Here is a 55118-nt window from a genome sequence, read left to right as displayed (position 1 = left end):
AAGGGACGGCCGGCCCGGCCCACCGCGCCGACCACGCCGTCGTCGTCACCAACGGCACCTTCACCCGAGACGCCATGGCCTGGGGCGACCGGCACAGCGTCCACTGGGTCGACCGGAACAGACTCCGGCGCTGGGCGGAGACCGGCACCGCGCTGCACGAGCTCCTCGGGCTGTCCGCACGCTCCCGCCGTGCCCGGTTCAGGCGCGCCGCCTGACACGCCCCTCATCGTCAACGTCTTGGAGGTGTTGTGTTCGATGAAGACGGGTCACTCGACCCGCTGCTGAAGTTTCTGTTGTACGCCGTCCTTGCGCTGGCCATCGGCAAGATGGTGTGGGAGTGGCTCACGGACGACGTCAGCCGGTGGATCACCGTGGACCTGTGGGGGCTGATAGCTGATCACCCCTGGTGGACCGGCTTCATCGCCGTCGGCACACTGGCCACACTCACCCTCGTTACGAGGCTGCTGTCGTTCCGGTTCGGCGCCGGCACGTACGCCTACGTCGGTGACGGCGAGGACTACGCGTCCACCGCCGCACCGGGCGAAGCCGTGGATCCGGATGTGTTGACCTTCAAGATGAAGCAACTCGCCGCGATGACCGCGACGGGCTTCGAGCAGGCGTGCGCCGATCTCCTAGCCCGTGACGGCTTCCGCAGGACACGGCGGGTGGGAGGCGCCGGAGACCTCGGCGTGGACGTCACCGCCCGCGACCACGACGATCGGCTCCTGATCTTGCAATGCAAGCAGTACCAGAACCCCGTCGGCTCGGGGCACGTGCAGAAGTTCAACGGCACGGCACGCCTCCACCACGGCGCCGATGTACCGATCATGATCGGCCTCAACGGCTTCACTCAGCCTGCGATCGACTTCGCCGCGCACCACGACCTCATCCTCATGGGCCGTCCCGAACTGAAGAAATGGGCCCACGGCCAGCACCTGTACGACGTCCTCGGTATCCCGAGCACGACGCAGTGACCCCAGCCGGGACACCTGATGCGGACATCGACTACCTCGACACCCTGAGCGCTGGCCGCGTGTGGTCCTACCGGGACGACCATCTCATCGAATGACCGTGCACGGGAGCCGGCCACGGGAGCAGAGAGAGGACCTATGACGCTCACCCGCGACCTTGACTCGACCACGGCCGCGCTCGACCCGTTTGGTGCCGACGCGGTAATGAGGGCCCTGCCCGAGGCCCAACGTCGCAGCCGACACCACCTGGCTGCGTACCGAGCCGAGCGCCTCTCCCGGCACGCCGCCCCCGCCCGGGTGGCGCTACGGAACCTGGCATGATTACCGCTTCCCTCGCCCGCCACACCGGCACCCGGTCCCGTCGGCCGCTGTCGAAGCGGCCATGCTGCGTCTCAGCGCTACGGCCGACGAGGTGCCCCGGGGGACGGTGTACTCCTACGCCACCCGTAACCCCCGGGTCCCCGGAGGCGTTCCTTCACCGACACCACAGGCGAGCACGTATTCATCGACGAGAACACAGCTGACGCCCTCGCCGCCGCGTCCACGAGCGGCTGCGAGACTTCGCCGCTCGCTTGCTGACGGTCAAACGCACGCTGACACCGCACTACTTCACCATGGTCTCCTGCGCCCAACTTCCCGGGGGCGGTCAGTGACCGCGCATGCGTTGGTCATAGTCCGCCGCTGGTTCCAGGCCCATCGCGGCGCGGCGTTCATCGAGCCGGTCAGGGTCGGCAACGGGCTGCAAGCGCAGGTTCGAGCCGTCTGGGTCGTCGGTGTATTGCGTTCCGTACACCTGGGGTTCGCCAGCTGCGACCAGGACCCGGTCGGTGAGGTAGGCGAGCTGGCGTGGAGAGGCGTCTCCGGCCGCGACCGCAGCCTTCAGGAGTTCGAGCGCCTGGCGCTGGAAGGTGGGAGCGAGGTCGGCGTGTTGGGCAAGAAGCCACGCCTCCTCGGCTCCCTGCGCGCCCACTAACGCGACACCTGGCCAGCCGTGTTCGGCGATTACCTGCTTGAGCCAGGCGGTGTTTTCGGCGTCGATCCGGCACATCTCGCGTCCGTCACGAGTATTGGCCGCGACGCACCGTGCAGCTTGGTCTTGTTCGGCGCGGCGGTGGATCTCAGCGGCGAGGTCGTGGTTCATCGTGTACAGATTGACCTCGTTCGGGACTTTGGACAAGGCAAGGGACCCAGGCACCCTCCGCCACTGGTCGCGAGGGGCGCGCGGGCATGGTGGAAGGCGCAGGTCATGCCGGGTGTGTGGCGTCGCCGAAGACGCGCACCGCGGTGGGAGGGACCTGGGCGGCGAGGGGCTGGGCTTCCTCAGGCCGGCCGGCGGCGGTGAGGACACGGGCGAGGTCATCGGACCCGATGGCCGGACCAACAGCGAGCCAGGCCACCGTTCCTCTCAGCCCAAGAGGTCGTCTTCCCCTGACTACGGTCACGGTGCTGTCCGACCGGTCCTGGGCTCGGCAGCACGCGGTGATCGCCAAGGACGCCGTCGCGGCGGCCCACGCAGTCCAGCTTCACCCACGGCGGGGAGAGCGTCCTGATGGGCAGCGGAACAAGGCGACGCTGTTGCCGCTGAGTCGAGCACTCGCCGGGCCCGTCGCCCTCTGGGGTGTCGCCTCCCCAGGCGAGAAGATTCGCCGTACCAGATCACGGAGTCGCGACCAATACTCCAGTGGTAGATCGTGATCTTGGTGTCTGACTGCCGTCGGCATAGGGCGACTCGCCTCAGGCCATGGGGCATCGGCCCTGTCAGATGATGGCGCTGAAGTACGCAGCTGCAGCGTCGACGAAGCGGTCGTGTGCCGCCCGTGCAGCGTCCTGCGCTGCGGTGAGTTCCTCGATGCTCGTGGCGGCATCGACCATGTTGTAGGTGGCGACAACCATCGCCTGTGCGGTGGCGTGGACAGCCGGGTCGGGCACGAGGAGCCGCAGCGCAACCAGGGGGCAGGTGATGGCGGAGCGGGTGATGTGAGACCTGGCTCGTAGTTCTTCCAGCTCAACGTCACTGACGCCGCGCAGCCGAGCCTCCCCACGCATCCACAAGGCCCGTCGGTGGTCGGAGTCGGCGGAGGCGAGTGTGGTCACCGCGTCGAGCCGGTCGCGGCGCAACTGCTCAGCGGCGGCCGCGCGCTCGGCGCGGCCAGCCGCCAGGTGTTGGAACGTGCCGGTGACAATCGATCCCAGGAGCGTCCCGATGACGGCAAGGACAGTGGCGATCATGAGCTGCTTTCTTGGCCGGGCACTTGGTCCGGGACCGGTGCAGAGACGGGTGCGGCCACCGTGATCATCGTGAGTTGTGTGGACTGACGATGAGACGGTGGCCGCAGGCCACAGCATAGATCCCGCCCGATGGCGGGAGGTGTTCGAGTGGCCATGGGACGGATTGCGGGCCGGTCCCCCGGGCCGAACCCCGCCTCCGGGCCGGGCAGATGGTGCTGGGCCTGGACCAGCGTGGAGTGGGCCGGGGAGGCCGGCCCGCAGGGCATGCAGCTATCTGCTGTGCCGGGCCGTCTGGGACGCCGAACGCCGTCCGCGATGACGTGCGTGAATACGTCTCGAGCATCTCCACGACGATGCCGCGGTGCTGGTCGTGGACGAGACCGGCGACCTGAAGAAGGGCAGCCATACCGTCACCGTCCAGCGCCAGTACACCAGCAGGCCACAGTGCGGCAGGGGTCTCCGGGAAGCGGTTGCTGGGTCACAGCGCCGAGAGTAGCGGGCGCCGATCGCCCGCCGTCAGGCCGACGGCAGGCTGATCAGCGTGCCAGCTGGAACACGGCCGCGGCCACGATGGTGCCGAGGATTGTGCCGGCGATGACCTGGTTGCGTGTGTGGTCCCGCAGCTCGACCCGGGACCATCCGACGATGACGACCAGGAGGAACCCGAGGGCCATCCACGCACCGTAGGTCTGTACGAGCATCGCGCAGGCACCTGCCGAGACGGCCTGGTGCACGGAGATCTTCCAGACGAACGTGATCACGGCGAGGATCGCCAGGGTGACCAGCATCGACACGATGAGGGCGGTCATCGTCCGCGGGGCGCCTGCGGCGGCCATGAGAAGGATTCCGGTGGCCACGGAGAGCAGGATGACGGCCATGACGACCAGCCGTGCAGGCTTGGCCCCGACGTGTCGATCGCCCCAGTGGCCCTTCCGAATGCCGTACTTGATGAAGGTGATGGGAATGATGGCGGCGAAGAGTGCGCCGACCGCTCCCCAGGCGACGCCAATCCATTGCGCCGTGTGCCAGCCGATCAGGAGAGTGACGGCGATAATCCAGTTCTTCGGCTCAAGCCAGTCGGTGATGCGGCGCGCCAGTTTGGACTCCGCGGGGTGCACGTCAGTTGTCATGGGAGGAGTCCTTTTCCGGTCCGCCTGTCGGCAAGGGCGCAAGCGCGACTTCCTGGCGGGTGAATTCTGTTACGACGGGTGAAGAAACGTAGGCGCGGGATACCGCGTGGAGCCACGCGAGTTCACTCGGCCGGTCCCTTCCAGTGACACCGAGGGGCGGGTACTCAACATCTTCAAGTTGGTTTCCTGTTCGAGCGGCGCTAGCGGCCACGCGCAGCCAGGCGGCTTCTGCCACAGCATCAACTTCCTGCTCGCTTACGCCTTTTTGGAAGGCGAGGGCGCGAGCCCGCTCGCGGACATCTGCTGACACGTATTCACGTAGTGCCAGGCATGCGTCCTCGATTTCGATGACGCATCGTTCAAGTCGGAAGCCGACACGCTGCTTTGGAACCGATGTGGAGAGCACCACGTGGGGAGCGGCGTCTGTCAGGTGCTTCCACAAAGGCTGGAGCCGTCTGAGCATGATCCAGGATCTGACGTACTCCACGGCCACGGAGAGCGGTGGCAGGCAGCTGCCGAGCGCGATCGACAGAATCGCCAACTGCTTGAGTGCAGTGGAGATCTGGTACTCCAGCGTGGGATACCGGACTCCGGTGGTGAGGTCCAGCGTGACGAAGCCGACGCGCTGCAGGGCATAGAGGCTGCCGAGCAGCGTGCCGAGTCCCATGAGGCCGAGGCCGGCCCTGCCCAGGAGGGTGCGGCTGTGCCGGACGCCGCTGAGGAAAAGCCAGGTGGCAACGAACATGGCGATGCCGATGTACAGCGTGAAGACCGCCGTGTAGAGAACCGGATAGATGGCGCGCTCGCCGTCGCCGACCCGTACTGGCCCACCTGGCATCCAGTTGGCCAGCGCATAGAAGAGGACCATGAGGGGAAGCGTGGCTGCGATCGCTGCCAGCCTGGTGCGGCGGGCCAGGCCCTGCGGACGGACGACGGCGACGATGAAGTCCAGGAGGAAGGCCGCGGAGGTAACGCCGAGCAGGTGCTTCAGCAGCGGAGTAAGGCTGGTGACGCCGGCGTTGTCGCTGATGGCGGCTTTGACGGCGGGCACCTCGAAGGTCATGGCCGCGGCCAGGGCCGCGAACGTGAGCGCGAGGCTCCGCTGCTTGTGGGAGTGACGGATGGCCGGCAGACGCCACAGAGTCACGAGCCACAGGGAGCCGGCGACGAGGGTCGGGGTGTTCATGAGCGGCGGTTCCTCCGGGGATGGACGAGGGCGTCGTCAAGACGCGTCATGGCGCCTGGCCGCCCTGGTTCTCGGCCGGAGTGGGCCAGTTCCTCGAACAGCTCGCCGAGGGACGAGGCAGCCATCTCGGCGTCGTACTCGGTCTCGCTGTCGTAGCTGGTCCGTCCGAGCGCTGTGAGCACGGCCGAGGGGTCGACGCCCTGCGGCATGATCGACAGGAGCGACTCCACGACGCTCGTGTTCTCGCTCGCGTGCCCGAGGAGTAGGTGCGCCAATTCGTGGCGGACTATTTGCGCGCGGTGCCGCTCACTTGTCGCCGTCACATGAAATATGTGATCTCCGCTGTCGAATGAGATCATGAGGCCGCACGGGGCGTTGACGCCCCCCAGGTCGGGCAGTTCGTGGAGGTGCAGCGGGCGCCCACGTCTGACCGCCAGCTGGCGGCATACTTCATCCACCGCGTAGGGGTCGGATATTTCGATTCCCCGCAGTTGCTCCTCGCACCGTCGCCTCAGCTGCGCTTCTTTTCGCGCATAGCGCCGATTGAACATGAACGAGATCCTTGCTGTGATCCCCGAGCAAGCGCAGTACGCAGTTCTTACTCGACTCTTACTCACCGGCACACGAGAATTCCCCGCGGCCAAGCGGAGCTTTACACAGCCCCGCCGAGCGACCAAGAGGATCTTGAAGGCATATCCGTCAAAACGGGATAGCGGGTGAGGGAGGTCACGTTACTGAGGGATTATCAGGCTTATCAAGGCCCTCTAGTCGACGCGCCTGTTCAATTACCGTCGTGATCATTTTGAGGCTGTCGGCCGAGAGTCCATTGGCTCGCATCGCGAGCCCTCGCACCTTGCTGTCCCCCACTGCCGCGATCAGCTCCATAGAGGCCCGGATCTTCTCGGACTCCTCGGCGTCGAAGTCAGGGAAGAAGTATTGGGGCGTGACATTGAAGTGGCGCGCCAGCGCTTCGACGGTATTCACGGTCGGGTTCGGCTTGGCTCCGGAGCGTAGCTGCGAAATGGCGCTCTCCGAGACAGTGAGGCCGTCCGCCTCGCCGGCCTCGCGGATCGCGCGAGACACCTCCGCGTTGGTGTACCTCTTGCCCGTCGCCGGGTTCTTCACCGTTTCGAAGAGGTGGTTCAGCTTGTCGGCGAGGCTCAGCTGCCGACCGCCGGACGGCCCCGAGGGCACCTCCGCCGATCCGCTGGACTCGACCATCACCCGGCTCCTCCCATCTACGCCCTGAAGACCTGACGATACTCCAGTGTTGATGTGAGACCAACCCGCGAGACGGAACACTACGGTGTTGACAGGCGGGGATCACTTTGGCGTATGTTCCAGCCACGGCAACACCAAAGTGTTGCAACGTCGGGGGAGGCGGCAGAGCGCATCGCTCCCTGCGGCTCGCCATACCCCTAGGCCCGAGGACCGCTCATGAGGACCCGCCCCGCGTCGCGCTCGGCCGCGCGACTTCTACAGAGTTTAAGAACCAAGTCTGGATCTTGACGCAGGGTCGTGCGTATGTTCGTCGTCCGCCGGGCAGCCGGCCCGCACGACGAACGAGGAGAAGCGCATGCGCTCACTCCGGGCCTCGTAGGCCCGCATGACAGCGACGGCGTCCGAGAGGTGCGAACTCCCGGACGCCGAACGCTCAACGGCACAAACCGCCCCGGCAAGGGCGGAGATTGCCCACCGTCACCACGCTGATCCCTTCCACGGGGCGCTTCAGCGTGGCAACACTGCAAAGGGGATTCTTGCATGCCTCCTGCCCTGCGCAAAAGGCCGAACTGCCTGGCCTGCGCGGCAGCCACCTTCGTCTCGGCGCCTTACCGCCCCGGCCCGGAGCACGCCATCACGGCCTCGGAAAGCCGCCGGTCCTGCCTCGTGAGCGGGAGCGGCCGATGAGCAGTGAAGCCCGCGAGTGGGTGTGGGAGCACAGCTCCAGCCGGGGGACCGCGCGTCTGGTCCTGCTGTCGATCGCCGACCGGGTCGCCGACGAGCAGTGCGTCTCCTGGGCCTCGCTGTCCAGCCTGGCCAAGCGCACGCGCGCTTCCGTCTCCACAGTGCGCGAGGCCATCGACCGCCTGGTCCACGCCGGTGAGCTGGAGCAGCTCGACGACCTCACCGGCCCGCAGCGCAGCACCGTCTATCGCCTCCCCCTCGCCGCCAAGGCCGTGGCAGAGACCGCGGAGGACGAGAATGCCGACCAGGCGGCCGAGGCCACGCTGACGCTCCGGATCTCGGCCCTGCGACGGTGCGGAATCCGCCCTCGTGAGGTGCCGGAATCCGCCGCGAGGGTCCGGAAACCGGCAGTACCGGAATCCGGCAGGTCCCGACGGAAACCGGCACCTCGACGTACCGGAAACCGGCACAGCGATGTACCGGAAACCGGCACACAGAACCGTAGTGAACCGGATTTGAACCGTAGGTACAGCAGTGGTGGTGCTGGCGTCATCTCGGCTGCCGAGTGGCAGGTCGACCCAGCCACCCACACCTGGACCCGCCAGCAGGGACACTTCGACCGCCTCGGCGAGCAGGGTCTGCAAGCTGCCGACGCGAAGTGGCGTGCCCACCGGGCCGCCTTCAAGCCGAGGCCGGCGGATGCCTGGGCTGCCGACTGGCGCTCCTGGGTTGCCCGAGAGCACGCCCCGGGTCGCCCGAACCTCTACGCCGTGCCCGGCAAGGGCCCCGCCGTGCCGGGCGGCATGACGCGGGCCGAGGCCCACACCGCCGCCCTTCTCGCCGCCCTCGACGAGCCGACCGGAACGGAGGGCTGACCGTGGACCGCCGCGAAATCGCCGCCCTGCTGGCCTACATCGGCCGACTCGACCCCCGCACCATCCGAACCGACCAGGGCGAGGCCCGCGACCAGCTCGCCCAGTGGCACGAGCTGCTCGGAGATGTGCCGATGGCCACTCCGCACGGGTGGGACGCCTGCGTCGCCGCCCGCCAGCACATCCGCACCTCGCCGTACCAGATCCTGCCTGCGGACGTGGCCCGTCCCTGGGAGAGCTACCGGCGCGACCGCCTGGCGCGGCACTCCGATCCCACGCCGTCCGTCGACCCGGACGACCAGGCCGCCTGGACCGCCGAGCTGGTCGGCACCCGCCGCGCCGTCGCCGCCGGCACCGCGCAGCCCGCGCAGGCCCGGGCTATCACCAGCGGTCGCGGCGGGATCGACCCGAAGCTGGAGGCGCGGCTGCGGGAGATCGGCTCCTGCATACCGCCTGCGGCCCGAGCCGCCCTCGCGCCCTACCGGCCCGCCCGAGCAGCCCGCGAAATGGCCGTCGCCCTGGGGCAGCCCGACGCCCTGAGCGTCCGGTGCGAGTGGTGCCTGGCCCCGCCCGGCGAGCCGTGCCGTCGCCGCCGGATCGGCCCCGACGACGGGGTACGTACCACTGCCCCGCGCGCCACCCCACATCCCGGCCGCCTCGACCTCGCCGCCGCCCAGCAGGCCCATCAGACGGAGCAGGTCCAGCAACCCGCGATGGCCTGACCGGCGCATCCGGGGCGTGCATCCCGTCCGGTGCACCGCTGCCCAACCCCATCGTCCCGCCCCGGGTGCGGCGCACGCCCGCGCACCGCAGCCGGCACCCGACGCCGCGCCCGCCGAGCACCGCCCCGGTCGGCCGACGCGGCAGCACATCGGAGATCACCTTGCGCCACATCACCACCCACGACGCGCCGGCCACCGGCCTGCGCGGCATCGGAGACACCAGCTGGCACACCCGCGGAGCGTGCCACGGCATGGACGTCGAGGACGCCGACGCCGTCTTCTTCCCCGGGCCCCGGGACCACGAAGACATCGCCGAGGCGAAGGAGCTGTGCGGCTGGTGCCCGGTACGCCGCGACTGCCTCGACTTCGCCCTGGAGAACGTCCTCAAGGAGGGCATCTGGGGCGGCCTCACCGAAGCCGAGCGGCGCCCCCTGCACGACGGACTGCACCGGCGCCTCGACTACCGGCGCGTGACGGCCTTCTTCCAGGGACGCGACGTGCACCTGACCGAGGCCGAGCGGCAGGTCGTCATCGACCACGCCTACGTACGCGGCTGGCGGCCCGACCGGCTCGCCACAGCCCTGCAGATCAGCCACAAGCACGCCCGAGACCTGCTGCGGCAGGCCGCCAACAAGGTCTTCGACCGCGACCGCACCTACGGCGTGCCGCGGCCCAAGAAGAAGCGGAAGAAGACCACCCCGGCAACAGGCAGCCCCGCGCCCGCCGCACCTGGCACACAGCAGCCGGTAGCCCGCCCGGCGGCGTCGACTCCGGCGCACGCCCCTCTCGGAAAGGCCGCATGACCCACCCCGTCCTCGCCCTCAGCGCCGCTCCGGACCTTCCTCTCCTCCTCACCGTCGGTGTGCCCGCCGCCCTCGTGCTGGTGCTGGCCGCCTGGACGATCCGGCGCCGGGGTACGCGCCCGCAGAAACGTCTCGGCGGTCCGGCGGTCAAGGTCGCTGCCCTTGCTGCCCTCGGCTGCACCGCCTACAGCGCCGACACCTCGTGGCGCTTCGCCGCCGACTACCTCGACATGGCCGGAACCGCCGAGCGAGCCGGCATGTTCGCCGCGGCCGAGCTGGCGCTCTTCGCGACCGCGCTGATGGCACGCCAGAACCTGGCCACTCAGGGTGCTCCTGGTCTGCCGGGCACCCTGGTTTGGGTGATCACCGGAGTGCAGGTGATCCCCGCCTACGCCGAGAGCGGCCCCATCGGCGGCACAGTCCGGGCCTTCGTCGGGCCCGTCATGGCGGCGATGTTGTGGCACCTCGCGATGGGGATCGAGCTGCGCCTTCGCACCCCGGGCGCCGCCTCCCACGGACTGATCGCCGTCCTGGGCCGGGAGGCACGCGAGCGGCTCCTATCCCGCCTCGGCATCGCCGCGCGAGACCGCGACGCCGCACAGATCACCCGGGACCGGGCCACCACCCGCGCGGTCGCCCTCGCCGCCCGCCTCGCCGAGCGCACACCCGAGCAGCAGCGGAGCTGGCGCGGCCGACGGCTCACGCGGCGCCTGTCGAAGGCGGTCGGCAGGGCCTCGGTCGGCACCGACCCCCTCCAGCGCGCGAACCTGCTCGACCAGCTCGCCGCCCGCCGGCACGCACTCGCGCTCGCTACGGTCCCGCTGCCCTCGCCCTGGTCCCCGGTACAGAGCACCGCAACGGCAGCCACGGTCCCCTCGCAGTCGGCCTCGAAGGCGCCGGTCCCCGTAGCCGGTCCCCACGGTCCCGACGAGTCGGACGGGGGCACGGGACCGAGCGCCCCCTGGGGACCGGTCCCCGAGCTTGCGGGCTCGAAGACGTCGGCAGGCGCGGGGACCGAAGGCGAGAACGCGGGGACCGGGGTGGGGACCGAGGCCCGAGAAGCAGGCGCGGTCCCGGGGACCGGTCCCGCCAATCCGGAAGCCTCGGAGGGGGACGCCCGAGGCGTGGGGACTGAGCGCCTGACGCGAGAAATAACTGCTCAGGGCCCTGATTCACATCGGGGACCGACCGACACCGACACGGGGACCGAGCCCACCGGGGACCGGGGACACAACGTCCCTCTCCGGCGGAAGACGACCGCGAAGACCAGGACGAAGAACAAGGGGAAGCTCGGCCGGTCCCGCACCCCGCAGATACAGCGCCCGCCACGCGAGCTGGAGCAGTCGGTGGACCAGCTCGTCCAGCAGGTCCGCCCCCACGTCCCCGCCCTGCTCGAACGGGACGGCAACGAGTTCGTCACCCGGGTCCAGCTGCGGGAGATCCTCCGCCGCGAGGGCCTGAAGGGCGGCCGGAACGACCGGCTGAGCCTCGTCCTCCAGGAACTGCGGAGCGACGACACCACGAAGACAAGGAGCACCGCCCAATGAAGACCTGCCACCAGTTCGACACCGTCCGTGCGGAGTACGAGCGGGAGATCGGCTTCATGCTCGCCCACTCCAAGCGGCACGAGGGCAGGCCGGCGGCGAAGTCCAGCGCAAAGCAGGCTGCCTCGACGAAGCAGCGGATGGCCCGGGCGCTCAACAGCCACGTCGGGCGCTGCCCCGAGTGCGGCTGAATCGTCAAAGCCCCAGCTCAACGCCCCTACCTGCAACGGGTGGCCCGGCTCCGTGCCGGGCCACCGCCCCGCTTAAGGAGGCAAGCCGTGATTCCGCGTCCCCCTCGTCCATCCGAGCCCAACGCCGCCGAGGCCAGCGCCTGGGCGGACGTCTTGGTCCGCCGGCGACTCCTGCACGCCGCCGTCCTCGCGCCGAACGGCCAGTGGCTCGTCCAGGACCGGCCCGACGGACCCGTCCGCGTCCTCTTGGGACCGGCCGACGTCGTCGCACTGGCCGCGACCATCCAGCACCACACCCGCACCATGAGGCCCGAAACCCGATGACGAACCCCACCCAGAACGGCACCACCCCGGAACCTGATCTCGACTCCAACTCGGTCTCGGGGCGGTCGGGTAGCCGGAGCCCATCTCTGGGCCCCGGCCCCCTCAGAACCGGACGTGCGACTTTCACCGCATCCGGCTCAAGCAAGCCGCCTGGGCTTCGTGGGACGCGAACTTACGGTCCGATCTCCGTCATTCGCATGATGCTGACGGTGACAATCGGCATGCACAAGGCGGAGGTTGGCTCGTGCGTCTGTACCGCCGTCTCTCCGGTAAACGAGGTGGTGCTTGTTGAGCAGCTTCCTCGACGCCGAGAACCAGGCAATCCACTCGCGCACATTGTCCGGCTCATATTCGGCTCCTTCGATCAGCGCCTCACGGCAGAGGGGACACGTGCCCCGTTGCCGCGCTGCCAGGAGCAGACTCGTCTTCCCCATCGGTGGCGGCGCTTTGATGCGGCGACGCGCCCGCCAATAGCCCTTCAGGGCCGGATCGTCCGGAGACGCCGCCCCCTTCACCGGGACATGACGGGTATAAGCAGTCCACGCGAATTTCTGTAGATAGGCGCCACTGGCATGATCACCGAACACCCAATTATCCCGCCTGGACCTGTTGAACCGACCGAACTAGTGGCCCTTTATCCACAGCCCCGAACGGTTCTGGTGACTGTGCTTCGCCCACTTGTAGAGCAGCGTGAACATGTAGAAGTCCATCGAGCAGAAAACTCGATGCGACGCCACACCCCGGTAATACGCACTCCAGCCCTTGGCGACCGGATTGAAGGTGCGGATCACAGCTCCGGACGGACCGCCCCGCAGGGCTCGCATGTCCGTCCGCAGCCGCTTTCGGAGTTTGTTGCACGCCGCCTTGCTCGGCCTGATGACCAGCTTCTCACCGTGTCGCTGCACGGTGAACCCCAGGAAGTCGAACCCTTCATCGAGGTGGACCACGTGGGTCTTGGCCTCGTTGAAACGCAAACCTCGGGGAGCAAGCCAGGCCCTCAAATCCTCCTTGACCCGATACGCCTCCTCCTCGCTGTGACACAGCACCACGAAGTCGTCGGCATAACGGACCAGCACGGGCGCTCCTGGGGCGGTATGGTCCTCCCGCCCTTTGTGGTTCTCGTAGCGGAAGCCCGCGGCCTCTTCCATCCCGTGCAAAGCGATGTTCAGCAGCAGAGGGCTGACGACGCCGCCCTGGGGAGTTCCCTCCTCGGTCGGCGCCCACCGTCCGCCTTCCATCACGCCGGCCCGCAGCCAGGCACGGACCAGGTCCCTGGCGGGGAACTGCCCGATCATGGCCATCAGGTGGTCGTGACTTATACGGTCGAAGGCCCCTTCCAGGTCCGCGTCCAGCGCCCAGCGGCGCTTGGCCCTCGGGCCTCGCGTGGAGGCCCGGATGGAGCAGATCGCGTCCTGGCAGCCTCGTCCGGGGCGGAATCCATAGGATCTCGCCTCGAACCGGGCCTCCCACTCGGGCTCCAGCGCGTTCTTCACACGAGCCTGGAGCACCCGGTCACGAATGACCGGAATGCCGAGCGGGCGCTGCTTTCCGTTCGCCTTGGGGATGTACACGCGCTTGACCGGCTGAACCTTCCACGGAGTGGCCAACCGGTGGCTGTGAGCTGCCAGTTTGGCCCGCGCCGCCGGAGTGAGGGCGCGTTTTCCGTCGATGCCAGCGGTCTTGCGACCACTGCTCTGCTGCGTCACCCGCCGCACGCTCACCAGCGTGTTGCTGCGGCTTCGCAGCATGAGCTTCTGCAAGTTCCGGACCTTCTTCAGGTCCCCTTCCCGCGAAGCCTTGAAGATCCGCCGCCTCAGCCGCCGTACGTTCCGCTCACACGTGGCCCAGTCAATGCTGTGCCACGCTCGCGTGAATGGCCCGTCCTCGGGTCCGTTCACCTCGGACGCGCGGGCAGTCGCATCTGCCACTGTGGTGCTCATGCGCGCCTCCGGCATCTAACTTGTACCTCGGTTCCGGCGTCTTTGCGTTGGTGCTTCAAAGGCTCACCTGGTCCACGTGGGCGCCCTTTCGGGCCGGGCCACCAGGACCCGTATCCGGCGGGTTATGGCGGACAGCGTGTGGAGAGCTGCTGTCCGGTTTCCCCTGACCTTTCGGCCAACCGGCATTCGCTTCTTGGACCATCCTGTTCCTGCCGGGGAGTTGGGCCTCCCTTACGGTCGGATTACCGGTCGAACCGGACCCCGACAGGGTTTCCGTGTTCCGCATTCCGAAGATGCGGCTGGGGTGGGCGCTCCCTATACCCCGTGGCCAGCGGTGTCCCACAACCGGTGTTGCTTGCACCGGAAGCCGCCTGTGCCTTGCAGCACCGAGCCGTCCCCTGCGAATGAAAGCCATCTCAGGGGTCCCATATTCCGAGGCATCAACCAGGAGTTCACGCGCGTTCGCCCGTCCAGCCTTCCCCTTGCCTGTGGCTCTCGATGGCCGAGATGCCCTTGGGCGTGAACGCTCAGCTTCACACCCCGCCGTTACCAGCGACGCATGTGAGCGCGGGGACTAATCGCGACACTGATCAGGAGGAAATCCTTTGTCTGAGCCTCTCCACGAGAATCACCTCACTTCCGAAAATGCGGCCTCACGTCGCACAGCAAGTTGGGGCGGAAGCGTAGCTTCCGCCAACCCCGCCCCAAAGTGGGACGGGGAGGACCTGCACCGGGGGGCGCAGGTCCAGGAGGCTTCGACCGAGGGCGGATCGAAGCCGGGACAGGAGAAGAAGCCGACCGAGCGCCGCAGCCACCGCGAGCGCGCTGTGCGCGCTCGTCAGCGTCCGCGTCAGCCTCGCGCCACGAAGCGCCTGCATCAGCCCAACACTCGTTTCAACGAAGAAGAGTTCGCGCTGATCAAGTCCGCCGCCGCCCGATGCAACCTGTCCGTCGCCGGATTCCTCGCCCGCGCCGCGCTCGCCGCAGCCCGCGACCTCGACCGAACCAGCGCCGAGATAGCCGACGAACGCGAAGTGATCACAGCCCTGTTCGACAGCCGGCGTCGGCTCGGCTGGGCCGGCAGCAACCTCAACCAGGCGGTCAAGGCACTCAACTCCGGCGCGGACGCTCCCCAGCTCGATGCGGCCGTCGCCGCCGTACAGCGGGCCGCCGACACCGCGCATGCAGCCGCCACACGCCTGATCGAACGCCACGGCGCATGATCCCCAGCGTCAACAACGCCGGATCAGAGACCTTCGGTCTCCTCAAATACCTCTACGAGACCGGCAAGTACGAGGACCACACCGACCCCCATCTCGTGGCCTCCTTCGACGGCATGGCCCCCGACCCCGGCCGTGACCCGAACGCCACCCTCAAGGACCTGCAGCAGCTCCTGGACCAGCCCGTGATGGCCCTGCCGAAGCACGCGCGTCCGGCCAAGCACGTGTGGCATACCTCCGTGCGCGCGACGGCGGACGACCGGATCCTGTCCGACGAGGAATGGGGTGAGATCGCCCGGCGGATCGTGGCCGCCACCGGCATCGACCCCGGCGACGGGCAGCCTGGCTGCCGCTGGGCAGCCGTACGACACGCCGACGACCACATCCACATCGTCGCCACCCTGGTGTGCGAGGACGGCAGCCGCCCCGACGACTTCCGCTCCGGCAAACGCGCGCAGGCCGAGTGCCGCCTCATCGAGAAGGAACTCGGCCTCCACCAGGTCGCCCCCGGCGACGGCACCGCCGCCCAGCGACCCACCAGCGCCGAACGCCACAAGGCCGAACGCCAGGGTCGCGAGCGCACCGCCCGCGAGGAGCTGCGCGAGACGGTACGGCGCGCGGTATCCGGTGCGAGGAGTGACAAGGAGTTCTTCGACCGGCTCGCCGCTGCCGGCGTCCTGATCCGTAAGCGCGCCGCGCCCTCCGGAGACCTCCTCGGATACAAGGTCGCTCTGCCCGACGACCTGAACAAGGACGGCGAGCCGGTGTTCTACCCCGGCGCGCGCCTGGCCCCCGACCTGTCGCTGCCCCGCATCCGGGAGCGCTGGTCCGGCGACACCGGGACCGAGCCAACGTCATGGAAGGAGGACACGGTCCGTACGGGGCCTGGCGCCCCGGCCTCCGCCCGCCGCGGGACGGCATCGGCTGCGTGGCAGGCCGTGCTCATCGTCGAGCACGGCGACGACGCGGTCGCCGCCGCCCACATCGCCGCCGCCGGCGAGGTCCTGGACGCGCTCGCGAAGACCTCCGCCGCACACACCCGCCGCGAACTGCGAGACTCCGCAACAGCGTTCGAGCGGGCCTCCCGCTCCCACGTGCGCGCCGTACGCGGACACGACCGCGCGCTGCGGCAGGCCGCCCGCGACCTCGTCCACGGCGGGCCCGCCCTCGGCCGCGGTGAGGACGGTGCCACCACCGCGATGGCGATCGACATGCTGTTCTTCCTCATCACCGCCGCCGCCCACTGGCACGCGAGAAAGGGCCATGCCCAGCAGGCCGAAGCCGCCGCCCAGGCGGCCGGGCACCTGCGCACCGCCTACCGGGCCGCCGCCGCTCAGCCGCTCGGCGTGCTCTACCAGCGAGGCCGACGTCTGAGCCGGCCGGTGCTCCAGCGGCAGACCGTGCTGCTGCGCGAAGCGCTGCCGGGGCTCGCCGAGCGGATCCTCGCCGAGCCCGGCTGGTACGCCCTGGCCGCGACCATCGCGGAAGCCGAAGCCGCCGGCCACGATCCGGCCGCTCTTCTGTCCGCCGCGGTCGGGCGTCGTGAACTCGACACCGCGGAGTCGGTGAGCGACGTGCTGGTGTGGCGGATGCGGCGGACGGCCGATCTGCCCGCCGACGCCTCGCCCCTGTCCGAGAGCGGCACCGCTGGGGTCCAGCCCCCAACGCACAGGACGGCACCCCAGACTTCCGCGCCAGGCCGCGGCCGCAGCGGGGAGGAGACATCGGGCAAAACCCGGTGAGCCCTGCCAGCCGGGGTGCAGCCTCAGCGCACGACCAGGAGCAGGCGCACCGCCACCTCCCCGCTCGCGTGCCACAGCATGGCCGTACGCCACAGCGGACCCCGGCGGCGTTCAGGCCCGCGTTGTGGGTCACGGGCGCTACGCACACTCAGGAGGAACGCAAGGGCGCAGGTGCGGCGACTCGAGCCAGTAGGCGACGCGAAGTTGGGCGGTCGAAGCCGACGTGACGTGTTCGGGCACGCCGAGGGGACATCACTCATCCGCTCGAGACACGCGCCGTGCCCACTCGTCATCCGCGCCCCCAGGAGGCGGAAACCGCCTGATGACCTGCCCGAAGGCGACTGTGGACTTTGTGAATTGAAACCGCCAGGGGCGTAAGGCACGATCATGAAGCGAGCAGGACGAGGCACAGGAGGACGCCAGGGTGTTTCAGCGAATACGCCGCCGGGCCAAGGAGCCCAGCGAGGAACAGCGCCGGTTCTTCGAGCTGTCGGCGCGGCTGCAGAACGAGGTCCCGCCCGGGATCGGGGTGCCGCCGGCCGAGCCGGAACACATCGAGCCGACCGCGGTGGTGGACGACTTCCTTCCGCCGGAGTTGCGGGTACCCAGCCACGACCAGGTCGGCGGCACCATGATGCCGTGGAAGCAGCCGCTCGTCCTCGACGGCGAGATGGTCGCCTGCGCCGAGTGCGGCGCGTACCGGGACTGGCTCATCCTCTCCACCCGCGACCAGATCTGGCTGCGGTGCCGGGTCGGCCACCAGCAGCAGGAAACCCGCCTCGACACCGCCTGGTTCAACCGGAACCGCGGACCGGCGGACGCGACGCATGCCACGTTCGAGGAATGCCTGCGCCACCTCGGGCACTGACCTCCACTCCTACGACCCCGCCGGGCCCGCGGGCCCGCACTGACCACCCGTCGTCCAGCACCAAGGGGTCAGTTCCGTCATGCGCGTTCGCGTCGCCACCACCGTCCTCGGCATCACCGCCGCCCTCCTCACCGTGTCCGCCTGCTCCACCGACACCACCGGCGCCAAGCACGCCACCGCCGCCACCGCTCGGACCGGGTCGCCGGCCGACACAACCCAGGCTGCTCCGCTCACGTCGGCCGCGCTGGAGACGCGCCTGCTCGACCAGAGCGACCTCGGCAGCGGCTACCTGCGCAAGCCGGAGCGCCTCACCCAGCACGACGACGTCACCGTCAACGGCTGTCCGGCCCTGAGCGAACTGGGCGGCGACGCGGCCACCGGCGCCACGCTCACCTTCCCCCGCAAAGCGAAGACGGCCTTCACCTACGGCGGCAGCTCCTCCGAGATCTCCGAGGAGTTGTACAGCGACGGCGCGAACAAGCTGTCCGACGGCATCGGCCGGATCTTCGACGCCATGACCGGATGCCATACCTACCAGGTCGTCGCGGGCGGCACCCCGATCGACATCGCCTCGCAGAAGCTGCCCGCGCCCCACGGCCTCGGTGACGAGCAGTGGAGCCAGCTCCTGACGTTCTCCGCCGGAGGACGGAGCACCGTGGTCAAGCAGACCGCGATCCGCGACGGCAGCCTGCTGCTGATCGTCTCCGGCTCCCCGGCCCTCGTCGACCGCCACCTCGACAAGGCCCTCACCAAGGCCACGGCAGCCAGCTGACCGACCTCGACACACTGCTGCCCCCGACCAGGACGGTCGGGGGCAGCAGTGCTGTGCTTGTTCCGCTTTGACGGACACCAGTGCGGTGGTCAGGCTGCGGTTCCGTACATCCACCGGCGAACCACGGTGTAACCGTCAGGAAGCTCGTTCCCCGTCAACTCCCTATACCTCGCCTTGGCCTCTTCGCTGGCGTGCTGACCGGGAGGGAGCCTTCGGAGGAAGGGGTCGCGGTCAGGGGCAGGCGAGGACTGGCGAGGCTGCTCCGTAGCTTCATCGTCGGAGGCCGGTTCGTAATCCGCGATGTCCTCGACCTCATGCCTTGTGGAGCCCTGCCTTGCGAGGTAAGCGACCACGGCCAGACTTACGCTCAGAGTCACGCCGCCCATGACGCGGATCTTCGGCTTGTGCTTCGCGTACCAGCTCTTCGACTTCTCGTCAGAGGGCGCGGGCTCGCCATCTGCGGGAGTGCGTTCACCAGGCGTGGAGTCGTCCATGTGCACACATCTATCGGACCCAGCCGCTACCTGTCAGGCAATCAACCGACATCACCCGATCCGCTTCAATACACCGAGCAGACCCCCGCTTCACCGCACTTCCCCGCCTTGGGGCCGGAGACGATCACCGGTGCCGGGCAGGCCCGACACCCTGTACTCGTCGCCCCGGTCGCCGTCCTCCGACTCGATGGCTCGCCCGAGCCCCGGAGGGAAATACCAGAAGCCCGGCCCTTGTTCGGGGACCGGGTTTCTTCCGTCTGGTTAGGTGCGCCGTCGATGGCTAGGCCGGCGCCCGCAGCAGTCGCTCCCGGGTGGCCTCGGGCAGCACCCGGCGCAGGACCGGTGCGGTCGAGCTGAGGGAAGTGGCGAAAGCTGCCACGAGGTCGTGCGGGGCGCTGGCTCCGAAGGAGGCCGCCCACAGGCAGGGGGCGCCGAGCGCGGGCTCGGCCCATGCCTGCCATCCGACTGGTCCTGGCTCGTCGGCCTCGGTCGTCAGGGCGCGCGGGTCGGCGTCCTGGATGAGGGGCGGTACCTCGCCGAGGCTGATGTGCGAGGTGAACGTCGGGTCTGTCGCTGCCGCGTCGGGCTGGTCGATGTCGCGGAGCCAGCCGTGTGCGACTACGGCGTCGAGGACCAGTTCGGGTCCGGCGAACGGCACGGCGGGCTGGTCTCGGGCGTCGAGCGCGACGAGGAAGTCGGCCACAGCCTCGCCTGGGACGTCGGTGGTGAAGTAGCACGACCACGACGCGAGCGGGCTGCTGGTGTCCGCGCGGGCGGAGATCTGCCAGGCGATCGGCAGGTCTCCCAGGTGGAACGGCTCGTCCGCCAGGCTCCACTGCGCCCATCGGAGGGTGTCGGAGCTGATGTGCAGAACGGTGCTGCGCAGGACCTGGCGGTCCTGGGGTTCCTCGTCCGGCTCATGACGTCCGCGGACAATCGTCAGGCTCGTCCAGCCCAGACCGGAGAGCGTGTCGGCAACGCCGTCGTAGAGGCACCCGTCGTCACCGGCCAGATGCCGGGGGCCGACCCAGAACGCGGGCTGGCCGCCGGGCGGAATGGACGGGTCGGGCGGGAAGTCGGGGTACAGGGGCGCCTCCAAGGGGTCGGTGCGGGTCTAGTTGCCGCCGGCACGGCGGCGGGGGCGGCGCGGGGGTGCCTGGACGGGGCCCTGCCAGGTCAGGGCGATGGCGACCTCGGGCGGCAGATGTCCGAGCTGTGCGTCCTCGTCCCGCCCCTCGGCGAGGTAGACGACGGTCCGGCCGGTCTCATCCACGGACTGCACGACCTGCGCCAGGCGGTGCGCCATCGGAAAGAAGGGGTTCATGGCCTGTCGGACCGGAGTATCCCGGTCGCAGGCGGACAGCAGGTCGATGAGATCACCGACGGTCATCTCCGGGGTCGTCACGAACAGCCTCCTGGGGTGAGCGGAAACAGTGAGCGGTGAAAAGGGCGGGGCCCGACATCTGACCGGCCGCCCGGGCGAAAACTACTCGTGGGCGCGCTGTCGTACACGACGTGAGGTCTCCAGCACACGCGCCACGGCGGCGGCGACGATGTCGGCCGGCGTCTCGATGTCGAACGACAGGTGGTAACCACGCACCTTGGCCGTGCCGGACACAGCGATCTTCCATCCCTCACCGTCCGTACCGGGACGGCCGAGCGGGAACCAACCGAGGTAGAACCGGCCGTCCTTCGAGCTGACGTGCACGTCCGCACGGTCGTCCACAATCAGGTGGAAGTCCTCTGCGGAGAACTGGTCCATCACCAGCGTGGGCTGGCCGGGTCCGAGCTGCCACTCACGCAGCCGCAGGGCTTCAACGGTGGTAGCGAAACCGGAGCCCACGGGCGCTACGGTCACGGGCAATCACCTCTCTGACCTGGGGTTTCTTGCAAGGTCGTCTAGGTTGACATGCCCTCACGCACGTTGGCCAGTCATTCCGTGATCTTTCCTGTCTGCCCCCGGCGAACTGCTGTCCTTGGACAGTGAATCCAGTCGTCCGCCCCGCGCTGACCTGCGGCGACTAACTTGATTGACAAGGGCGTTGGTGTGGCCGTCCACGCTCACCAACGCTATGACCTGCGACGACTACGTTGGATGGCAAGGAACTCCACGGACCTGGTTCGATGTCGGCGGACAACTGCTTCCCCTGTGGCTATGTTCACCGGTCGGCACGATCGAGGTTGAGGGGATAGCCGACCGCGGGTGCCAGCGCCGACTGCGGCTGGCCCGCCCCGACGCTGGCGGGCATCCTCCATGCATGTCCACTTCACCCATGGAGCGCCCCGTCGTTTACGTCGACGAGTCCGCCAACTCGGGCCAGAACCTCCTCGACCCGCACCAACCTGTCTTCACGGTGGCCGGGGTTCACCTCCCTGACTACCTCGCCGCCTCCATCGTCGACGAGGTCCGTGGGCAGCTCCCGCGCAATCTGCGCGAGCCGAAGTACACGTCGTTGGCGGGTTCCGGCGGCGGACGGAAGGCGCTGATGAACGCCTTCGCGCGCCTGCCCGAGGGGAGCGTGCGGACGTACCTGGTCCACAAGCGATTCATGGTGATGACCAAGATGGTCGACGTCATCGTGGAACCCATGGCGCACCGGGACGGCTACAACCTGTACGAGGGGAAGGAAACCCTCGCCCTGGCGAACATGCTGCACCTGGCCAGCCCGGTCATGGGGGATGCGGACGCCTACGACCGGATGCTCCAGGCGTTCGTGAACTGGGTCCGGCAGAAGGCCACCACCGACGAGCTGTACGCGGCCATAGCCGCCCTCAAGACCTCCGCGCAAAGCCAGCAGTTCGCCGAGTACGTGGAGGTCCTGGAATACGGCCGGCCCGTCGCTGACGAGACCGCAGCGGAGATCGCATCCCAGGGGCATCGGGACGAGCTGGATCCGGCTATCCCAAGCTTGTACTGCCTCGCCACCACGTTCGGTCAGACCCTGGGCAAGTTCCGCCTGGTGCACGACGCATCGAAAGTAGTCGACCGCAACACCACCCGCCTGCACACCGTGCACTTCCTCCCCGATCCCGCGCGGCCGGGCGAGTTCATGAACCCCTTCATGGGCGGCATCGAGTTCGCGGACAGCAAGGACCACCCGCAGCTCCAGGTGGCGGACTGGGCTGCGGGCGCGACGCGCCAGTGGGCGCAGTGGATGGCAGGTGGCGGCGGGGACCAGTTCTCACGCGACCTGGAGCCGGTTGTCCGACCCTGGCTCATCGACGGCATATGGCCGGCTCCCGTGGAGGGCTCAGAGACATGATGGCGACGAGGGGTGCCTGCAGGATCTGAACAGGCTCCCCTGAAGTCGGAGTCGCCCTTGGACCACACCACCAGGAGGAACCAGTGTCATACCCGCAACTGCTCACCCCCGAGGAGAAGCTCGCCGACGCGAAGAAGCTGTTGAGCCTCCCGCGTATCGTCGTGATCTGCGGCTCCACCCGCTTCATGACCAAGATGAATGAGGTCGATCTGCGGGAGACCAAAGCCGGAAAGATTGTCGTCAAACCGGGCTTTGACATGAAGTCGCCGCACGAACTTTGGTCCGATCCCGGCGAGGCCGAGGCGCTGAAGGTTCGGCTCGACGATCTGCACCGGGCGAAGATCCGGCTCGCTGATGAGGTGCTCGTAGTCGGCGACTACATCGGAGACAGCACCCGAGCCGAAATCGCATACGCCCGGTCGCTGGGCAAGCCCGTGCGGTTCACGCACCCCGAAGTCAACCCTGACGCCTGACCGCCCGCTGCCACCTCGACCACCAGGGCCGGCAGCCCGCCGCCTGACCGTCTCGCGGTGACTTCGGCCGCCACCCACCCCACACCCTCCGCAGGCATCCCCTGGCACTGTGGCAGCGGCGGTGGGGGCCGGACCGTCACAGGGCTCCGAAAATCAAAGTGATCACTTCCTGGTCTCCCCTACCCTGCCGGACACCGACAGCCCTCCTGACAAGGACGGTCCGATGACGAGCAACCCCGCCGTGCGCCCGGAGATCATCGACTTCTACAGCCGGTCCGACGAAGCCGCACGGCTGCAGACCACCGCCACAGGCACCCTGGAGTTCGCGCGCACCCGCGAGTTACTGCGCCGCCACCTCCCACCGGCACCGGCCCGCGTGCTCGATGTCGGCGGTGGTCCCGGAACGCACGCCCGATGGTTGGCCGACGACGGCTACACGGTGCACGTCGTGGACCCCGTCCCCAAGCACGTCACCCAGGCAGCCGCCATCGACGGCGTGACGGCCGAGCTGGGCGACGCCCGCTGCCTCACCGCCGCGGACAGGACGTACGACGTCGTTCTGCTTCTCGGCCCGCTCTACCACCTCCACGATAAGACCGACCGGATCTCCGCGCTGACGGAGGCGGCCCGCGTGGCCCGGCCTCGCGGACTCATCGCCGCGGCGGCGATCTCCCGCTATTCGCCCCTCCTCGACTACATCGCGACCACCGGTATCACCGAGTCCGCGATCCAGGACGGGGTCCGTGACACCCTGGCCCAGGGCCGCTACGCCGGACAGCGCGGCTTCACCGTCGCCTACTTCCAGACCTCCACCGAGCTGCGCGCGGAGGTCACGGAGGCCGGTCTTACCGACCCCAGCCTCTACGGAATCGAAGGACCCGGCTGGGTGGCGGTCAAGGCCATCGAGAAGTACACCAGCGCCAACCTCATGGGCACGGACATGTACGAAGCGGCCCTCGCCGCGGCCCGCATCGCGGAACCGCACGCGGCCCTCACCGATGCCTCTGCCCACATTCTCGCCATCACCGGGCCCTGACCGATCTAGGGTGTCGCCTCATGACGCTGCTGATCGTAGGTGGGTCCGGGTTCCTGGGCACCGAGCTGGTCCGGCAAGCTGTATTGGCGGGGCGCCCGACAGCCGCGACCTATACGACCAGGCCCGGCAGTGCTCCGGGGATTACCTGGCGCAGTCTCGACCTGCGGGATCCAGGGAGCGTGGAAGCGGTCGTGGCCGAGGTGAACCCTCGCGTCATCGTCAATGCGTCGAGCGGCGGGGCCGACTGGGCAGTCACAGCCGAGGGACCCGTCCGCCTCGCGATCGCCGCGGCGAAGGCCGGAAGCAGAATGATCCAGGTCTCCACCGACGCCGTCTTCTCCGGCAAGAGCCACGTTCCCTACGACGAACACTGCAGGCCCGACCCCATCACCCCGTACGGAGCGGCGAAGGCCGCCGCGGAAACGGTGCTGCTGCTTCATCCGGACGCCGTCGTGGCCCGCACCTCGCTGATCATCGGCGACGGCCAGTCCGAGCACGAACGCACCGTCCACGCACTGGCCACCGGCACCCGCGATGGCGTCCTCTTCACAGACGACTTCCGATGCCCGGTCCACGCGAGCGATCTGGCCGCAGCGCTCCTCGAACTCGCGTCGGGCGACACGACAGGCGTCCACCACCTCGGCGGGAACCAGGCTCTCAGCCGGCACGAGCTGGGCGTGCTCATCGCCCGACGCGACGGACTCGACGCATCGCGACTGCCCACCGGCCTACGGGCCGACAGCACCCTGCCCGGGCCCCTCGACATCCGCCTGGACAGCCGCTCGACACAGCGCAAGTTGCGCACCACGCTGCGCGGCGCGCACCAGTTCCTCGCCCCGGGACAGCCTCACCAACACCCTTGCCAATCAAGTTAGTCGCCGCAGGTCAGCGCGCAGGGCTTCGGCGAAGTCCGCTGACGTCTGTTTCGTGATCATGTGAGCCCGGGAAGCTGAAGGGGTCGGCTCGGGTTTCGATCGTCGTGGCGGAGGCCAGCGGCGATGTTGGTGACTCCGTCCCCCTACCGCCTACGCCGAAGCCCTGGGTACATGACGGCTGCGTGCAGGGCGGCCCGACCGAGCTTGCGCTCATTCCCTACAACTGGAAGCTCTACCGCGATCACGAACGACTCTCGGCTCCTCGGTCGACGCTGGCCCTGTCGGGAGCTGCGTGGCATTCGCTGCGCAAGTCGCGGATCTGGTGTCCTGCGCCGCAAGTTCGTCGAAGAAGTCCAGCGCGGTTCGGCGGAGAAGTCCCCTGCTGAGAGATGTGTTCGCTGTGGTGCCCGCCACGGGGCGCTCCGGAGTTCTTCGCCGGATCTCTGGCGCAGCATGCTAGAAGTCGTACAGCGCGAAGTCAGTAATCGGGCGGTACCCAATCCGCTGATAGAGGCCGTTGCTGGTGGGGTTGGCCAGGTCCGCAAACAGCAGGACCTCCGCCGCGCCTGCGGCTAGAGCGGCCCGGCTCACCTCGACTGTCGCGGCGCCGGCGTAACCGCGACCGCGCAGGTGTGCCGGGGTATAGACGGGGGCCACCCGGATCTGGCCCGCGACCATGGGCGTCCTGCCCGCCATGGAGACGGGGGTGCCGTCCGGGGTTTCCCAGAGCGTGACGCGTTCGTGGGCGATGCGCGTGTCCGCCCATGAGCTGTTGTCCGCAGAGGGGGTTCCTCCGATGTCGGTGACGAACTCGCGGTGCCAAAGCATGAGTTGCTCGCGGTCCTGCTCGTTCGCGACTCGCCCCCGGCCCTCAGGGAACGGTTCTGGTGGCGTGAGCGTGCCCAAGCGGTACAGGCGCTCCCGCTCGTGCAGCGTCGGTATCGCGCCCGTGCGCCGCTGCCAAGCCTCTGCGAAGAAGCTGGCGGTGTCGTGGTCCGCGTTGACGCCGGGGAGGGGATGGCCGAGGCCGGCTAGTTGAGCGGCGAGGCTGTCGGCCTCTTCGGGGGTGAGGGGGGTGAGGGTCAGGCGGCGGGGCGGGGTACGGAAGAAGGTCGCACGGACCTCGCCCGCCCGTTCCAGCAGGCCGAAGATGGGGGCGTCGGCGCCGTACGCGTCCGCCCCGCGCGTACGCAGTGCCTCGGTCACCGTCAGCGGGACGGTGTGCAGGGCGGGACGCGACTGCAGGAAGTCTCCGGCGCGAGCGAGAAAGTCGTCGAGGTCTTCGGTGAGGTGCCAGTCATCCGGACTCATGTCTCATGATCCCGCGTGCCGTCGGCGTGCGCCCGTGGTTTTCCGCTGGGAGGGGCGCGAACACGTCCGCCGTCGAGGGGGCTTCGGCGCCGACACCTCGCTGGACTTCTTCAACGCACTTGTGGGGCGGGACATTAGCTTGATCTTTGATCACGGGCATCGGACCAGGACGAGGGAAGGCTTTGGCCATGCCTGGCCACGTCGTCCAGCGCGTTCCTCGCCATGCCGAGGAACGCGTAGCGCACTGCTATGAATTCCATACCGGCCTCGTGCACGGTGTCACCCCCGTCGGCAGGGCCTGGTAACTCGCGTGCAAGTGTCCAGAGGTTTCGCTTCAAGGCGTCCGCCCCCTCAATCTCCCCTTCGAGACATCACTGCACGTCAGCGGGTGCTTTAGTGGACGGATACAAGCGGATTCCTCAGTCCCTTTCACCCAAGACACCACGCACCGCGCGGAGTTCCTCGCCGCTCGCTTTGCGAGAGAGGCCCCTCGACCCCTGTGCCGCTGGCGCCCGCTGGTGCTCCTCAGTCATGCTGCGGGAGCTGAGCCCCATGATCGGACGGAGTCACGCGTGATCGTCTTTGAAGTCTTCTCCGGTGAGCTAGTCGACGGGTTGAGCCGCCAGGCCGCCGAGGCCGGCATCACCGATGCGGCGATCGTCTCTTTGATCGGGGCCGCCGACTCCTTCACCGTCTCGACCATGCCCGAAGGCGACGCCCTCAAGGACAACATCACGAAGTACGACCTGCCCGGCGAGATGACCGGCACCGGCGAGATCCGCAACGGCTTTGTCCACCTCCACGTCGTCATGGGCGTCGAAGGCGACCGCGCCATCGCCGGACACCTCCACGAAGCCGTCGTCGGCACCCACTTCGCACGCGCCTACGCCATCCCCATCGCCTAATGCCTGTACCGCCCACCAGCGGCCGTCTGCAATGGATTGACGTCCCCCCGCCGCTGCGCGCTCGCCTCGAAACCGCCCTCGGCGCACCCGTCACCGACGCGGTCACCCCGGGCGGCGGCTTCGGCCACCAGCTCGCCGCCGCCCTCCGCCTGGACAGCGGCCGACGGGTCTTCGTCAAGGCCGCCCCCGACGACGACCCGCTCACTGCCGCCAACCTCCACGAGGCGGCCGTCCTCGACACTCTGCCGCGTGGCGCTCCGGCCCCGGACCTGCTGGGCATCCACCGCGCCGCCGACTGGACCGCCGTCGTCATCGCCCACCTCGACGGACCCCACCCGGACCTCTCTGCGGCCTCCGGCGACGCCGAACAGACTTGGGACCTGCTGGCCAAGCTCACCTCCAGCCCCGCCCCCGCGCCGTACACCGCGGCGGTGAGCGCCGTGCCCTCCACGGCGGCGGCCCTGCACGGCTGGGACGAGCTTGCCGCCGATCCGCCGGACGACCTCGCCCCCGCCGCCCGCGTCCACCTGCCGCAGCTCGCCGAACTGGAAGCGGCCTGGCCCGCCCTGGCCTGCGGCACCCGCATCGTCCACGGCGACCTGCGGGCCGACAACATGGTCCGCGACCACGACCAGGGTGTGACCTTCGTGGACTGGGCGCACGCCACCACCGGCCCGGCCTGCATCGACGCCGCTTCCCTCGCGCCGCAGCTCGTCCTCGCCGGACACGCGCCCGCAGACATCGCCCGTCTGCTCCGTGACCACCCCGCCACCGCCAGCAGTCCCGACACCACCACGGCGTTCCTCGCTGCGCTCACCGGCCACTGGCACCGCAACGCCCGCAGGCCCTCGCCCCCCGGCGCCCCCGGACTGCGCGCCTACCAACGCCGCGCGGCAGCCGCCGGCCTCGCCCTCCTCGGCTACCGCCTGCGTTGACACCTCACTCGTCACCGAGTTGCCCCCGTTGGACCTCATGGGGCTGACCGGTCGTGACGTGCGATGGCGCTCACCCCTCCTGCTTTGAGTGAGCGCCGTTCTCTAGTCCCTTTCACCCGAGTCACCAGTGCGCGTCGGCCGCCTCAATCGCAGAGCCGCGACAAGTGGTTCCCAGAGACCGTGGACCAGGTGGGGAACAACGCGGTGTGTCCGTTCCTGGCGCGGGTCAAGACGACGTACAGCAGCTCGGAGCCGGTCGGGTACGGCTCCCCTTCGGAGCCCTGGAACTCGTTGCTTCCGAGGAACAAGATCGTGGTGTCGGCTTCCCGGCCCTTGGTCTGATGGAGGTTCATGACCTGGATCCGGGCCTGCCAGGCTGTCCCTGCCCCGACCAGCGCTTCGTCGCGTGCGCGGAGAAGCTCCTGCCCGGCCGCAGCAGCGTCGACTCTGCTGCGGCCGCTGGAGTGACGGAGGGCGACGCGCGTGCGGCGGGCCCACTGAATCCAGGTCTCCTGGCCGCGGGGCGGCCCCGACCGCGTTATGGGCGTTTGATCGCCTCCGCGAGCCTCGCGACGTCGGGCCGGACCTGCGGCCTGTCTACTCCAGCAACTCTGATTGGATCCGGTTCCAGCTCGGCCGCGGGCTGTCGACCGGATGCACGATGGTGAGGAGGCGGCCTTCGAGGAACGCGTCGAGCCGGTCAGCCGTTGGAGAGTCCAGCCGGCGGCGCTGGGCCCTGTGGTCCAGGGGCAGGCGCTCTCCCAGGACGCCGAGCAGCACCTCGTGGCGTGCCGGGCCGACAGCATCGCCGCGGATCCACCGGCCGCGGACCTCAACGCCGGAGAACGTACCGAGTGTGTCCTCACGGCCGAAGGACCGGTTCATGGCTGCTTCGACCAGCGGTTCGGCCCGCCTGATCGCCGCCTCAGGGTAGGCCCCGGCTCCATCGGCCGGACCCTCACCGCTGGACTCGGGTATGTCATCAGGCCAGTTCAGGAGGGGTTCCTCCGGTTCCAGGTTCGGGCGTCGGCGGGGATCGGGCCGGGGAACACGGAATCGCCAGGGAGTTGCGCCGCCCGGGGTGTCGATCCACCCAGTGCTGAGCCCGGCCGTGGCCGGGGAGTCGTCGGGGAGGAAGATGTCGACGTAGACGCCGCCCGTGCCGAGCCAGACCCAGCTCATGAAGTAGGCGTGATCGTCGTGGTCGACGGACCACTGCGCGAGCTTCTCCAAGCGGGTCTTCTGCGGCTGGGTGCCTTTGCCGGCAGGGAACATCTGCTGGTGGTCGCGGCGGCGGCCCCGCGCCTCTCCGGCGAGCGGACCGGCGGCAAGGTCGTACAGCAGGTCCGGCCGCACACCCTTCTTCGCGTAGGTGCCGACTAGTTTCCCGGGCAGGACGTCGACGCTCCTGAGCCCGTTGGCCCCTGGCTCCCAGTCGAAAAGGGCCTCGCTGACAGCGGTCATCACCCCAAGGCCGGTGCACTCGCTGACGAAGCGCCGGATGTGGAGGGAGCTGGAGTCGAGGGCGGGGCAGTCGACCCCGAGCGGGCCAGTACCCGGGCTGCCGGCGATATAGCTGAGCAGGAGGCTGATCTCGTGGTCGCGCACACGCTGATCGACCGTCTTGCGCAGGTCGCAGGCAAGGGCGTTGATGTTGACCACAGCAGCCAACGACACCGGCAGAGAGCCCTGCCCGATCTCGACGGCCTGGACAGCGTCAGCGCCAGCCATGCCCTTCTCAACCGTGAAACGCCACACCCGGGCACGCACCGTACTCATGGGGGAAGCCTATGGCCGCCATCCGCCGGTGCGGACCTCTGGCTCCGTAGGACCCCGCAACGCGCCGGTCTACGCGGCATCCCCGATCGACACCGGGTGCCGGACAGCCTTCTTCACGTCCATCTCGACCGAGACCCGGTCCTTGCCCTCCGCCTTTGCGTACGCCGTCACCTTCATCTGGAACTCCGCGGAGGCGTCGAACCAGGGCTTCCACGACTCCGCGCTGTAGGGCAGGTCCTTGACCGCGTCGTTCGCCTCGACGGCAGCGCGCTCCAGGTCGATCAGGTCATCGAACGAAATAGCGGTCACGTCGAAGGATCCTACGTCCGGCCACGGCAAGGCCGGTCCCTCCCGTCCGTGGTCGGCGAGCCGAACCAATCGGGTTGCGCGGTCCCCTTTCCCTGCCCGATCCTTCTAGGTTCGCCACATTCACATCTGGAGGGCCGCACCGGTGACCTCGACGACCAACGACCCCCTCGCCGCGCTCCAGGCCGTGGACCCGCGCGTCCTGCATTTCACGCCGTTCGGCCTCGGCGGACCCATGCGGCCCCAGGACGCCGCGGACTATCAGCAGCGCCTGATCAGCAACCTGGTCCTCGCCGACGACGTGGCACAGACGACCCGCCAGAAGTTCGAGCAGCTGTGCGCCGGCTACGCCCACGGCCTGTTGTGCTACGACCTGTTCACGCTGGTCTCGGACGCCGCCAAACTTACGCTGGAGCAGGCGCTGCGGGACCGGTTCGCCGCCCACCACAACGGCACCATCACCGCCCGGAACCAGGCAGGCAGCGAGCGCCAGATCGCCTACACCAGCTATGCAGACTTCCACGATCAGTACAAGAGGCTCCGCAAGCCCGAGATGCGGATGGGCAGTTCGAACACCTGGACCCCGTTCAACGGAATGCTCGACGGACTGCTGAAGTGGGCGCGGCGAGAGGGCCTGCTGCGTGGCCAGCGAAACCGCGGGATCGAGAGGGCGAAGAAGAACCTGCGGAACGTCACCGCCCACGGCATGTTCCACCTCCTCACTCCCGTCGACGTATACAGGGATCTGTCCGACCTCGCGGAGATCATCAACCATTTGTGGGGCCACGCGACACCGGGAGGCCGGCTCTACCCGGCACCGATCCCGCGCGACGTGGTCGCCATCCGGTGGAACACCACCACCGGCTCCGTGAGGGCCGGGCACGCAGCCCAGCTCGCCGACCAGCAGGAGCAAGCGGAGGAGGACGGATTCACCTTCGTACTCGTGCGCGCGGTCTTCTGGCCCGGGGAGCGAGAGGATCCCAATTTGATGGAGTACGACGCCCGGAACGCCACCACGCACTTTCCGGCGGAGTACCTGTGGGGCCCCGGCAGCCGCACGCAGGCCATCGCCTGGCTTGAGCAGGAAGCGCCCGGGCCGGACAGCTGCGACAGCCTGGACCAGGTCTTCGTGATCCGCGTCCACGACGACCGCATCCACCTTCCGATGTACCCAGGCGTCGCCGCGGCGCTCCTGCCCGCGGAGCAGCAGGGATCCTGGTACGCGGTCCGCGCCGACGGCCCGGCCGAGGTGTTCGCACACGCGCGCGCCGCGTCGACTGCCGCAAACGGGCATGACCGCACCGGAGAGTGCGAGCGGTGCCCTGTGGAAACCATCGCCAGCGGAGACCTCGTCACGGTCCTCCGAGCCGCGCGGGACGCCGGCGCCGACATCAGTCCGCTGACGACGCCCGACGTGCGCACCCCGTTCGCCGACCTGATGGCTCCCCGGTCGGTCGCCGCCTCGCCCTGACGTGAGAAGTCCCGCCCGGGTCTATCGCCGTCGGGGACGGGGGCGGGATGCCGTCGCTACCGCCATGGCCTCGGCCTGGTGGACGATGACGTTGACCGCGCCGTACGACCGCTCCACGTGCCCGTCCAGGAGGACGACGGAGGCTTCCAGCAGGATGCGGCGGAAGCGTTCCCGCACCGGTGGGGGAGAAGACGAGGCTAACCATGCCGCTCGCGTCCTCCAGTGCGCCGAAGGCGACACTGTTCGCGGTGGGCGGGCGCTGGAGGTATTTGGCAAATCCGCCGAGTTTGCCTCACAGCCGAATACGGCCGCCAGGCCGTGCCCACGCCATGGTGGATCCAAGGTCACCCGGTCCACGACGAGCAGCCCGGAGCCGACGTACTCAAGCAGCTCGCTGACTTCGCTGGTGACGGAGCCCGTCTCGGGATCGAGGAGGACCTGGGCGGTCTAATACAGCTCCTCCGACTCTTGCTCCATAGACCGGAACGCATTCCGGCCGCGGTCGAGGTGGACCCGGTAGAACGTCATCGACCCCACGGTGGCGTCCTCGACCGTGCACGCGGGGCACTCTACGGTGACGCAGTTGCCCGTGGCCGCCGGCTCCTGGCCTCCGTCGTGCGCACGCCGACGATGGAGGACGGACACACTCCACCGCTCCAGCGTGTCGGCCTGCGGGGTGTCCCAGAGCTCGTCGTCGTAGGAGATGCGCAGGTACAGGTCGGAGGGATCCCCTGGAAGCTGAGGCCGCTTACTCACCCGGCAAGGTCCTGCACGATGGCTTCAAGGACAGCACCCGAACCCTCGATGGGCGTGGGCATCACGACACCGATCACCGTTCTGTGCACGGCACCGCCCGACAGCAGCGACGGCTCGGGGTTCTTGGTCACGATCCGCAGGAGCCCGTGTCCGGGAGCCCCCTCGATCCGGTAGCCGGGTTGGAGGCGAGAGAGCCATCCGTGGTCCACTGCCACCGCGGCGCCGCGCAGCGCGCCGATACGCAGGCCGCGGGTCACCCAGGCCGACCAGGCGACCTCGCTCCAGTCCGCGCCGTCGGCCTGGTCAGGAATGACGTCTGAGAGGTCGGGGTGCTGCTCAGCCACCCAGCGCGAGGGCTGCGCTTTGCGGAGGACCCACTGCCCGTCCCTGCCGACCTCGGCAGGGTCGAGCCCTGGGGTGAGGCGCATGTCGAGAGCGACGTGGCCGTCGGTGATCCGGTCGCCGTGCACCCAGACCTTGTCCTTATTGACGACCCAGTCGCAGAGTCGCTCCATTGACGCTGTCACTCGTTGTGCTCCCAGGAGAGATCATTGCCCTTCCACAGTAGGGCGGGGAGCACGGAAAGCCTCTCTCAGACGACCTTTCCGCCTGCGGCCGACGCGAAAGCCACGCTCCGGGCGAACAGCCCCGCGTGACCATCGCACGCGTAGAAGCGGCGGCCGTCATCGGAACCGGCGCAGGGCTCGAACCACAACACGGCGGTATGCCTTCATGAGTGGTGGTCACAGTCGTGGGGGTCGGTTATCAGATCCGCCAATCCCATGAGCGCGTGAGTCAAGCGTGGAGGCTAGCCGCCGACCGTCACGTGCTGCGTTGCGGGTCGGGCGCGAGTGTGATGGTCATCCAGGGCGCCGCCGCCTCGCGGTAGCTGTGTCCGACCGGGACCAGTTCGGCGCTGCGGGTGAGGCTGAAGATCGTCACCATGATCATGTCCGAGCCGTCCGCGACAGAGTTGAGCTGGGTGCGGCAGCGCTGGCAGGATCCTCGGTGGAGAGTCGGCCAAGTGGAGAAGTAGGCCGGCTCTCCTGCCTGGCCCGTCCACTTCAGGGCGTCCCTGTGGAAACCGACCCAGGCCATCGCGGGAGAACCGGACAGGCGCGTGCAGTGCTCGCACGAGCACAGTTCCCTGTCAAGTCCTTGTGTTCACGACTTGTGCCTCCTCAGCATGGCGGCGCGCGGTGGTGGCTGTGGAAGGGATGGGACGGCCACCCAACGGTCTGGACGAGCAGTTCCTGTCAGGTCGACTGTGCCTTGTTCACCGGCGTGATGTAGGCCGCTTCGATGAAATTGATGAACCGGTTCGCGTTCCCGGTGCCGAGCATTTTCCCTATGCGGCGGAACATGTGGCGGGCGGCTCTCAATTCATCGCTGATGGACCCGATGCTCCACTCATGCAAATTCTTCGTAGCCGTCCAGAATTCTCAACGTCCTGGGACGTGGTCTCACGCTTTCGTCTCGGCAGGCATCGATGGCCAGAATTCGTCTAGGAAGTAGCCCAGCGCCTTTCTGGACTCGCTCCGGTTGAGCATCCCCTGGACTGTCCTTGGACTGCCGCGCGGCACTCGCAGAGTTCTCCGTCATCCGCGCTGAGCATGACCGCGGCGGGCCCCGGCCCGGGAGTTCGCGCCCTGCTCGCGGGCGAGAACGGGATGCCGGCCGGGGCCATCGAGGGAGCAGGTGACGTTGCCGACCAGCGGACGGGCGGTCAACCGGCCGTGCTGTGCTCGGTCTCCGGCACCGACAGCAGCCAGTGCACGGCGTTGTCGCGGAAGGACGCGTGGATCGGCACGAGGTCTGGGCCGCTGGTGTCGTCGAGGGCGGTGACGTTGATGCCAATCTCTGGGATGTCGCTGTCGATCGCCGCGAGGCGGCTGCCGCAGGTCGGGCAGAAGCCGCGTTTCGCCTCGCCTTCGAAGGTCTCGTACCAGGTTGGCTCGCCGCCCTCACCGGTCCAGGTGACCGTCTCGAATCCCACCCACCACATCACTGGTGTGCCGCCGAGCTTTTGACAGTGGCGGCAGACACAGGTGTGGGGGAAGACGGCCGGACCTCGGGTTGTGAAGCGGATGCGGCCGCACAGGCAGCCGCCGGTACGTTCCCCGGCTGTTTCGGCTCCCTGGGCGTCGGCGGCGGGGGTGGCGTTCATAAGGTGATCTCCCGGGCGCAATGGGCAAGTTGGGCCCATCAGTGTGCCATCGCTTCCATGATCGCCAGGACGCTGTTGGCGGCTCTGGCGTGGCCCCGGCCGCGTGCGCCGATTTCGGAGGCGTCATGGGCCGGGTGACGAAACCGCGGCTCAGGGGCGTCCGAGGGCGCGGACGGTCCATCCGGCGTCGCGCCAGGTGCCTGCGTTCAGGGTGCCCCCGCCGTCGATGACGCGCGGGGTGGCGGTTCGGGCGGCGACGCGGGGCGGGTCGATACGGGAGGACGAACAGCTGCGACAGCCGGGGGACAACGTCGCGGTCCTGCCGACCCCGAGCCCACCTTCACCGCGGCGAGGGTGGCCCACAGGCGTTTCTCGGCCCGCTCGCGGTTGCCGGAGACCAGCCGTTCCAGCACGGTCACCCCGGGCAGCACCACCTTCTTGTCCACCAGGCGTTTGGTCGCGAGGTCGAGCAGCAGGGTGGGGCGTTCGTTGCCGATCCAGGCCCGCTGGTACAGCCAGCGGGCGAGCGCGAACCAGGCGACCACCCCGGCGGGCACCTCTTCGGGGTTGTTCAGGAAGGTGCCCAGGTAGCGGATGGTGCCGAGCTGGACAGCCCAGCCGATCCGGTTCCGCGCGCAGCGGGTGGCCATCGCCCTGCGGCGCGCGGTCTGATCCAGCAAGAAGGACCCGGCGAGCTGTCCCTCGTCCGGGTCCTCGGTGAAGTGGCCGAAGCGCCTGCGCTGTTCCTCGCTCAGAAAGTTGGTGGGCACCGCCCGCTCCTTGATCGTCAGTGTGATTCGCGCGCGACAGTGCCAGGTGACCTGGCGGAGCGTGAGACGATCCCCGATTCCAGCCCAGAGCATCACCCGACGTGATAGACGCGGTGGCCCTGACAGCGGCGGCCCCGGCGGTGCCCCACCGGGGCGCTACAGTCTCCGCATTCATGCAGATCAGAAGGAGGGGACATGGGCAGACGCTGGGGGGTGGCCTCCATAGCCGTGCTTGCGCTCACGACCGGCTGCGGAGCCGAGGTGCAACGCGGGGCCAACGCCTACGACTACGCGGCTGGATATCTGAGCGGACAGACCGAGCAGAGGGCCGGCGGAGACAAGACCGCCGGGTGCGGGAAGCAGTTCCAGGACTACGAAGCCGCTATGGACGAAAGCCCGAACGCAAAGGTGCGGGAGTATTTCACCCAGGGCTGCGCCGATGGCTTCGACGGAGTTGACCCGGCCATGTGGCCCGAAGGCCAAGCCAAGCCGTAACCCGCACCCGGCAGCAACGGCGGCCACGCGGACTCCCGCGCGCCCGAGCCCCGATCCCCCAGTCGGGACTCGTACCGGCCGCCCGTCCTCGAACGCCACCGAGACGGCCTCTGCTAGCGGTCGCAGGTACTCGCCCGTCGCATCCCGCCAGCCCACCTCGAAACCGTCCATCTGCCACAGGTCCCGCCCACTCCAACTCGCGCAGCCCCATGGACATCACTGTGCAGATCCGCAGGGACTGCGCAGACCGAACGGGAACCCCGCGTCCCCGTGATCGCGGGGCGCGATGGCCACCCCAGCGCTGCGACAGATGAAACCCCTCGCCCTTTCCGGCCACGGAGTGCATCCTGATCAGTTATGCCTCGCACTCGACAAGGGGAAGCGACGTGACCGATACTCTCCAGCCGGACCCAGAGATGCTGGGCGCGGCCATGATTGGCTACTACCAGGCTGTGCAGCGATTCCTGCGGGACGCGACGAGGGTGACCGCGCACGACGACGGCTTCTCCGCCCTTGCCTCCGCGACGGAATGCCTGTTCTGGGCGTGCTCACTTGAAAGCAGATGCGCGAGAACGACGCGACGTACCTGAGCGATGCTGACGACTACGGCCGCAGGCTCGTCCAAGGGGCCCGTTGGGCGCGTAACCAGGCCACCCACCAGCTTGCGTTCATCATCGCCCACTCCGACGGCCCACAGTATCCGCAGCCCGATCCCGCGACGCTGGTCGAAGTGGTGTGGCGGCCCGCCGACGAGATGCCGGCGCCGAACCGGGAGTACCGGAGCCAACGCGAAGCGTACGACCAGCACCTGGCAGGTCATCCCGTACGCATCACCTTTGAGCGCATCAAGGGCTTCTTCGCGTCTGAGCAGAATCGACCCGGCTCGCTGCTCAACCGCACCACTCAAGCGTGAGCCCAGGGCTGTGCTCTTCGCGCGGAGGCGGCGAGAGAAGCGTCGTAACCAGTCAGCTCCTGCACAGCCCTGTTGGAAGTGAGCGGAAAGGGCCTACATTCACCCAGTGTTCAAGGAATTCCTGACTCGCCGGGCTCTGGCCCGCGCGGCGCGAGGACTCGCGCCGCGCATGGAACAAGACGAACAACTCGTCGCCTTCGACATCTGTCGTACCGGCGGCGACCTTGGTGAACTGTTCCGCAACCGCGGTGTACGCGTCGACGTCGTAGTCTCTGACCGGGCGCTGTACCTCGTGCGCAACGGAGATACGCGCACAATGAACCGCCTGCTGTTCGATGACATCGCAAGAGTGAGCTACACACCGCCGCCGTCGCCGGACGACATGGCGGCCGGCCTCCAGTACGCGCTGCTGGGGCCGATGGCCAAGCTCATCGTGGTCCACCTGTGGGACAGCAACTCCTTCGCGTTCATGCCATACCAACGCAACGGCCGTTCCGAGGTCGGCCCCGAACTCTTGACACGCGTGCCGGACAGGACCGTGGCCACGCACCGCATCGAACTGTTGCAGGATGGCCGTGGTGTCACGGTGACCCAGAGCACCGGACGACGCGGCAGCATCGGTTTCAACTGGGACTTCACCCCAGACGACGGCGTGGACGTCGACAGCGAACCGCTGAGCAGCGAGTTCAAGAAGCGCATGTACCAGCTCATGCGGGATGCCGGCGACCCAAACGCAGAGGAGCATGCCACCAGTTGAGCCGAGGGTTTTCGTGGCGCTTCCCATTCTCGTAGCCGGAAGCGCCCTCTCCGCCCTTCTGTCAGCGAACATCGCGGGTCGAGGCCATGCGATTCGCAGTAGTCAGTAGCTCGGGTCAGCGCCGGACCAGTCATAGACACGTCGTTGCTCTGCGTGAACACAGTGTTTGTGTCCTCAGGTCCTCAGCCCGCGCGACGTCTGCCCGGACACCGGCCTGGCCCGCTTCTCAGTTGCCTGTGAGCTCCCTCACACAGAGTGTCCGGATCTCGGCATCACCTACATCGATACCGTCGGCACCCCCCACCTTCAGGACGGACTCGTGCTGGAGGACTTCGGTGGCTTCGGGGACGAGCGCACACTGAGAGGCGTTGTCCCCGTCGATGACCTGGACAACCTGGACGGTCGCATCGAGATCGTCGCAGGAAACGGTGATCGGAAAGTACCGGTCGGCGGCGATGCAGTCACCCGCCTCTGGCACCGGCTGCTCCATGGGGTTGTTGCTCTCGTCGGTGTCCGCGAAGAACGCTCCGTAGACAAAGCCGGCCGCCAGCAGGAGGAGCACGGAACCTGCTATGAAGAGTTTGCCCCCGTGCCATGCGAGGCGCAGCAGCCGTCTGAGCCGTCGTCTTCGGGAAGGTATGTCGGAAGATGGTGAATCCATAACGACGGATTCTGCACCACGAGATCTCGCCACGTCTGGACCTCGGAACCCACTGGTGGAGTTGCTTGCTCCCTGAGCCTGGCTCATGGGCTTACCCCTCGCGCGGGGCCCGGCCGTGAGGACGACTAGGAGGCAGCTGCCGAACGGGTCGACGAGCCGGCCCCTCGCCCCGCTGCCGGGCCACGCACGGCCCGGCAGCAGCACAGAGGCGCGCGCGGTCCGTTCAAGGAGCCACGCGGTCCCAATCCTGGTCGCTGGTCGCGGTGTTGCCCCTAACCTCCCTGGAATGCCTGCAACGTGCGTATTCTGTGGGGCCTGTGGCCCAATGTCCGCCGAGCATGTGTTGCCCCAGTGGATGAGGACAGAGTTCGCGGAGGTCGCGCAGCACGCCATGCGGACCTATCTCTCGCGGCGCACGGCGACCGGGTGGAACGCCCCGCATACCCCGGCGGGCGGGTCCGGTGGGCGGCGGTTCGCCGGCGAGCATCCACCCCCAGGTCGTCAGCGAGATCCGATAGATCCGCGCGGAGGACTTGGCGATGCCCGCGCCGGTGAGGTACCGCTCGACCGCCGCGGTGTACGACGAGGGCGGGGCGGACAGGGGCAACACCCGGGCGCGCGGCAGCCGGAGCGCGCCCCGCTTCCCTGCTCTGCCGCAGTAAATGCGTACACCTCACCCCGACGGCCGGAATCACCCGCCGCAGGTCGCGGTGATCACGGTAGAGGTCCTGCCGCAGTAAATCCGGCATTTACTGCGGCAGTCGCGATCCCCTAGGAGACCTTTCTAGGACTACATCCTTGACGCACCTCCTAGAAGGAGTACCTTGAAGCCATGACGAAGAGCGAAACGCGGCTGATGCCGACGGGAACTTGTTGGTGCGGATGCGGGAACGAGGTCGGCCTCGGCTCCTTCTTCTCCCAGGGACACGACAAGATCGCAGAGGCGGCCCTCCTGGCGGCCCGATACGACAACTCCGTCGCCCGACTCATCGCACACCACGGGTTCGGGCCCGACAACGGCGTCCGCGAGGCGGCTGTCGAGAACGGCAACTGGGAGCGGTGTCCCGGGGCGGACTGCAACTACCTTGGTGCCCCCGCCAGCATCCGCGTCCACCGCAAGAAGGCCCAGCACTAGGTACCAATCTCACCAAGCCCGGGCGGGGGCAGGTCGTTGACCTGCCCCCGCCCGGCTGCAGTACGACACCTACCGCCGAGGACTGTCAGATGCGCCTGGCACGATGCCTAGTATGAGCCCGACACCAGAGCTGACACAGAGGACCCTGACCGCACGCGGCTTCCGCGGCTTCGTGCCGTTCCGTGAACTGCCCGGCAGCAACGTCCCCACCGGGCACGGAATCTACGTGGTGATCCGCGCAGACACCTCGCCCCCGTCGTTCCTCCCCACCAGCCCTGCCGGACACCTCAAGGGCCGCGACCCGTCCGTGACCGCCGACAAGCTCCGCGACGCCTGGGTGGACGGGGCAACGGTCGTGTACATCGGCAAGGCCGCGGGCAAGGACGGACTGAATCAGCGGCTTGCCGACTACCGCCGCCACGGCACCGGCCTGCTGGCCGGCCACTGGGGCGGACGCTACATCTGGCAGCTGGCCGACTCGGACGCACTGCTCGTCGCCTGGCGGCCGACGACCGAGGACGATGCGGGTGAGGCTGAGCAGGACCTGATCGACGAGTTCAAAGAACTCCACGGAGGAGCCCTGCCCTTCGCCAACCTCAGGAACAACGCCCGAAAGGCTCCTGCGACAGACACCAGCATCGGCTAAGAACCTGATGTGGAAGCCCTCTACATGTATAAGTGCGCTTGGGTGACCGGAACCTGTGCTCGCAGAGGGCCGGGGGTTCCCTACCGTCGGAGCATGAGCACCGGAAGGTAAGGAGCAGGCTGCGGCCGGTCTTCATGGCCTGGAGGGGCCGTGCCGCCTGTCTCCATGCCGTTCGGTTGCCACAGGGACAATCACAGTCCCCGCCATTGGCGCGTGAAGCGGCCAATGTAGGGGCGGTGCCGGTAGGGATCATAGTCAGGGGTGGCGTCCAATTCGCGCAGTAGCATGAACTGGTGGGGTGCGCGATGGCAGTCGCGTATGAGGGCCCATTCGGCGGCGACGGGCCACTGGTTGAGCTGGGCTCGGATACCGGGGCGCCATTGCTCCCAGGTCTCGCCGCCGACCCAGCCCAACTCACGCAGTTCCAGCTCGTCTTCACAAAGCCGCAAGTACAGGCGCACGGCTTTGAGTTCCTCGCTGCTGCATGCTGTGCCGTCCTCGGCGACGAGGGCCAGGGAGGGGAAGCCGTCGAGGATTTGCCAGTAGCGTGCGATATATGCGTCTTCGATGGTTTTGACGCGGGCTCTGGCGGCGCTGACCGCGCTGCTGATCAGCGCGATGAGGGCGACGCCTGCAGCGAAGACGGCGACCCAGAATTCTGCGTTCACTTCGTGGAGTCCTCAGGGCAGTAGGAGAGAGGGTCTCTAATCTCGCCAACGGTGACCAAGACGCGGGTCGACAGGGCAAGGCTGTCCCAGCGCTGCCGCCACCTGCCGGGCTCGCGGGTGTACACAACCCACCCGGAGCCAGACGTGTCGTACGCGTTGGCGCGTCCCTTCGGCCACGGGTCCAGGGCCACACGATGACCAGAGTGGCGTGTGGGGTTGATCTGGTTCGTTGACCTCTCGGGACTGAGCGCTGCCCCTCGGATCTCCGCGCCGCACTCGCGGAACCTCCAGCGCGTCGCCTGTGCCATTTCGCCCCCTCACCCCGGCGCTACCCCTCGCCCATCGCCAAGCTGCTCCACGGCCTGATCCGTGCGCGGACCCTACCTCTGCCCGCCCTCGCCACGGAGCACGTCACCGACGGTCTGGCAGGAGTCGACTCTGTGCTGTGCGCGGCGGGCGCGTTCATCCGGGTCTCGCACGAAGAGAGCCTGCCGTCCCGGGTGGTAGGTGCTGACCACCTTCAGACTCCGTTCACGGACAACTCCGGGGTGCGTCTTGAGCAGGCGGCGCCACGCGTCCTGGGCTTCACTGCCCTGGAGAAGCACGACCTCGGCCTTCGGCATCAACCCCAGCAGCTGCTTCAGGACCTCGACGCCGGCCTGAAGCTCGGCCGCCTTCGGCGAGCGGTTGATGTACCAGGGGTAGGCGTTCCAGGGAGTGACGTCTCGCGGCGCGATCCCCGCCCCCTCGAAGAGCTGGACCTGAAGCTCCGCTGTCGGATCGTCGTTCTCCACGCACAGAAATCCGGAGCCGACACCCTCCTGTGTCTTGGGGCCCGGGTCCCGCAGGATCGACAGGGCGCGCGCCTCCACTCCCCCGTGCCAGGGGGCGACGTGCGGCATCCAGCCACGCTCGTCCTGGTCGCGCAAGGCGTCGACCATCTCATTGATCGGACGTACGTGAGGGGCGTAGCGCCCCTGCTCCTGCTCTATCCGGAACGCCTCGTCCCGCATTCGTCTCGCCATATTTCCTCCAACACCGGCTCACACCATCGCGGGGACCCTACCGGGAACGTCTGACCACTGCAGACTGCTCGATCGATCCTGCCCACAGATGCCGGAGAACGAGTCGCGAAGGACGCGACGGAGGCTGCGGGCGACTCTGTTGTCATGGGAAGTCCCGAGTATCACAAAGAGCCACATGCCACCTGGCCATAGCCATACGAGATCTGGCCTCGGCCGCCACCCGCTGTACCGCTCGCCCTCGCGCGGGGTCCGACCCCTAGCATCACGCAGCGCTACATGTCCGTTGGCCGTAGCTATACGAGAACAGGGCACATCGACGTGGCCTGCGGCCAGCTGACCTTCATCGACTGCACCGGTCTGTCCGCGCTGCTGGCCGCCGCCCACGCGGCCAAGGCCGGCGGGAGCGAGCTGCGGCTGCGCGCGGTCCCGCACTCCCTGGCTCGGCTACTGCGGCTCACCTGTACCGGCGGCGCCTTCACGATCGAGCAGCCATAGCTGAGTGAGGACGTGAGCCCCACGGCCTCGAGCTCGGCAACCGGTCCGTCGACATCCTCGCCCGCGTCCAGTCGAACCGGGCCAAGGACTACGTCCGCGAGCTCAATGGCGCCCTCGCCCCCTGGCGGCGCGAGCCGGCCGTCCGCGCGTTCATCCACCGGACCCGCAAGGAGCTTGGCGTCGCCGCGTGACGGCCTCCTCTCCTTAATCGCCGGACGGGCGGAGCGGGATGACGTTGCCGGGGGCAGGTTGGTCCTGGTCGTCGGGGCGCCGGAGGATGAGGACCGCTGCCGCAAGGGCCATCTGCTCCGCTCGATGCCGGGACTCGGCCTCGGCAGCCCGGGAGTCCTTGAGAGCTTCCTTCAGGCGGACAACCTCTTTGCGAAGCCGCCTTTCGACTTCCGGCGTCTGGTGCGTTTCCGCACGTACCCGCGCGTAGAACTCCTCCTTGAGATCGGCGTGGCGCTTTTGCAGAGCCATGCGGTGAACACCGGCCTCTGCGGCGAGCGCAACCACCGTGAGACTGCCGTTGGAGCAGGTGGGCTGGCCGGCCAGGAGGCGGTCCATGGCCGTGCGGATGCGGGAGCGTTCGTCCTCGTGCTGCTGGTTCATGCGATGGCCTCCTCGGCGGACTGGGCGGCGGAGTCGTGGGCGTCGGCGAGAGCGCGGAAGCGGTTGGCGGTCAGGCGAAGTCGGTCACCCAGGGGCTGGGGCACGAGGACTGCCTTCGTATCGAGCCGATCAGCGTGCTCTCGTGCCGCCTGCGCGTAGCTGTCGGTGCGGACCGCGTTGCCGCAGCCGAGCTGGCAGGCGAACTGGTTGGGTGCCGTCGCCCCGGGATCCGGATCGCACAGGGCCGTGTCGCGCTTGAAGGCGCAGATGAGGAAGGAGTCCGGGTTGTCGAAGAGTACGAGGCCGTCGCGCGCGAGGAACTTGGCGGCGGCCTTCGGGGTGGTCAGGGCGCCTTCGAAGCTGGGGAGCGAGGTTGCTCCGATGAGAGCCCGTCGAGCGGCCGGGCCGGAGATCTTCTCGCCGGCCGCAGTAGCGTCGCGCAGCCGTGCTGCGGTCTGCGCGGCGGCGAGAGCGGTCTCGACGTCGAGCTCCCCGTGGAACCCCCGGCGACCGCGGTTGCCGTAGCCGGTGGAGGTACGGGCGTCCAGGGCGGTGCGCATGTGTCCGTACTGGATGGCGAGGGCGACCAGACCGCCGGGGCGGCGGGCGATGTGCCAAGCCAAAGTTCTGCGCAGGCGACTCAGTCCAAGGTTGCCGTGCGGGTCCTCCGGCACCATCTGGGCGGGCAAGCCCTGGGCGGTGGCCTCCTGGTTGATCCACGACACGAGATTCTCGACGCGGCGGTCCAGGGTGCCCCGCTTCAGCGCACCGTGGTGCTTGCGCTGGGAGACGACATCGTGGTGGGTGGAGCTGAACAACAGCTCGCCCTTGGGGACGATGCGCTCCAGAACCCGGATGGCGTTCACGACGGGGGTGATCGCGACCCAGGGGACGGCGCGCTCCTCACCAGCGGAGATGTGGTGGCCGTCCGAGTCGCGCACGTTCTTGAAGTGGTGGGCCCGGATCAGATGCCGCGGCATGGAGCCGTCGGGGTTCGGTTGCGGGTCCGGGCAGCAGCCGGACCGCAGCGACCGCGCCTCCTGGGGGCGCATCCCGGTCAAATACAAGATCACGATGGCGGCGGCCGTGGCCAGGTGCCGCACCAGAATCGGCGTCTCCTCGTAGTCCATGAACTCGCGCCAGGTCCGCCCCTCGATCCGGCCCGTCACCGGCACCTGCATCGGGCTGGGGCCGGGCCGCCGGGCGGCGAGCTCACGGAGCCCGCGCCGAGTAGCGAAGTCGTGGACCTGGTTCCAGCTGGCTCCCGTGACCGCCGCGACGTAGTGATGGGCCAGGGTAATGCCGTGCTTTCGGCTCACGGTGGCGGGCAGGAGAGCCCCGGCATCAACCAGCGGCTGCAGATAGTTCTTGACGGCCGCCAGACCCCCTCGGGTGCTCGGCGTGGCCGTCACGCGGGCGTGCATGCGGCAGCGCTCGGCCCAGGCGGCCAGAATGTCGTCGGAGAAGTCCTCGACCATGCGGATCGACCAGGTCAGCAAAGGACCGATCACGGTCGGGTCCAGCGGCTCAGTCTTGTTCTCCCCGCCCGCCTCGCCCGTCGAGGCCGGCAGGTAGTCGTCGATGCCCTCGCTCTCCCAGGGCGGCTGCGTAACGCCGCAGGGGCTGGCCGACAGCTGGTCGAAGGCCCACAGGTCCGAGAGCCAGCGCAGAACCGTCTGGGCATGAACGCGCGTGCAGCCGCTGGTGCACTTGGCGGCGTACGCCATCCAGTGCTCCATGGTGCAGTCACTGACCTGGGACACGCCTTGCCGGTCGAGCCAGCGCGCGAACTTCATCCACTGCAGGATGTTGTCGCGCATACTGATCACGCCGTCGCGTGACCGGTTCTGAAAGCCCCGTTCCTGCACGTAGGTGGGTCGCAGTTCGCCGTTGACCAGGACCCAGATGAGGCGCCGGAACTCGCTCCGCAGGGTGGCGGGGCACCTCCTCAAATTGATCTTGTGGATGCTGTCCCCGGGGTTATCGATCAGCGGTCCCATCGACCAGACGTCGTCGCTGTACCGGGAGTTGGGGTGGGTGTTGCCGGCGCTGATCCACCGGTCCAGGACCACCGGGCTCTCCGGCCCCGGCAGGGGAAGGATGTAGGGATCGGCCTCGAGGGTCAGAGCTGTCGTCACGGGGCGAGGTCTCCCTTGAGCAGATGGTCGACGATCATTTGGTCGCGGTCGGTGATCCGGGCCAGAGCAGCGTCCCAGGTGCTCTCATTGACCTTTGCCCGCAGATCATCGAGTCGCTGGAGGTGTTCGTCCCATCGCTTGCGCCAGATTTTCTCCGGCCAGCCGGAGCGGAGCGATATCAACTGGCGGCGCAGGATCGCGAGACGCGGGTGGTGGCCGGTGTGGACCCGGGAGTTCTCGCAGGACAGACAGAGCAGGAAGTCGGCGCCACAGCCCCCGCTCGGGTCCGGCCAGGGGCTGGTCTCCTCGTCCGCGCAGTCCGCGGTTGCGGTCTCCTGATGGGCCGCGTCGGCCGCGTCCGTGAGCCGCCCCTTGAAGGTGTAGTCGCGGGCCTGTTCGAGGGCCTCCTCGGCGCCGGCCGCGATCACGCCCACGGCGGCCTCCTGGACGTTCTCGTCGGGCAGGACGTAGATGCTCTCGTGGGTGCCACGTTTGTGCTGCAGTGGCTTGCCCGTGGTGGTGACGGTGGTCCTGCGGGCGCGTTGGAAGGGCGAGCCGATCTTGTGAGTTCTCGCCCATACTCGTGCATCGGCCTTGGACACCCCGAAGCACAGCGGGCCGACGTTCCGGGGCCGGTCCAGATTGGAGTCCACGTCAGTACGGCGCCGATTGCGGGCGACCATCAGCAGGTCGTGGCCGGGTGACAGGGCGGCGGCCAAGGCCCGCCCGTGTTGCGTGGCCTCCAGGGCCTGGGTGATGAGCCGGCCCGGCGAGTCCGCGCCGGAGTCGGTGTAGTTCTCCGTATCGAACCAGCGCCCCTCTCCCGAGCGGCGCTTCTCCACCAGGACCTCGTAGGTGACCGTGGCCGTCTCTCCCACGGACGGGGTCATAGCGGGCACGTGCAGGCGGTCGTAGACCGACAGATTCCAGCCGTATCGGTCCGTCATCATCACGGCCAGGGACGTCAGTTCCGACCGGCTCAGGAACAGCCGGCCGGTCGTCTTCCCGCGGTTCTTCCCGCGCAGCAGCCCTTCGGCTCGGGTGTAGACCTTCCCCTCTTTGTCTGGGTACCCGGGCAGTTCGCCCGTGGCGGCGATGTGCTCGAGGGCCGCCCCGATCCTCCAGTCACGGTTGTCCGGGTCCAGTGCGCCCGACCGGTAGCGGGCCAGCAGCGTGGTGTTCTCCCGGATCCGCAGCAGCGCGGCACGGAACTGCCGTTCGGCGGCCAGCAGCACCTGGTCGCGCTCCGACGGCCGGTAGGACTGCTTGGAGGGCTTGCCCTTCTTCGCAACGGGGCGGGCCAGTTCCTCGGCGGCCAGGCCCTGCGCCAGCCGCGGCTCGCGCTTCAGCAGCGTACGCATCTTGGCCAGGGCCTCGCGCCCACCGGGGCTGTCCTTGTGGTTGTTGCGCCAGAGCCGGAGCGTGGCCGAGGTAAGGTCGCCGAGATCCTCGGCCGGATGCCCCTGGTCCTTGAGGAACCGGGCGAAGACCTCCACGGACCGCCAATACGACTCACCGCTCGCGTGGCTGTTCCACCCCATGGACTGCTCGGCGAACGCGCGCGCAAGAGAGCAGCGCATCGGCTGGGGCACGGCAATCGCGGAGAAGTCGAAGACGCGCTCGAAGCCTTCCTTGTTCACCACGGTGACCTGTAGTCCGTCGGCGGCGATGCGCTGGGTCGCCTGGAAGTCCGCCGGCGGCAGGACGGCCCTGCGGCCCCGCCCGCTCACGATGTCTCCGCGACGGGGAGGGCATCGAACAGCACCTCGATGTCCTGGATCCCGGAAGTTTCCCGGGCCAGCCGGGTGAACAGGCCGTTCAGGTCCTTCGTCTGGTCCGTCTCGCCGTGCTCGTCCTCGGTGTCGAAGGCGAGGATCGACTCCAGCTGCAGGTGCATGACCGGGTTGAGGTAGTGCTCCTTCGTCGTCTCAACGTCCCGGTGTCCCAACAGGGTCTTCACCAGCCACCACGGGTCGCCGTAGAGCTGAGCGAAGTCGCGCCGGTCCGCGGCGGTCAGCCCGTACTTCTTGTCCATGAGCTCGTTCAGCACGACCAGCATGTAGAGCGCCATGGAGTGACGCGCGGAATGCGGCGTCGCATACGGGACCTTCCCCCGTACCGCAGCCGACCTCAACGGCCGCGGGACCTCTCGCTCCTCCGGCGTCAACAGAGCTTCCTCGCACCGCTGGTTGGCCTGCCGGAACACCGTGTTCCACCGGTCCGGCAGCATCGGCATGCCCTGCTCGGACAACCACAACCACGCCGGTTCCGGGCCGTGTGGTCCCTCGACGAACAGCCACTGCCTCTCGCGCCAGTCCAGCAGGCTCAGTTCCCGCCTGCCTGCCGTCCCATCCCGCTCCACCCAGTGCACGACCGGAACCGGGCCAAGCGTCACGTCCGTGACCAGCCGCATCAGCGACAGCTTCTCGTAGCGGCCCTCCACCTGGGCGCGCTGGATAGCCCACGCCCGCTCGGACTCGCTGTAGGCACCGAGCTGGCGTACAGACTCGATCGACGCGTAGTAGGTCCGGTCACGCTTCGACCGCGAAAGGGCGCTGGCCACCAGGCCATGGCAGTAGCGTCCAGATCGAAGACGCCGGGTCGGCACTTCGAACGTCAGCATCGCGCCGGCCTCCTGCCGTCGCAGGCCCGAGCTCAGCGTCAGCCCCACGAACGCGGTGTTCCGCAGTTCGGTTCGCCCGTCCCAGCCGGGCAACGGCGCCCCGTCTCGGCCAACTCCTCGCAGGCCCAGGTCTTGCCACAGACCCCAAGTACGCGGAGTCAGCCACGACACCCGAGAGCTTCGCGCACTTGCTGATCGGTCCGCGCGACGACCCACATCTACCGGGAGAGGGCTGACCTTCGCCCATTTGTAGAGCTGGGTCAGCGCAGCTGCCTCCCGGTTCCACTTCGTTCCGCCGATCCGCTGAGGATTCAACGGAGAGTCGACGCGGAATTCCTTGTACGCCCGCAAGTCCGCAATTGTCGCAGCCCGCCAGGGAACACCCCGCCGCCAAAGCCACGACAGCAGCAAACGGATGTCTGTCGCGTAATTCCGACGCGACTCCCGTTCCAGGTCGCGGAAATCCGGCGAGAGGGCGAACTGCAACAACTCCGCGTCCACGACGAAATCAGGTCGAACGAATACCGGATCGCCTGGGCGAAGCCCCACCGCGTCCAAGGCCGCCGGCAGGTCGCGGACCCCCAGCACCCCCTCCTCCGGAAGCGGCCCCCACCGCTCCGGATCCGGCACAAACACCAGCCACCACTCGTCCATCTGCCACCCCTGTGAGCCCCTTGAACTCACTCAATCATCAGGGAAGCAGGTGTGGGGGTCGTCCGGAATACCGGACGCCTCGTACGCGTGATCGCCACACTGGCAACGCCCAGTCCACAGGTCTGGGACGACGATTCGTTCGGCCACAGGGACGGCTCCTTTGGTCCGGGAAAGCTGATACCGGCGGCAGTGTGCCGCACCCAGGCGACATCGCGCTGGCGTTCGACACCGGCCGACCCCCACGGGGTGGCGAGTCCACTCTTGAAGGCGAATATCCGTACGGGCCTTCACGGTTCGGCGTCCCTCTACGCAAGGGTCACGCGTGTGCGGCGGGTGGCGCCCCGCCTCCGTTCGCATCGGACACGCGCCCATGACAAAGCCCCCGGAATCAGTGGGTGAATTCCAGGGGCTTTGCGGAGGGCCGTGGGTGGGTCAGCTCGCGGAGGAGCCGTCGTCGGTGGAGTCGTCCGTGCGTCGGCGACGGGCCGCGAAGAGAGCGCCTCCGCCAGCGACGATCAGGACTCCGGCGCCGCCGATCAGCCACGGGGTGGCGTCGGCGCCGGTGTGCGCGAGCGAGCCGGAAGGAGCCGGCGACGCGGACTCGTTGGAGGTCGGAGTACCCGAGGCAGACGGCGCCGGGGTGTCCTCATCCCTGCCGGGCTTGTCCGGGGAGGGCTTGTCGCTTGGCTTCTCGGTGGGCTTGTCTGTCGGCTTCTCCGAGGGCGGCGGGGTGGTGGCGGTCTTGGCGTTGGTGACGGTCACGGTCACGGGATCGCCCGGCTTGGCCTTGAACGCCTTCGAGGGCTTGTAGATGTTGTAGCCGGCAGGTGCCTTGACCTGCTTGACCCAGAAGTCCGTGCCGGTACGGGAGTTGATGGGCAGCTTGCCGCTGGCCGTTCCGTCGGCGCCGGTGGTCAGCGTCAGTATGGTTTTGTCGCCGCTGCCGATGTTGACCGTGGATCCGGGCAGCAGCTTGCCGGTCTTGTCGTCCTTGCCCTTCACCAGGACCGAGGCGGCCTTGAACGGGTCGACGACCGTGAGCCGGGTGGCGTTGCCCGGGGTGACGATGACGTCCTGGTCATCGGCGGTGTCGTGAAGGCTGCTGCCGCTGGAGATTTCTTTGAGGCGGTAGACGCCCGGCGCGAGGTCGGAGAAGGTCAGTTTCCCCTGTGCGTCGGTCTTGCCCCGTCCAGCTTCTTGGCCGGCGGAGTCGAGCAGGAGGAACGCGGCGCCGAGGAGCGCGTCCCCGGCCGGGTCCTTGGTGATGATCTCGACGCTGCCCGCGTCCGGGGCCGGTGTCTCGGCGGAGGCCGAGGGGGTCGGTTCGGAGGGCTGGGCGCTCGCGGCCGGCGCCCAGGTGAGGGTGCCGGTCACCGCGACGGCGACGGCGGCGGATCGAACGAAGAGAGCGTGCACGAGGAGGAGGACTCCTTGGATCAGAGGGTGGGGAAGGTCATCGGGTTCGGCTGGCAACCGGGGCGGGAGGTGGCGGGGCGACAGGTGTGCTGCCGTGAGGCTGCTTGGGTGTCGTGGTGGCGATGTAGAGGGCGCTGCGGGTGTGGACGGGGACGTCCTGGACGGTGCGGTGCAGTGGCTCGGTGGAGATCAGCGAGGCGGTGAAGGCTGCGACGAGCGTGGTGGGCGTGCCGAACGAGAAGCGTGCCGTCCAGTGCGGCTCGCTGGGGTGTCCGCCCCAGGCCCGCCAGGCCGGCCCGCTGGAGCCGCTGATGGCGTAGCGGTGGCGTAGGCCGCCGAGTCCTTCCGGGGTGAGGAACGTTTGTGTGCCGTCGGTCTTGACGTCGTGGCTCCACCCGCCGGTGAGCAGCGGCACGTACGCCTCGTGCGGTGCCGTCTCGTCCCGGAACAGCCGGTCGTGGTCGCTGTGCCGGTCTTCGAGGTAGAGGTCGAGCAGTTCGGTGTGGACGTCGTGCAGCAGCTCGACGGGGGTGGCGGCGTCGAAGGTGATCCGCCAGGCCGGTGGGGTGAACGGGGCCTGGTGGGCGCTGACGGTCCACGTGCCCTTGCCGCGCTGGTCGGGCTGGGGGTCGTAGGTGGTCTGCAGTCGCAGGCACGGGCTGAACGCCGTGGCCGTGCCGTCGTCGGTCTGGGCGAACGGCCAGCCCTCGTCGTAGGGGAAGGCCCATGCGGTACGCGGGTCGACGGCGCCGGGCCCGGCGAGGTGGCGGGGAAGGACCTGCACGGTTTGGGCGGGGTCGAGGTTTTCAAAGGGGTGGCTCATCACGGGCAGGGCTCCTGCTGGAAGGGTGCGGAACGCGGGGCCTGGCCGTGGGGCGCGGCTCAGCGGGCGCGGGTGCCGCTGCGGGTGACCGGCGCGACGGGCGCGGTCTGCGCGGTCCGGCCTGCGGCGCGGCTCGGCGCGGACGCGGTCCAGGCGCCCGGGAACCAGACGGCGGTGTACTGCTCGATGGCGTCGCGCAGCCCGGTGGTGACGGCTCCCTCCCACGGGGGCCGGCCGGGGCGGTGGTACTTGTCGAAGGTGCCGTGCTGCTTGGTGTTCGGCCGGGTGTTGGTCGCTTCGTCGCGGCGGTGGAACGTGCCGTGGTCGAGGAAGCTGAGGGCGACGGCGTCGATCTCGCCGCGGGCCGGGTGGACGACCGCCAGGCGTAGGCCGCCGTAGGTGTCCGCGTGGATGGTGCCGGTGAAGTCGATCCGCAGCCGCAGCGGTGTGCCGGGGACGGGGGCGGCGAAGTACGTGTTGCCCACGACCGTGCTGTTGTGGAACGGGAGGCACAGCTCGGCGAAGAACTCGGGGGCCTGCAGGGACAAGAGGGGTCTCCGATGGGGGTCGGGCTGGTCCTATCGGCGTGGACGGGGCAGGGCCGGTCGGCTGGTGGTGCTCCAGCGCGGGACGCTGGCCGCGGGGAGCGCGGCCGGGCGGCGGGATGCGGCGGCCCTCCGCACGTCGAGCGGGGTCGGGGCCGGCGGTCCGGGCGGAAGGATCGGGGTGAGCTGGGCCATGCCCTTGATGTAGCTGAAGGTCTCCTCGCGCCACCGGGGCAGGGGAGCCGGATCGGCGACGCACTCGGTGATGGCGGTGAGCAGGGCGACGGGAGTGTCGGTGCTGGCCGTGGCGTACCAGACGGGCCGGTCGATGGACTTGCCCGCCCACATCTGCCACCGGGCGTCGCGTGTGGTCAGCTCGGTTTCCGGATCGAGGTCGCCGGTGGTGAACTCCAGGCCGGCGAACCCGTCGGGGGACTGGACCGCGAAGACGCCCCAGCGCGGGCGGTCGATCTCCCAGCCCTGTTTCAGCACGGGCACGACAGCCAGAAAGGGATCGTGCTCGTCGACCCCGGCGGCCGGCCTGGCGAGGTAGGCGTCCGGGCCACGCTCGTACGCCTCGGCGAGTGCGGTGGTGAAGGCGCGGACGAACTCGGTGGGGACGCGGTCGTTGAAGCAGACGCCCCACTCCGGCGGGCCGAACGAGTCCTTGTAGGCGTTGATGCGCCACAGCCCGTCGTCGTCTCCCTCGGGCAGATAGCCGAGTCGGACGCGGTGATCGGGCGCGGTGACATACACGTTGCCGAGGTCGTCGTGACGCAGGTCGAAGCCGAGCGCGAGCAGCGGTTCCAGAGCCGGGTCTCCGGTGTAAGTGCTGGCGGCGAGGTAGCGGGGGGAGACGTAGACGTCGCCGTCGATCTCTTCGGTGTCGGGCACGAAAGTCCTGAGGGTTGGGGCCGAGGGGTGAGCGGCGCGGTGCGCAGTCAGGAACCGGTGCTGGCCGCGAGGGCAGGCAGCAACTGCCGTTCCAGGTAGGCGGATTGGCCGGTGTAGTGGAGGGTGCGCAGGTCCAGCTGGGCGGCGGCCCGGCAGTTGTCCTCGCGGTCGTCGACGAACAGCACGCGTGCTGGCTCGGCGACGCCGGTGGCGGCCAGGGCGTGTTCGTACGCGGCCGGGTCGGGCTTGCACAGGCCCAGGCGGGCGGAGTACAAGGCGTCGTCCATCAGCTCGCGCCGCCAGACGGTGGCGTCCAGGACGTCGCTGAGGTGGGCCGGGGCGTTGGAGAGCAGCACCATCGGCAGCTCCGCGGCCCGGGCGCGGTACAGGACATCGAGGACGCACGGATCGGTGCGGGTCCACATGGCGGTGTCGGCGGCCCGCAGGGTGCGCAGCCACCGTGGGCCGGGGTGGTGTCCGAGGACCTTGGCCCAGTAGGCGAGATCGCTCAGTTCCCCTGCGTCGTATGCGTTGCGGGGAGCCCAGAAGGCGTCCTGGAACGAGGGGAGATGCCGGTCGGGCCACTCGGCGAGGTCGGCGAGACGGGTCCACATGGCGGTGCTGGGCTGGAGACCGAGGACTCCGTTGTAGTCGAGGATCAGGGCGTCCACGCCGCTCGGGGAGGCGGAGGTGCGGGTCAAGGGGTCGTTTTCTCCAAGGCTTTGGGTGCGAGCACGGCGACGCTTGCGGCGAGGAGGGCGGGCAGCAGCAGCGCGTGCGGCAGTGCGGTGACGGTGGTGAGAGCGCCGATGAGGGCGGGGCCGGCGAGCAGGCCGACGTAGCCGGTGACCGCGACGGTGGCGACCGCGCGGGGTCCGCCAGTGCCGGCGGCGGTGATCAGGCTGGGGATCGTGACGGACATGCCCAGGCCGAAGGCCGTCCAGCCGAGGAGGGCAGAGACGGTGGTGGAGCCGGCCAGTCCGGTGGCGAGGCCGAGCGCGGCCAACGCGGCGCCGGTGCGCACGACGGTGTCCGCGCCGAAGCGGGCGGTGAGCCGGTCTCCGGCGAGACGGCCTACGGCCATGGCGGCGCTGTAGAGGCCGTACGCCGCGGCGCTGGTCGCGGCTGTCGCGCCGAGGTCGTGCAGGTGGACGGAGGCCCAGTCGGCAGCGGCTCCTTCGCCCAGCAGCGTGGCGGCGGCAAGCGCGCCGAGCAGCCACAATCGGTGCCGGGACAACCTCCTCGGCTCGGGTGAGCCCGGTGCAGCACCGTGGTGGACGGGCTCGAGTGCGGGGCTGGCGACGGTGCGGGTGAGTCGCGTGGTCGCGCCTGCCGCAGCAGCGGCGCAAGCTGCCACTGCGGCGAACAGAACGGTGTGTGAGGTGTGGGCGGTGGTGGCGGCGAGTGCGGCGCCGAGGAGGGCGCCGAGGCTGTAACTCGCGTGCAGCCGGCCCATGATGGGGCGGCCGTGGACGTCCTGGCACCGGACCGCGGCGGCATTGGCTGCGACGTCAAGCACGCCGTGCCCGATGCCGAAGGCGAACGCCGCTGCCAGGAGGCTCTCCAGACTGGAGCAGAGCCCGAGGACGGCAAGACAGGCGGCGAGGGCTATAGCACCGCCGGTCAGCAGCGCGGGCAGACGGGCCGGGCGGGCGAGACGTCCGCCTGCCTGGAGTCCGGTGACCATGCCGAGGGCGGCGGCCAGCAGGACCAGGGCAAGCCCGGCGGTACTCGCCTTGGCGGCGTTCTGGACGGCGGGCATGCGCGCGCCCCAGACGGCCATCACCACACCCAGTCCGGCGAAGTACCCGGTCAGCAGGCGGCGGCTGCGCACCAGCTCGGGTACTGCGGTCTGTCTCACGCGGCGCCCTGGCCGGTAGTAAGGGCCGTCGGCGGGACCGGGGCGACCTGGACGTCGAGGTTGCGGTACGCCTCCTGGGCGCGGGCTTCGGCGATAGTGGCGGTCGGCCCGGTGGTGATCAGGAAGCCGATGCGGGCGGTGTACAGGTCGCCGCCGTCCTGTGGCAGTACGAGCGGGTCGCCGGCCTGTCGCTGAAAGCGCACGCGCTCCACTCCCCCGACGTGTGCCGTCAGGCGGCGGGCGGTGAGGGTGCCGGAGTAGGCGGGGTAGATGAAGCGGATCGCCGCCCCCTGGTGGCGGTTGGGCGTCAGGTCGGGGGTATGGCCGCAGGCGATGTCGGCGGCGGCACGGGCGAGGTCGACGCCGGTGGCCAGGTGGACGAGGTGTCCGATCATGTCGCCGCCCAGGCGTGCGTTGACCTCGATCAGGCGGGGCCGGTCGCCGATCAGGCGCATCTCGACGTGCTGCACGCCGTCGGTGATTCCCAGGGCCTTGATGGCAGCAGCGGCGGTCGGCGCCACCGTTGAAAGGAGCGGATCGGCGGCGTCGACGGTGTGACCTGTCTCGTCGAAGTAGGGGGCGGGGCCCAGGCGCTTGCGGGTCACGGCGACGGCGGTGGTGGTGCCGCGGTGGGTGACGCATTCGACGGAGACCTCCGGTCCGTCGAGGTACTCCTCGACCAGGACGCCACTGTCCTCGCGGCTGCGGCGTGCGCCGGCCGAGGCGAACTCGAAGGCTGCGGGCAGCTCTTCGGGCCGGTCGATGCGGATCACGCCGATGCTGCCGGCCGCTGCGGCGGGCTTGATGACGGCGGGGAAGCCGAGGGTCCTCGTCGCCCGTTCAGCCTCCTGCAGGGTCCGGGCGGTCATCGAGGCTGCCGACGGCACTCCGTGGCGGGCGAACAACGTGCGGGCGGTGGCCTTGTTGCGGCAGGCCCTCATCACCTCGACGGAGTTCGCGGCCAGACCGAGCGCGCGGGCGAGGCGGGCGGTGGGGACGAGGTTCCATTCGTCCCAGGTGACGACGCCGGCAAGGTCGTGTCGTTCCGCCAGAGCCCGGCCGGCGGAGAGGAGCGCGGTGGTGTCGTTCAGATCGGCGACGGCGTGGTCGACGATGTGCGGCTTCTCCCACGATGGCTCGGTGCCGGTCAGCAGGACGATGTCGTACGCGGCGGCGACCTGCTCAAGGCAGTAGCCGCGATCCGCCTCATCGCCCGGGGAGACGACGAGTACGAGGGGGCGAGCGGACAAGAAGGGGTTCTCCGAGTCGGTAGGCGGCAGGACGAGGGAAGGGAAAGGGGGTGTTTCAGGCGGCGCGGCGGCGGCGCAGCTCGAACACGCCGGCCCAGTGGGGGTGGTCGTCGATCAGGCGGCGGGCGTAGAGGGCGGTGTAGTTGTTGTTCAGCCCGGCGACGCCGTACGGGAGTTGGCGGCGCAGTTCTTCGAAGAGGTCCTTGAGGCTGACCCGTGTGGCGCCGGCGGCAAGGCGGCGGGCGGCCATGCGTTCCAGCGCGCGGTAGACGTGCGGGTTGTGCGCGTCGAAGGCGTGGAACTGTTCGGTGATGGTGCGACCGCTCGCGCGGTTCGTCCCGAGGACGGCGGTGGGCATGAGGTTCTCCACAGGAGGGGAAAGCGCGGCAGGGTCAGGTGCGCAGGGCGGGATCGGTGCGCAGGCGGGCGAACGCGTACAACAGGCCGAGGGCCTGCAGACCGGCGCAGACGGTGATGACGTGGCCCAGCGCGTCGGGCGGGGTGAGCGCGGTGAGTACGCCGGCGACGGGGAAGGGCAGCAGGAGGA

The 55118-nt window shown here is 68.8% G+C and carries 64 protein-coding genes and 2 pseudogenes (2 of these 66 only partly in view); 27 read left to right on the top strand and 39 right to left on the bottom strand.

The window, feature by feature from the left end; translation table 11 throughout:
- A protein-coding gene (locus C6376_RS32320; protein WP_107446602.1) for a restriction endonuclease crosses the window boundary here: on the top strand, positions 1-215 show its 3' portion. It extends 466 nt beyond the left edge of the window; the window shows 215 of its 681 coding nt (coding positions 467-681); its start codon lies beyond the left edge, outside the window; it ends in the stop codon at positions 213-215.
- Between the two features lie 33 nt (positions 216-248).
- The gene (locus C6376_RS32315) at positions 249-974 is read left to right on the top strand and encodes a restriction endonuclease (RefSeq protein WP_107446601.1); all 726 of its coding nucleotides are present in this window, start codon (positions 249-251) and stop codon (positions 972-974) included.
- 643 nt (positions 975-1617) lie between these two features.
- On the opposite strand, the gene C6376_RS32305 is transcribed toward C6376_RS32315, so the two are convergent.
- Entirely contained in the window at positions 1618-2112 is a 495-nt protein-coding gene (locus tag C6376_RS32305; RefSeq protein WP_107446599.1) for a DUF6624 domain-containing protein, read from the bottom strand.
- Between the two features lie 617 nt (positions 2113-2729).
- Positions 2730-3200, bottom strand: a complete 471-nt coding sequence (locus tag C6376_RS32300; RefSeq protein WP_107446598.1) for a hypothetical protein — start codon at positions 3198-3200, stop codon at positions 2730-2732.
- Positions 3201-3534: 334 nt separating this feature from the next.
- On the opposite strand from C6376_RS32300, the pseudogene C6376_RS45740 reads away from it, so the two are divergent.
- Positions 3535-3633: pseudogene (locus C6376_RS45740) on the top strand (transposase); the annotation flags it as partial.
- 103 nt (positions 3634-3736) lie between these two features.
- On the opposite strand, the gene C6376_RS32290 reads toward C6376_RS45740, so the two are convergent.
- From C6376_RS32290 to C6376_RS32275, 4 genes are all read right to left on the bottom strand, one after another.
- Positions 3737-4330 (bottom strand): hypothetical protein, encoded by a 594-nt coding sequence (locus C6376_RS32290; protein WP_254076161.1) that lies wholly within the window; start codon positions 4328-4330, stop codon positions 3737-3739.
- Positions 4320-5516: an MAB_1171c family putative transporter gene (locus tag C6376_RS32285; protein ID WP_107446596.1), complete on the bottom strand. Its 1197-nt coding sequence runs from the start codon at positions 5514-5516 to the stop codon at positions 4320-4322. Before C6376_RS32285 ends, C6376_RS32290 begins: the two co-directional genes overlap by 11 nt.
- Complete coding sequence (locus C6376_RS45735) at positions 5513-5791, bottom strand: hypothetical protein (RefSeq protein WP_254076160.1); 279 nt, start codon at positions 5789-5791, stop codon at positions 5513-5515. Before C6376_RS45735 ends, C6376_RS32285 begins: the two co-directional genes overlap by 4 nt.
- Positions 5792-6242: 451 nt before the next feature.
- The gene (locus tag C6376_RS32275) at positions 6243-6737 is read right to left on the bottom strand and encodes a helix-turn-helix domain-containing protein (RefSeq protein WP_173985780.1); all 495 of its coding nucleotides are present in this window, start codon (positions 6735-6737) and stop codon (positions 6243-6245) included.
- 683 nt (positions 6738-7420) lie between these two features.
- Here C6376_RS32275 and C6376_RS32270 point away from each other — a divergent pair.
- The 6 genes from C6376_RS32270 (at position 7421) to C6376_RS32245 (ending at position 11877) form a co-directional block, all read left to right on the top strand.
- On the top strand, positions 7421-8296 hold the full coding sequence (locus C6376_RS32270) for a helix-turn-helix domain-containing protein (RefSeq protein WP_107446593.1): 876 nt from the start codon (positions 7421-7423) through the stop codon (positions 8294-8296).
- A 2-nt stretch (positions 8297-8298) separates the two neighbouring features.
- Positions 8299-9015: a hypothetical protein gene (locus tag C6376_RS32265; protein ID WP_107446592.1), complete on the top strand. Its 717-nt coding sequence runs from the start codon at positions 8299-8301 to the stop codon at positions 9013-9015.
- Positions 9016-9176: 161 nt separating this feature from the next.
- Complete coding sequence (locus C6376_RS32260) at positions 9177-9818, top strand: WhiB family transcriptional regulator (protein ID WP_107449320.1); 642 nt, start codon at positions 9177-9179, stop codon at positions 9816-9818.
- Complete coding sequence (locus C6376_RS32255) at positions 9815-11365, top strand: hypothetical protein (protein WP_107446591.1); 1551 nt, start codon at positions 9815-9817, stop codon at positions 11363-11365. Before C6376_RS32260 ends, C6376_RS32255 begins: the two co-directional genes overlap by 4 nt.
- Positions 11362-11553, top strand: a complete 192-nt coding sequence (locus C6376_RS32250; protein WP_055493674.1) for a hypothetical protein — start codon at positions 11362-11364, stop codon at positions 11551-11553. Before C6376_RS32255 ends, C6376_RS32250 begins: the two co-directional genes overlap by 4 nt.
- A gap of 87 nt (positions 11554-11640) precedes the next feature.
- A complete protein-coding gene (locus C6376_RS32245; RefSeq protein ID WP_107446590.1) occupies positions 11641-11877 on the top strand; it encodes a hypothetical protein in 237 nt (78 codons plus the stop codon).
- Positions 11878-12014: 137 nt separating this feature from the next.
- On the opposite strand, the gene C6376_RS46560 is transcribed toward C6376_RS32245, so the two are convergent.
- Both C6376_RS46560 and ltrA read right to left on the bottom strand, forming a co-directional pair.
- Positions 12015-12311, bottom strand: a complete 297-nt coding sequence (locus tag C6376_RS46560; protein WP_367881092.1) for an HNH endonuclease — start codon at positions 12309-12311, stop codon at positions 12015-12017.
- A 189-nt stretch (positions 12312-12500) separates the two neighbouring features.
- On the bottom strand, positions 12501-13817 hold the full coding sequence (gene ltrA / locus C6376_RS32240; RefSeq protein WP_367881065.1) for a group II intron reverse transcriptase/maturase: 1317 nt from the start codon (positions 13815-13817) through the stop codon (positions 12501-12503).
- Between the two features lie 827 nt (positions 13818-14644).
- Here ltrA and C6376_RS46555 point away from each other — a divergent pair.
- From C6376_RS46555 to C6376_RS32220, 4 genes are all read left to right on the top strand, one after another.
- Positions 14645-15040, top strand: a complete 396-nt coding sequence (locus tag C6376_RS46555) for a mobilization protein (RefSeq protein ID WP_367881064.1) — start codon at positions 14645-14647, stop codon at positions 15038-15040.
- Positions 15037-16779, top strand: a complete 1743-nt coding sequence (locus C6376_RS32230; protein ID WP_107446589.1) for a relaxase/mobilization nuclease domain-containing protein — start codon at positions 15037-15039, stop codon at positions 16777-16779. The genes C6376_RS46555 and C6376_RS32230 overlap by 4 nt, the downstream gene beginning before the upstream one ends.
- A gap of 424 nt (positions 16780-17203) precedes the next feature.
- Positions 17204-17647 carry a hypothetical protein gene (locus tag C6376_RS32225; protein ID WP_061334558.1) on the top strand — a complete coding sequence of 148 codons (444 nt, stop codon included), beginning with the start codon at positions 17204-17206 and terminating at the stop codon, positions 17645-17647.
- A gap of 79 nt (positions 17648-17726) precedes the next feature.
- Entirely contained in the window at positions 17727-18419 is a 693-nt protein-coding gene (locus tag C6376_RS32220; protein WP_107446588.1) for a hypothetical protein, read from the top strand.
- An 89-nt stretch (positions 18420-18508) separates the two neighbouring features.
- Here C6376_RS32220 and C6376_RS32215 read toward each other — a convergent pair whose 3' ends face one another.
- The 4 genes from C6376_RS32215 to C6376_RS32200 form a co-directional block, all read right to left on the bottom strand.
- On the bottom strand, positions 18509-18913 hold the full coding sequence (locus tag C6376_RS32215; protein WP_061334554.1) for a hypothetical protein: 405 nt from the start codon (positions 18911-18913) through the stop codon (positions 18509-18511).
- A 280-nt stretch (positions 18914-19193) separates the two neighbouring features.
- On the bottom strand, positions 19194-20012 hold the full coding sequence (locus C6376_RS32210) for a DUF317 domain-containing protein (RefSeq protein WP_107446587.1): 819 nt from the start codon (positions 20010-20012) through the stop codon (positions 19194-19196).
- 15 nt (positions 20013-20027) lie between these two features.
- Positions 20028-20318, bottom strand: coding sequence for a hypothetical protein (locus tag C6376_RS32205; protein WP_061334550.1), 291 nt, complete (start codon positions 20316-20318; stop codon positions 20028-20030).
- A gap of 81 nt (positions 20319-20399) precedes the next feature.
- Complete coding sequence (locus C6376_RS32200; protein ID WP_057608361.1) at positions 20400-20771, bottom strand: DUF317 domain-containing protein; 372 nt, start codon at positions 20769-20771, stop codon at positions 20400-20402.
- A gap of 400 nt (positions 20772-21171) precedes the next feature.
- Between C6376_RS32200 and C6376_RS32195 the strand changes: the two genes are divergently transcribed.
- From C6376_RS32195 to C6376_RS45725, 5 genes and pseudogenes are all read left to right on the top strand, one after another.
- A complete protein-coding gene (locus C6376_RS32195; RefSeq protein WP_061334548.1) occupies positions 21172-22176 on the top strand; it encodes a DUF3800 domain-containing protein in 1005 nt (334 codons plus the stop codon).
- An 83-nt stretch (positions 22177-22259) separates the two neighbouring features.
- On the top strand, positions 22260-22649 hold the full coding sequence (locus C6376_RS32190) for a hypothetical protein (RefSeq protein WP_061334547.1): 390 nt from the start codon (positions 22260-22262) through the stop codon (positions 22647-22649).
- A 223-nt stretch (positions 22650-22872) separates the two neighbouring features.
- Positions 22873-23685 carry a bifunctional 2-polyprenyl-6-hydroxyphenol methylase/3-demethylubiquinol 3-O-methyltransferase UbiG gene (locus tag C6376_RS32185; RefSeq protein WP_061334545.1) on the top strand — a complete coding sequence of 271 codons (813 nt, stop codon included), beginning with the start codon at positions 22873-22875 and terminating at the stop codon, positions 23683-23685.
- Between the two features lie 20 nt (positions 23686-23705).
- Positions 23706-24560, top strand: coding sequence for a sugar nucleotide-binding protein (locus tag C6376_RS32180; protein WP_107446586.1), 855 nt, complete (start codon positions 23706-23708; stop codon positions 24558-24560).
- Between the two features lie 200 nt (positions 24561-24760).
- Positions 24761-24880, top strand: a pseudogene (locus C6376_RS45725) (glycosyltransferase family 2 protein); the annotation flags it as partial.
- 136 nt (positions 24881-25016) lie between these two features.
- Here the strand turns inward: C6376_RS45725 and C6376_RS32170 are convergent.
- Positions 25017-25871 carry a GNAT family N-acetyltransferase gene (locus C6376_RS32170; RefSeq protein WP_107446585.1) on the bottom strand — a complete coding sequence of 285 codons (855 nt, stop codon included), beginning with the start codon at positions 25869-25871 and terminating at the stop codon, positions 25017-25019.
- Between the two features lie 572 nt (positions 25872-26443).
- Here C6376_RS32170 and C6376_RS32165 point away from each other — a divergent pair.
- Both C6376_RS32165 and C6376_RS32160 read left to right on the top strand, forming a co-directional pair.
- Complete coding sequence (locus C6376_RS32165) at positions 26444-26776, top strand: DUF296 domain-containing protein (RefSeq protein WP_107308596.1); 333 nt, start codon at positions 26444-26446, stop codon at positions 26774-26776.
- Positions 26776-27711, top strand: coding sequence for a phosphotransferase family protein (locus C6376_RS32160; RefSeq protein WP_107446584.1), 936 nt, complete (start codon positions 26776-26778; stop codon positions 27709-27711). The genes C6376_RS32165 and C6376_RS32160 overlap by 1 nt, the downstream gene beginning before the upstream one ends.
- A gap of 143 nt (positions 27712-27854) precedes the next feature.
- On the opposite strand, the gene C6376_RS32155 is transcribed toward C6376_RS32160, so the two are convergent.
- The 3 genes from C6376_RS32155 to C6376_RS32145 form a co-directional block, all read right to left on the bottom strand.
- Complete coding sequence (locus C6376_RS32155; protein ID WP_061334539.1) at positions 27855-28064, bottom strand: hypothetical protein; 210 nt, start codon at positions 28062-28064, stop codon at positions 27855-27857.
- Between the two features lie 244 nt (positions 28065-28308).
- Positions 28309-29490 carry a hypothetical protein gene (locus C6376_RS32150; RefSeq protein ID WP_254076158.1) on the bottom strand — a complete coding sequence of 394 codons (1182 nt, stop codon included), beginning with the start codon at positions 29488-29490 and terminating at the stop codon, positions 28309-28311.
- Positions 29491-29559: 69 nt separating this feature from the next.
- The gene (locus C6376_RS32145; RefSeq protein WP_159059656.1) at positions 29560-29799 is read right to left on the bottom strand and encodes a hypothetical protein; all 240 of its coding nucleotides are present in this window, start codon (positions 29797-29799) and stop codon (positions 29560-29562) included.
- Positions 29800-29941: 142 nt separating this feature from the next.
- On the opposite strand from C6376_RS32145, the gene C6376_RS32140 reads away from it, so the two are divergent.
- Positions 29942-31267: a hypothetical protein gene (locus C6376_RS32140; protein ID WP_107446582.1), complete on the top strand. Its 1326-nt coding sequence runs from the start codon at positions 29942-29944 to the stop codon at positions 31265-31267.
- Positions 31268-31288: 21 nt separating this feature from the next.
- Here the strand turns inward: C6376_RS32140 and C6376_RS44815 are convergent, their stop codons facing one another.
- The 7 genes from C6376_RS44815 to C6376_RS32110 form a co-directional block, all read right to left on the bottom strand.
- Positions 31289-31444: a hypothetical protein gene (locus C6376_RS44815; protein WP_210594862.1), complete on the bottom strand. Its 156-nt coding sequence runs from the start codon at positions 31442-31444 to the stop codon at positions 31289-31291.
- 270 nt (positions 31445-31714) lie between these two features.
- Positions 31715-32023, bottom strand: coding sequence for a hypothetical protein (locus C6376_RS32130; RefSeq protein ID WP_107446581.1), 309 nt, complete (start codon positions 32021-32023; stop codon positions 31715-31717).
- Positions 32020-32550 (bottom strand): hypothetical protein, encoded by a 531-nt coding sequence (locus tag C6376_RS32125; protein ID WP_254076157.1) that lies wholly within the window; start codon positions 32548-32550, stop codon positions 32020-32022. The genes C6376_RS32130 and C6376_RS32125 overlap by 4 nt, the downstream gene beginning before the upstream one ends.
- A 295-nt stretch (positions 32551-32845) precedes the next feature.
- A complete protein-coding gene (locus C6376_RS32120; protein WP_301554748.1) occupies positions 32846-33166 on the bottom strand; it encodes a GFA family protein in 321 nt (106 codons plus the stop codon).
- Positions 33167-33279: 113 nt separating this feature from the next.
- Positions 33280-33441: a hypothetical protein gene (locus tag C6376_RS44040; RefSeq protein ID WP_159083326.1), complete on the bottom strand. Its 162-nt coding sequence runs from the start codon at positions 33439-33441 to the stop codon at positions 33280-33282.
- A gap of 308 nt (positions 33442-33749) precedes the next feature.
- Positions 33750-34190: a GFA family protein gene (locus tag C6376_RS32115; protein ID WP_107446579.1), complete on the bottom strand. Its 441-nt coding sequence runs from the start codon at positions 34188-34190 to the stop codon at positions 33750-33752.
- Positions 34191-34396: 206 nt separating this feature from the next.
- Positions 34397-34960, bottom strand: a complete 564-nt coding sequence (locus C6376_RS32110) for a DUF4158 domain-containing protein (protein WP_159083325.1) — start codon at positions 34958-34960, stop codon at positions 34397-34399.
- 195 nt (positions 34961-35155) lie between these two features.
- On the opposite strand from C6376_RS32110, the gene C6376_RS32105 reads away from it, so the two are divergent.
- The 3 genes from C6376_RS32105 (at position 35156) to C6376_RS32095 (ending at position 37125) form a co-directional block, all read left to right on the top strand.
- Positions 35156-35455: a hypothetical protein gene (locus C6376_RS32105; RefSeq protein ID WP_107446577.1), complete on the top strand. Its 300-nt coding sequence runs from the start codon at positions 35156-35158 to the stop codon at positions 35453-35455.
- 562 nt (positions 35456-36017) lie between these two features.
- Positions 36018-36368, top strand: coding sequence for a hypothetical protein (locus C6376_RS32100; RefSeq protein WP_107446576.1), 351 nt, complete (start codon positions 36018-36020; stop codon positions 36366-36368).
- Positions 36369-36474: 106 nt separating this feature from the next.
- Positions 36475-37125 (top strand): hypothetical protein, encoded by a 651-nt coding sequence (locus C6376_RS32095; protein WP_159083324.1) that lies wholly within the window; start codon positions 36475-36477, stop codon positions 37123-37125.
- A 226-nt stretch (positions 37126-37351) separates the two neighbouring features.
- On the opposite strand, the gene C6376_RS32090 is transcribed toward C6376_RS32095, so the two are convergent.
- The gene (locus C6376_RS32090; RefSeq protein WP_107446574.1) at positions 37352-37687 is read right to left on the bottom strand and encodes a hypothetical protein; all 336 of its coding nucleotides are present in this window, start codon (positions 37685-37687) and stop codon (positions 37352-37354) included.
- A 931-nt stretch (positions 37688-38618) separates the two neighbouring features.
- On the opposite strand from C6376_RS32090, the gene C6376_RS32080 reads away from it, so the two are divergent.
- Positions 38619-38921, top strand: coding sequence for a hypothetical protein (locus C6376_RS32080; RefSeq protein WP_229826027.1), 303 nt, complete (start codon positions 38619-38621; stop codon positions 38919-38921).
- A gap of 112 nt (positions 38922-39033) precedes the next feature.
- Positions 39034-39567 carry a hypothetical protein gene (locus C6376_RS32075; protein ID WP_254076156.1) on the top strand — a complete coding sequence of 178 codons (534 nt, stop codon included), beginning with the start codon at positions 39034-39036 and terminating at the stop codon, positions 39565-39567.
- A gap of 191 nt (positions 39568-39758) precedes the next feature.
- On the opposite strand, the gene C6376_RS32070 is transcribed toward C6376_RS32075, so the two are convergent.
- Entirely contained in the window at positions 39759-40235 is a 477-nt protein-coding gene (locus tag C6376_RS32070; protein WP_107446572.1) for a hypothetical protein, read from the bottom strand.
- Between the two features lie 380 nt (positions 40236-40615).
- Entirely contained in the window at positions 40616-41260 is a 645-nt protein-coding gene (locus C6376_RS32060) for a uracil-DNA glycosylase (protein WP_107446570.1), read from the bottom strand.
- A gap of 276 nt (positions 41261-41536) precedes the next feature.
- On the opposite strand from C6376_RS32060, the gene C6376_RS32055 reads away from it, so the two are divergent.
- Positions 41537-41755 carry an STAS domain-containing protein gene (locus C6376_RS32055; protein WP_107446569.1) on the top strand — a complete coding sequence of 73 codons (219 nt, stop codon included), beginning with the start codon at positions 41537-41539 and terminating at the stop codon, positions 41753-41755.
- Positions 41756-41959: 204 nt separating this feature from the next.
- Here C6376_RS32055 and C6376_RS32045 read toward each other — a convergent pair whose 3' ends face one another.
- The 13 genes from C6376_RS32045 to C6376_RS31985 form a co-directional block, all read right to left on the bottom strand.
- Complete coding sequence (locus tag C6376_RS32045; protein WP_107446568.1) at positions 41960-42367, bottom strand: hypothetical protein; 408 nt, start codon at positions 42365-42367, stop codon at positions 41960-41962.
- Positions 42364-44505 (bottom strand): integrase, encoded by a 2142-nt coding sequence (locus tag C6376_RS32040; RefSeq protein WP_107446567.1) that lies wholly within the window; start codon positions 44503-44505, stop codon positions 42364-42366. Before C6376_RS32040 ends, C6376_RS32045 begins: the two co-directional genes overlap by 4 nt.
- Complete coding sequence (locus tag C6376_RS32035; protein ID WP_107446566.1) at positions 44502-46235, bottom strand: hypothetical protein; 1734 nt, start codon at positions 46233-46235, stop codon at positions 44502-44504. The genes C6376_RS32040 and C6376_RS32035 overlap by 4 nt, the downstream gene beginning before the upstream one ends.
- Positions 46232-47782 carry an integrase gene (locus C6376_RS32030; protein ID WP_107446565.1) on the bottom strand — a complete coding sequence of 517 codons (1551 nt, stop codon included), beginning with the start codon at positions 47780-47782 and terminating at the stop codon, positions 46232-46234. The genes C6376_RS32035 and C6376_RS32030 overlap by 4 nt, the downstream gene beginning before the upstream one ends.
- A 432-nt stretch (positions 47783-48214) precedes the next feature.
- Positions 48215-49198, bottom strand: coding sequence for a SpaA isopeptide-forming pilin-related protein (locus C6376_RS32025; RefSeq protein ID WP_107446564.1), 984 nt, complete (start codon positions 49196-49198; stop codon positions 48215-48217).
- A gap of 37 nt (positions 49199-49235) precedes the next feature.
- A complete protein-coding gene (locus tag C6376_RS32020; RefSeq protein ID WP_254076155.1) occupies positions 49236-50021 on the bottom strand; it encodes a DUF317 domain-containing protein in 786 nt (261 codons plus the stop codon).
- A 59-nt stretch (positions 50022-50080) separates the two neighbouring features.
- A complete protein-coding gene (locus C6376_RS32015; protein WP_107446562.1) occupies positions 50081-50569 on the bottom strand; it encodes a hypothetical protein in 489 nt (162 codons plus the stop codon).
- 30 nt (positions 50570-50599) lie between these two features.
- Positions 50600-51460 (bottom strand): DUF317 domain-containing protein, encoded by an 861-nt coding sequence (locus tag C6376_RS32010; protein ID WP_107446561.1) that lies wholly within the window; start codon positions 51458-51460, stop codon positions 50600-50602.
- Positions 51461-51507: 47 nt separating this feature from the next.
- The gene (locus C6376_RS32005) at positions 51508-52161 is read right to left on the bottom strand and encodes an HAD family phosphatase (protein ID WP_107446560.1); all 654 of its coding nucleotides are present in this window, start codon (positions 52159-52161) and stop codon (positions 51508-51510) included.
- The gene (locus C6376_RS32000) at positions 52158-53321 is read right to left on the bottom strand and encodes an MFS transporter (RefSeq protein ID WP_107446559.1); all 1164 of its coding nucleotides are present in this window, start codon (positions 53319-53321) and stop codon (positions 52158-52160) included. Before C6376_RS32000 ends, C6376_RS32005 begins: the two co-directional genes overlap by 4 nt.
- On the bottom strand, positions 53318-54571 hold the full coding sequence (locus C6376_RS31995) for an ATP-grasp domain-containing protein (RefSeq protein WP_107446558.1): 1254 nt from the start codon (positions 54569-54571) through the stop codon (positions 53318-53320). Before C6376_RS31995 ends, C6376_RS32000 begins: the two co-directional genes overlap by 4 nt.
- A 55-nt stretch (positions 54572-54626) precedes the next feature.
- Positions 54627-54929: a hypothetical protein gene (locus tag C6376_RS31990; protein ID WP_107446557.1), complete on the bottom strand. Its 303-nt coding sequence runs from the start codon at positions 54927-54929 to the stop codon at positions 54627-54629.
- Positions 54930-54963: 34 nt separating this feature from the next.
- Positions 54964-55118 carry the 3' portion of an MFS transporter gene (locus C6376_RS31985; protein WP_107446556.1) on the bottom strand. Its footprint extends 1081 nt past the window's final position, so 155 of the gene's 1236 nt are visible here — the last part of the coding sequence; its start codon lies off the right edge, out of view; it ends in the stop codon at positions 54964-54966.

It is taken from the genome of Streptomyces sp. P3, assembly GCF_003032475.1.
Taxonomy (GTDB): Bacteria; Actinomycetota; Actinomycetes; order Streptomycetales; family Streptomycetaceae; genus Streptomyces.
This window is presented reverse-complemented; position numbering and strand designations above follow the sequence as displayed.

What these genes read in the sequence shown, in the direction of transcription:
- C6376_RS32305 (WP_107446599.1), bottom strand. Translation starts at nt 2,112, where the DNA reads ATGAACCACGACCTCGCCGCTGAGATCCACCGCCGCGCCGAACAAGAC.
- C6376_RS32300 (WP_107446598.1), bottom strand. Translation starts at nt 3,200, where the DNA reads ATGATCGCCACTGTCCTTGCCGTCATCGGGACGCTCCTGGGATCGATT.
- C6376_RS32290 (WP_254076161.1), bottom strand. Translation starts at nt 4,330, where the DNA reads ATGACAACTGACGTGCACCCCGCGGAGTCCAAACTGGCGCGCCGCATC.
- C6376_RS32285 (WP_107446596.1), bottom strand. Translation starts at nt 5,516, where the DNA reads ATGAACACCCCGACCCTCGTCGCCGGCTCCCTGTGGCTCGTGACTCTG.
- C6376_RS32275 (WP_173985780.1), bottom strand. Translation starts at nt 6,737, where the DNA reads ATGGTCGAGTCCAGCGGATCGGCGGAGGTGCCCTCGGGGCCGTCCGGC.
- C6376_RS32270 (WP_107446593.1), top strand. Translation starts at nt 7,421, where the DNA reads ATGAGCAGTGAAGCCCGCGAGTGGGTGTGGGAGCACAGCTCCAGCCGG.
- C6376_RS32255 (WP_107446591.1), top strand. Translation starts at nt 9,815, where the DNA reads ATGACCCACCCCGTCCTCGCCCTCAGCGCCGCTCCGGACCTTCCTCTC.
- C6376_RS32250 (WP_055493674.1), top strand. Translation starts at nt 11,362, where the DNA reads ATGAAGACCTGCCACCAGTTCGACACCGTCCGTGCGGAGTACGAGCGG.
- C6376_RS46560 (WP_367881092.1), bottom strand. Translation starts at nt 12,311, where the DNA reads ATGGGGAAGACGAGTCTGCTCCTGGCAGCGCGGCAACGGGGCACGTGT.
- ltrA (WP_367881065.1), bottom strand. Translation starts at nt 13,817, where the DNA reads ATGAGCACCACAGTGGCAGATGCGACTGCCCGCGCGTCCGAGGTGAAC.
- C6376_RS32230 (WP_107446589.1), top strand. Translation starts at nt 15,037, where the DNA reads ATGATCCCCAGCGTCAACAACGCCGGATCAGAGACCTTCGGTCTCCTC.
- C6376_RS32220 (WP_107446588.1), top strand. Translation starts at nt 17,727, where the DNA reads ATGCGCGTTCGCGTCGCCACCACCGTCCTCGGCATCACCGCCGCCCTC.
- C6376_RS32215 (WP_061334554.1), bottom strand. Translation starts at nt 18,913, where the DNA reads ATGGACGACTCCACGCCTGGTGAACGCACTCCCGCAGATGGCGAGCCC.
- C6376_RS32195 (WP_061334548.1), top strand. Translation starts at nt 21,172, where the DNA reads ATGTCCACTTCACCCATGGAGCGCCCCGTCGTTTACGTCGACGAGTCC.
- C6376_RS32185 (WP_061334545.1), top strand. Translation starts at nt 22,873, where the DNA reads ATGACGAGCAACCCCGCCGTGCGCCCGGAGATCATCGACTTCTACAGC.
- C6376_RS32180 (WP_107446586.1), top strand. Translation starts at nt 23,706, where the DNA reads ATGACGCTGCTGATCGTAGGTGGGTCCGGGTTCCTGGGCACCGAGCTG.
- C6376_RS32170 (WP_107446585.1), bottom strand. Translation starts at nt 25,871, where the DNA reads ATGAGTCCGGATGACTGGCACCTCACCGAAGACCTCGACGACTTTCTC.
- C6376_RS32160 (WP_107446584.1), top strand. Translation starts at nt 26,776, where the DNA reads ATGCCTGTACCGCCCACCAGCGGCCGTCTGCAATGGATTGACGTCCCC.
- C6376_RS32155 (WP_061334539.1), bottom strand. Translation starts at nt 28,064, where the DNA reads ATGAACCTCCATCAGACCAAGGGCCGGGAAGCCGACACCACGATCTTG.
- C6376_RS32150 (WP_254076158.1), bottom strand. Translation starts at nt 29,490, where the DNA reads ATGAGTACGGTGCGTGCCCGGGTGTGGCGTTTCACGGTTGAGAAGGGC.
- C6376_RS32115 (WP_107446579.1), bottom strand. Translation starts at nt 34,190, where the DNA reads ATGAACGCCACCCCCGCCGCCGACGCCCAGGGAGCCGAAACAGCCGGG.
- C6376_RS32105 (WP_107446577.1), top strand. Translation starts at nt 35,156, where the DNA reads ATGGGCAGACGCTGGGGGGTGGCCTCCATAGCCGTGCTTGCGCTCACG.
- C6376_RS32100 (WP_107446576.1), top strand. Translation starts at nt 36,018, where the DNA reads ATGCGCGAGAACGACGCGACGTACCTGAGCGATGCTGACGACTACGGC.
- C6376_RS32080 (WP_229826027.1), top strand. Translation starts at nt 38,619, where the DNA reads ATGACGAAGAGCGAAACGCGGCTGATGCCGACGGGAACTTGTTGGTGC.
- C6376_RS32075 (WP_254076156.1), top strand. Translation starts at nt 39,034, where the DNA reads ATGAGCCCGACACCAGAGCTGACACAGAGGACCCTGACCGCACGCGGC.
- C6376_RS32060 (WP_107446570.1), bottom strand. Translation starts at nt 41,260, where the DNA reads ATGGCGAGACGAATGCGGGACGAGGCGTTCCGGATAGAGCAGGAGCAG.
- C6376_RS32055 (WP_107446569.1), top strand. Translation starts at nt 41,537, where the DNA reads ATGTCCGTTGGCCGTAGCTATACGAGAACAGGGCACATCGACGTGGCC.
- C6376_RS32045 (WP_107446568.1), bottom strand. Translation starts at nt 42,367, where the DNA reads ATGAACCAGCAGCACGAGGACGAACGCTCCCGCATCCGCACGGCCATG.
- C6376_RS32030 (WP_107446565.1), bottom strand. Translation starts at nt 47,782, where the DNA reads ATGGACGAGTGGTGGCTGGTGTTTGTGCCGGATCCGGAGCGGTGGGGG.
- C6376_RS32020 (WP_254076155.1), bottom strand. Translation starts at nt 50,021, where the DNA reads ATGAGCCACCCCTTTGAAAACCTCGACCCCGCCCAAACCGTGCAGGTC.
- C6376_RS31990 (WP_107446557.1), bottom strand. Translation starts at nt 54,929, where the DNA reads ATGCCCACCGCCGTCCTCGGGACGAACCGCGCGAGCGGTCGCACCATC.